Annotated in this window: 53 protein-coding genes, 1 tRNA gene and 1 pseudogene (2 of these 55 running past the window's edge); 40 read left to right on the forward strand and 15 right to left on the reverse strand. The window is 58.7% G+C overall.

The window, feature by feature from the left end:
• Together LG374_RS01125 and LG374_RS01130 are read right to left on the reverse strand one after the other, a co-directional pair.
• Window positions 1–145: the 5' portion of an L-lactate dehydrogenase gene (locus tag LG374_RS01125; RefSeq protein ID WP_225755979.1), read on the reverse strand. Its footprint begins 797 nt before the window's first position; the window shows 145 of its 942 coding nt (coding positions 1–145); its start codon is at window positions 143–145; the stop codon falls past the left edge of the window.
• A 31-nt stretch (window positions 146–176) separates the two neighbouring features.
• Window positions 177–1,025, reverse strand: a complete 849-nt coding sequence (locus LG374_RS01130; protein WP_255594357.1) for a YicC/YloC family endoribonuclease — start codon at window positions 1,023–1,025, stop codon at window positions 177–179.
• 160 nt (window positions 1,026–1,185) lie between these two features.
• On the opposite strand from LG374_RS01130, the gene gpmA reads away from it, so the two are divergent.
• From gpmA to LG374_RS01165, 7 genes are all read left to right on the forward strand, one after another.
• Window positions 1,186–1,872, forward strand: a complete 687-nt coding sequence (gene gpmA / locus LG374_RS01135) for a 2,3-diphosphoglycerate-dependent phosphoglycerate mutase (protein ID WP_225755981.1) — start codon at window positions 1,186–1,188, stop codon at window positions 1,870–1,872.
• A 106-nt stretch (window positions 1,873–1,978) separates the two neighbouring features.
• Window positions 1,979–3,967: a pilin gene (locus LG374_RS01140; RefSeq protein ID WP_225755982.1), complete on the forward strand. Its 1,989-nt coding sequence runs from the start codon at window positions 1,979–1,981 to the stop codon at window positions 3,965–3,967.
• Window positions 3,968–4,149: 182 nt separating this feature from the next.
• Window positions 4,150–5,421 (forward strand): tetratricopeptide repeat protein, encoded by a 1,272-nt coding sequence (locus LG374_RS01145; RefSeq protein ID WP_225755983.1) that lies wholly within the window; start codon window positions 4,150–4,152, stop codon window positions 5,419–5,421.
• A gap of 30 nt (window positions 5,422–5,451) precedes the next feature.
• Window positions 5,452–5,934: a YbhB/YbcL family Raf kinase inhibitor-like protein gene (locus LG374_RS01150; protein ID WP_225755984.1), complete on the forward strand. Its 483-nt coding sequence runs from the start codon at window positions 5,452–5,454 to the stop codon at window positions 5,932–5,934.
• A gap of 1,078 nt (window positions 5,935–7,012) precedes the next feature.
• Entirely contained in the window at window positions 7,013–7,639 is a 627-nt protein-coding gene (locus LG374_RS01155) for a GDSL-type esterase/lipase family protein (protein WP_225755985.1), read from the forward strand.
• Between the two features lie 181 nt (window positions 7,640–7,820).
• Window positions 7,821–8,924: a hypothetical protein gene (locus LG374_RS01160; protein WP_225755986.1), complete on the forward strand. Its 1,104-nt coding sequence runs from the start codon at window positions 7,821–7,823 to the stop codon at window positions 8,922–8,924.
• A gap of 1,343 nt (window positions 8,925–10,267) precedes the next feature.
• Entirely contained in the window at window positions 10,268–15,079 is a 4,812-nt protein-coding gene (locus LG374_RS01165) for a calcium-binding protein (RefSeq protein WP_225755987.1), read from the forward strand.
• A 202-nt stretch (window positions 15,080–15,281) separates the two neighbouring features.
• On the opposite strand, the gene LG374_RS01170 is transcribed toward LG374_RS01165, so the two are convergent.
• The 3 genes from LG374_RS01170 to LG374_RS01180 form a co-directional block, all read right to left on the reverse strand.
• Entirely contained in the window at window positions 15,282–16,049 is a 768-nt protein-coding gene (locus LG374_RS01170) for an FCD domain-containing protein (RefSeq protein WP_225755988.1), read from the reverse strand.
• Window positions 16,050–16,596: 547 nt separating this feature from the next.
• Window positions 16,597–19,575 carry a mechanosensitive ion channel domain-containing protein gene (locus LG374_RS01175; RefSeq protein ID WP_225755989.1) on the reverse strand — a complete coding sequence of 993 codons (2,979 nt, stop codon included), beginning with the start codon at window positions 19,573–19,575 and terminating at the stop codon, window positions 16,597–16,599.
• A gap of 2 nt (window positions 19,576–19,577) precedes the next feature.
• Complete coding sequence (locus LG374_RS01180) at window positions 19,578–20,351, reverse strand: exodeoxyribonuclease III (protein WP_225755990.1); 774 nt, start codon at window positions 20,349–20,351, stop codon at window positions 19,578–19,580.
• 27 nt (window positions 20,352–20,378) lie between these two features.
• Here LG374_RS01180 and pyrE point away from each other — a divergent pair, with 27 nt between their 5' ends.
• Window positions 20,379–21,038: an orotate phosphoribosyltransferase gene (gene pyrE / locus LG374_RS01185; protein WP_225757990.1), complete on the forward strand. Its 660-nt coding sequence runs from the start codon at window positions 20,379–20,381 to the stop codon at window positions 21,036–21,038.
• Here the strand turns inward: pyrE and LG374_RS01190 are convergent.
• Both LG374_RS01190 and LG374_RS01195 read right to left on the reverse strand, forming a co-directional pair.
• Complete coding sequence (locus LG374_RS01190) at window positions 20,987–21,343, reverse strand: type II toxin-antitoxin system YafQ family toxin (RefSeq protein WP_225755991.1); 357 nt, start codon at window positions 21,341–21,343, stop codon at window positions 20,987–20,989. The genes pyrE and LG374_RS01190 overlap by 52 nt on opposite strands.
• Window positions 21,340–21,633 carry a type II toxin-antitoxin system RelB/DinJ family antitoxin gene (locus LG374_RS01195; protein ID WP_225755992.1) on the reverse strand — a complete coding sequence of 98 codons (294 nt, stop codon included), beginning with the start codon at window positions 21,631–21,633 and terminating at the stop codon, window positions 21,340–21,342. The genes LG374_RS01190 and LG374_RS01195 overlap by 4 nt, the downstream gene beginning before the upstream one ends.
• A gap of 229 nt (window positions 21,634–21,862) precedes the next feature.
• Between LG374_RS01195 and trxA the strand changes: the two genes are divergently transcribed.
• From trxA to LG374_RS01230, 7 genes are all read left to right on the forward strand, one after another.
• Window positions 21,863–22,186 carry a thioredoxin gene (gene trxA, locus LG374_RS01200; RefSeq protein WP_225755993.1) on the forward strand — a complete coding sequence of 108 codons (324 nt, stop codon included), beginning with the start codon at window positions 21,863–21,865 and terminating at the stop codon, window positions 22,184–22,186.
• A 53-nt stretch (window positions 22,187–22,239) separates the two neighbouring features.
• Complete coding sequence (rho, locus tag LG374_RS01205; RefSeq protein WP_225755994.1) at window positions 22,240–23,502, forward strand: transcription termination factor Rho; 1,263 nt, start codon at window positions 22,240–22,242, stop codon at window positions 23,500–23,502.
• A 453-nt stretch (window positions 23,503–23,955) separates the two neighbouring features.
• Entirely contained in the window at window positions 23,956–24,411 is a 456-nt protein-coding gene (locus LG374_RS01210; RefSeq protein ID WP_225755995.1) for a MarR family winged helix-turn-helix transcriptional regulator, read from the forward strand.
• Complete coding sequence (locus LG374_RS01215; RefSeq protein ID WP_225755996.1) at window positions 24,396–25,283, forward strand: ABC transporter six-transmembrane domain-containing protein; 888 nt, start codon at window positions 24,396–24,398, stop codon at window positions 25,281–25,283. Before LG374_RS01210 ends, LG374_RS01215 begins: the two co-directional genes overlap by 16 nt.
• Complete coding sequence (locus LG374_RS01220; RefSeq protein WP_225755997.1) at window positions 25,280–26,092, forward strand: DNA ligase; 813 nt, start codon at window positions 25,280–25,282, stop codon at window positions 26,090–26,092. Before LG374_RS01215 ends, LG374_RS01220 begins: the two co-directional genes overlap by 4 nt.
• 2 nt (window positions 26,093–26,094) lie before the next feature.
• Entirely contained in the window at window positions 26,095–26,853 is a 759-nt protein-coding gene (locus tag LG374_RS01225) for an alpha/beta fold hydrolase (protein ID WP_225755998.1), read from the forward strand.
• Window positions 26,850–27,317: a chorismate lyase gene (locus LG374_RS01230; protein WP_225755999.1), complete on the forward strand. Its 468-nt coding sequence runs from the start codon at window positions 26,850–26,852 to the stop codon at window positions 27,315–27,317. Before LG374_RS01225 ends, LG374_RS01230 begins: the two co-directional genes overlap by 4 nt.
• Window positions 27,318–27,437: 120 nt before the next feature.
• Here LG374_RS01230 and LG374_RS01235 read toward each other — a convergent pair whose 3' ends face one another.
• A complete protein-coding gene (locus LG374_RS01235) occupies window positions 27,438–27,614 on the reverse strand; it encodes a hypothetical protein (protein WP_225756000.1) in 177 nt (58 codons plus the stop codon).
• 59 nt (window positions 27,615–27,673) lie between these two features.
• On the opposite strand from LG374_RS01235, the gene LG374_RS01240 reads away from it, so the two are divergent.
• Window positions 27,674–28,466 (forward strand): IS5 family transposase gene (locus LG374_RS01240; protein ID WP_225756001.1). Its coding sequence is split into 2 segments (ribosomal slippage): window positions 27,674–27,937 and window positions 27,939–28,466, totalling 792 coding nucleotides; the frame shifts between segments, so codons are not numbered across the junction.
• Window positions 28,467–28,990: 524 nt separating this feature from the next.
• On the opposite strand, the gene LG374_RS01245 is transcribed toward LG374_RS01240, so the two are convergent.
• Entirely contained in the window at window positions 28,991–29,659 is a 669-nt protein-coding gene (locus tag LG374_RS01245; protein ID WP_225756002.1) for an OmpA family protein, read from the reverse strand.
• Between the two features lie 145 nt (window positions 29,660–29,804).
• Between LG374_RS01245 and LG374_RS01250 the strand changes: the two genes are divergently transcribed.
• The 3 genes from LG374_RS01250 to LG374_RS01260 all read left to right on the forward strand — a co-directional run bounded on the left by LG374_RS01250 (window position 29,805) and on the right by LG374_RS01260 (window position 32,275).
• On the forward strand, window positions 29,805–30,938 hold the full coding sequence (locus tag LG374_RS01250) for a hypothetical protein (RefSeq protein ID WP_225756003.1): 1,134 nt from the start codon (window positions 29,805–29,807) through the stop codon (window positions 30,936–30,938).
• A 91-nt stretch (window positions 30,939–31,029) separates the two neighbouring features.
• Window positions 31,030–31,698, forward strand: a complete 669-nt coding sequence (locus LG374_RS01255) for an alpha/beta fold hydrolase (protein WP_225756004.1) — start codon at window positions 31,030–31,032, stop codon at window positions 31,696–31,698.
• Window positions 31,699–31,777: 79 nt separating this feature from the next.
• Entirely contained in the window at window positions 31,778–32,275 is a 498-nt protein-coding gene (locus LG374_RS01260; protein WP_225756005.1) for a hypothetical protein, read from the forward strand.
• Window positions 32,276–32,454: 179 nt separating this feature from the next.
• On the opposite strand, the gene purH is transcribed toward LG374_RS01260, so the two are convergent.
• On the reverse strand, window positions 32,455–34,020 hold the full coding sequence (gene purH / locus LG374_RS01265) for a bifunctional phosphoribosylaminoimidazolecarboxamide formyltransferase/IMP cyclohydrolase (protein ID WP_225756006.1): 1,566 nt from the start codon (window positions 34,018–34,020) through the stop codon (window positions 32,455–32,457).
• Window positions 34,021–34,147: 127 nt separating this feature from the next.
• On the opposite strand from purH, the gene LG374_RS01270 reads away from it, so the two are divergent.
• From LG374_RS01270 to LG374_RS01295, 6 genes and pseudogenes are all read left to right on the forward strand, one after another.
• Complete coding sequence (locus LG374_RS01270; protein ID WP_225756007.1) at window positions 34,148–36,358, forward strand: LPS-assembly protein LptD; 2,211 nt, start codon at window positions 34,148–34,150, stop codon at window positions 36,356–36,358.
• Window positions 36,355–37,656, forward strand: a complete 1,302-nt coding sequence (locus LG374_RS01275; protein WP_225756008.1) for a peptidylprolyl isomerase — start codon at window positions 36,355–36,357, stop codon at window positions 37,654–37,656. The genes LG374_RS01270 and LG374_RS01275 overlap by 4 nt, the downstream gene beginning before the upstream one ends.
• Window positions 37,657–37,707: 51 nt before the next feature.
• Window positions 37,708–38,508 carry a 16S rRNA (adenine(1518)-N(6)/adenine(1519)-N(6))-dimethyltransferase RsmA gene (gene rsmA / locus LG374_RS01280; RefSeq protein WP_225756009.1) on the forward strand — a complete coding sequence of 267 codons (801 nt, stop codon included), beginning with the start codon at window positions 37,708–37,710 and terminating at the stop codon, window positions 38,506–38,508.
• Window positions 38,505–39,242: an SDR family NAD(P)-dependent oxidoreductase gene (locus LG374_RS01285; RefSeq protein WP_225756010.1), complete on the forward strand. Its 738-nt coding sequence runs from the start codon at window positions 38,505–38,507 to the stop codon at window positions 39,240–39,242. The genes rsmA and LG374_RS01285 overlap by 4 nt, the downstream gene beginning before the upstream one ends.
• 112 nt (window positions 39,243–39,354) lie before the next feature.
• Window positions 39,355–39,444: transfer RNA gene (locus tag LG374_RS01290), tRNA-Ser, on the forward strand.
• A gap of 101 nt (window positions 39,445–39,545) precedes the next feature.
• Window positions 39,546–39,729: pseudogene (locus LG374_RS01295) on the forward strand (helicase-related protein); the annotation flags it as partial.
• A 198-nt stretch (window positions 39,730–39,927) separates the two neighbouring features.
• Here the strand turns inward: LG374_RS01295 and greA are convergent.
• The 3 genes from greA to LG374_RS01310 all read right to left on the reverse strand — a co-directional run bounded on the left by greA (window position 39,928) and on the right by LG374_RS01310 (window position 42,753).
• Complete coding sequence (gene greA, locus LG374_RS01300; protein ID WP_225756012.1) at window positions 39,928–40,410, reverse strand: transcription elongation factor GreA; 483 nt, start codon at window positions 40,408–40,410, stop codon at window positions 39,928–39,930.
• A gap of 175 nt (window positions 40,411–40,585) precedes the next feature.
• Window positions 40,586–41,125, reverse strand: a complete 540-nt coding sequence (locus tag LG374_RS01305; RefSeq protein ID WP_225756013.1) for a hypothetical protein — start codon at window positions 41,123–41,125, stop codon at window positions 40,586–40,588.
• 35 nt (window positions 41,126–41,160) lie between these two features.
• On the reverse strand, window positions 41,161–42,753 hold the full coding sequence (locus LG374_RS01310) for a sodium:alanine symporter family protein (protein ID WP_225756014.1): 1,593 nt from the start codon (window positions 42,751–42,753) through the stop codon (window positions 41,161–41,163).
• A 169-nt stretch (window positions 42,754–42,922) separates the two neighbouring features.
• On the opposite strand from LG374_RS01310, the gene LG374_RS01315 reads away from it, so the two are divergent.
• Both LG374_RS01315 and recJ read left to right on the forward strand, forming a co-directional pair.
• Window positions 42,923–44,233, forward strand: a complete 1,311-nt coding sequence (locus LG374_RS01315) for a homoserine dehydrogenase (protein ID WP_225756015.1) — start codon at window positions 42,923–42,925, stop codon at window positions 44,231–44,233.
• Window positions 44,234–44,364: 131 nt separating this feature from the next.
• Window positions 44,365–46,038, forward strand: coding sequence for a single-stranded-DNA-specific exonuclease RecJ (recJ, locus tag LG374_RS01320; RefSeq protein ID WP_225756016.1), 1,674 nt, complete (start codon window positions 44,365–44,367; stop codon window positions 46,036–46,038).
• Between the two features lie 61 nt (window positions 46,039–46,099).
• On the opposite strand, the gene LG374_RS01325 is transcribed toward recJ, so the two are convergent.
• Window positions 46,100–46,618, reverse strand: a complete 519-nt coding sequence (locus tag LG374_RS01325; RefSeq protein ID WP_225756017.1) for a hypothetical protein — start codon at window positions 46,616–46,618, stop codon at window positions 46,100–46,102.
• A gap of 24 nt (window positions 46,619–46,642) precedes the next feature.
• On the opposite strand from LG374_RS01325, the gene trmA reads away from it, so the two are divergent.
• On the forward strand, window positions 46,643–47,710 hold the full coding sequence (trmA, locus tag LG374_RS01330) for a tRNA (uridine(54)-C5)-methyltransferase TrmA (protein ID WP_225756018.1): 1,068 nt from the start codon (window positions 46,643–46,645) through the stop codon (window positions 47,708–47,710).
• Between the two features lie 155 nt (window positions 47,711–47,865).
• Here trmA and LG374_RS01335 read toward each other — a convergent pair whose 3' ends face one another.
• Window positions 47,866–48,744, reverse strand: coding sequence for a DUF2167 domain-containing protein (locus LG374_RS01335; protein WP_225756019.1), 879 nt, complete (start codon window positions 48,742–48,744; stop codon window positions 47,866–47,868).
• 157 nt (window positions 48,745–48,901) lie between these two features.
• On the opposite strand from LG374_RS01335, the gene LG374_RS01340 reads away from it, so the two are divergent.
• The 12 genes from LG374_RS01340 to tolA form a co-directional block, all read left to right on the forward strand.
• The gene (locus LG374_RS01340) at window positions 48,902–50,659 is read left to right on the forward strand and encodes a chorismate-binding protein (protein WP_225756020.1); all 1,758 of its coding nucleotides are present in this window, start codon (window positions 48,902–48,904) and stop codon (window positions 50,657–50,659) included.
• A gap of 4 nt (window positions 50,660–50,663) precedes the next feature.
• Window positions 50,664–51,005: a hypothetical protein gene (locus LG374_RS01345; protein ID WP_225756021.1), complete on the forward strand. Its 342-nt coding sequence runs from the start codon at window positions 50,664–50,666 to the stop codon at window positions 51,003–51,005.
• Between the two features lie 285 nt (window positions 51,006–51,290).
• Complete coding sequence (locus tag LG374_RS01350) at window positions 51,291–52,265, forward strand: DMT family transporter (RefSeq protein WP_225756022.1); 975 nt, start codon at window positions 51,291–51,293, stop codon at window positions 52,263–52,265.
• Window positions 52,266–52,315: 50 nt separating this feature from the next.
• Entirely contained in the window at window positions 52,316–53,050 is a 735-nt protein-coding gene (locus LG374_RS01355) for a YebC/PmpR family DNA-binding transcriptional regulator (protein ID WP_225756023.1), read from the forward strand.
• Window positions 53,051–53,572: a crossover junction endodeoxyribonuclease RuvC gene (ruvC, locus tag LG374_RS01360; protein WP_225756024.1), complete on the forward strand. Its 522-nt coding sequence runs from the start codon at window positions 53,051–53,053 to the stop codon at window positions 53,570–53,572.
• Between the two features lie 2 nt (window positions 53,573–53,574).
• Window positions 53,575–53,976: a hypothetical protein gene (locus tag LG374_RS01365; RefSeq protein ID WP_225756025.1), complete on the forward strand. Its 402-nt coding sequence runs from the start codon at window positions 53,575–53,577 to the stop codon at window positions 53,974–53,976.
• Window positions 53,973–54,323 carry a VOC family protein gene (locus LG374_RS01370; RefSeq protein WP_225756026.1) on the forward strand — a complete coding sequence of 117 codons (351 nt, stop codon included), beginning with the start codon at window positions 53,973–53,975 and terminating at the stop codon, window positions 54,321–54,323. The genes LG374_RS01365 and LG374_RS01370 overlap by 4 nt, the downstream gene beginning before the upstream one ends.
• Window positions 54,324–54,327: 4 nt before the next feature.
• The gene (ruvA, locus tag LG374_RS01375) at window positions 54,328–54,927 is read left to right on the forward strand and encodes a Holliday junction branch migration protein RuvA (RefSeq protein ID WP_225756027.1); all 600 of its coding nucleotides are present in this window, start codon (window positions 54,328–54,330) and stop codon (window positions 54,925–54,927) included.
• A gap of 5 nt (window positions 54,928–54,932) precedes the next feature.
• Complete coding sequence (gene ruvB / locus LG374_RS01380; protein ID WP_298049421.1) at window positions 54,933–55,943, forward strand: Holliday junction branch migration DNA helicase RuvB; 1,011 nt, start codon at window positions 54,933–54,935, stop codon at window positions 55,941–55,943.
• Window positions 55,944–56,014: 71 nt separating this feature from the next.
• A complete protein-coding gene (tolQ, locus tag LG374_RS01385; protein WP_115611428.1) occupies window positions 56,015–56,734 on the forward strand; it encodes a protein TolQ in 720 nt (239 codons plus the stop codon).
• Entirely contained in the window at window positions 56,731–57,189 is a 459-nt protein-coding gene (locus LG374_RS01390; RefSeq protein ID WP_225756029.1) for an ExbD/TolR family protein, read from the forward strand. The genes tolQ and LG374_RS01390 overlap by 4 nt, the downstream gene beginning before the upstream one ends.
• Window positions 57,186–57,671, forward strand: the beginning of a protein-coding gene (tolA, locus tag LG374_RS01395) for a cell envelope integrity protein TolA (protein WP_225756030.1). The gene runs 1,362 nt beyond the window's last position; the window shows 486 of its 1,848 coding nt (coding positions 1–486); its start codon is at window positions 57,186–57,188; the stop codon falls past the right edge of the window. Before LG374_RS01390 ends, tolA begins: the two co-directional genes overlap by 4 nt.

Genomic DNA, 57,671 nt, shown 5'->3' on the forward strand with positions numbered 1-57,671 from the left:
CGTGGGCGATGTCGGCCGCTTCGGCTTTGGCGCGCGCTTCGTTCGCGTCAATCAGGACGATTTCGCTGCATGTGCCGTTCAGCATCATCGCGTAGGCGGCGGTGGCGCCGACGAATCCGGCGCCGATGATTCCAACTTTTGCCATTGTGTTGTCTCCTCTAAGGTTGGGGTTGAAATTAAACTAAATTCTGTACTTGCTCGCGCATCTGCTCGATCAGCACTTTCAAGTCCACGGCGGCCTGACTCAGCACGTTATCGCCCGCTTTTGAGCCCAGCGTGTTGGCCTCGCGGTTAAATTCCTGCATGAGGAAGTCCAGACGCCGCCCGATGGCGCCATCCTGCTGCAAGGTCTTGCGCGCTTCGGTCACGTGAAAGCGCAGGCGGTCCAGTTCTTCCTGCACATCCATTTTGGACAGGATGGCGGCGAGTGTCTGCCCGGCGACGGCAGGATCCACTTCCGTGCGCAGGGCGGCGAGGCGCTCATGCAGTTGCGCTGTCGTCTTCTCCTGCAAACGCGGCAGGTGGGCGTGCACATGCGCCAACTGCCCGTCAATGTCGTCCAGCCGCTGCCCCAGCACGCGGGCAATCGCCGTGCCTTCCCGCTCGCGCATGGCAAGGAAGTCGCCGAGCGCCTGCTCGAAAAGGTGCATCACCATATCGTCCAGCGCATCTTCGCTGTCGCGTTCGCGCACCAGCACACCAGGCAGGGCCAGCACGTCGCCCCAAGCGGGTTGGCCGAGGGCATTGCCACTGTCGGCGGCGGCGAGTGCCTGTAACCATTGCGCAAGTGCTGCAGTGTCCAGGCGTTGTGTGCGCGCATCGGATAGCGTCTCCACGAAAATCCACACTTCCACCTTGCCGCGCTGCACCGTCGCCTGCAAACGCTCGCGAATGCCGCCTTCCAGATGGCGCAGGGCATCCATCATCTTCATCTGTACTTCGAGGAAACGGTGGTTGACTGATTTCAGCTCAACGCTAACGCGCCAGCGCCCGTTTTCATCTACCGCCCGGGCGAAGGCGGTCATGCTTTGCCGCATAGAAAAACCTGATTAACAAACTGCGTGACATGATACGCCTTTTACCACCACCTTGCCGCCAGATTGCCAGCATCGGGCAATCCGACTACAATTCCTAACGAAACGTTACTTTTAGCGTTACATTTCCCCAATCCCACCAGGAGACACTATGAAACTCGTCCTTTCCCGCCACGGCCAAAGTGAATGGAACCTGTCCAACCGCTTCACCGGCTGGGTGGATGTTGATCTCACCGCGCAAGGCGTCGAAGAAGCCATCGCCGGCGGCAAACTGCTGAAAGAAGAAGGCATACAATTTCATGCGGCCTTCACTTCCTATCAGAAACGCGCCATCAAGACCCTGCACCTCCTGCTCGAACACTGCGACCAGCTCTGGATACCCGAATACAAAAGCTGGCGCCTGAACGAACGCCACTACGGCGGCCTGCAAGGGCTGAACAAAGCCGAAACTGCCGCCAAATACGGCGACGAACAAGTACACATCTGGCGCCGCAGCTTCGACGTCCCACCGCCCGCTATCGACAAAACCAGCGAACACTACCCGGCGAACGACCGCCGCTACCAGGAAGTGCCTGCTGCCGAAATGCCGGTTGGCGAAAGCCTGAAAGACACCATTGCCCGCGTACTGCCCTACTGGGACAGCAACATCGCTCCCGAACTGCGCCAGGGCAAAAACGTCCTCATCTCGGCACACGGCAACAGCCTGCGCGCGCTCATCAAATACCTAATGAACATCAGCGACGAAAAAATCCTCGAACTGAACCTGCCGACCGGCACCCCGCTCATCTTCGACCTCGACGACAACCTCAACATCGTCAGCGCGCCGGAACTCTTCTAACCATACCTACCCCGAACGGGCGGCCTGCGGGTCGCCCGTTTTATTACCAAACCCCGCCAAGCGGGACAACCACGCAACTTACCCCTATCCCAACCCAAGGAACCCCATGCACAAACACCTCCTCGCCACCGCCCTCGGCCTCAGCCTTGCCAGCCTTGCCCACGGCGAAACCGCACAAGAAAGCTGGCTGCACCGCACCCTGCCCGCCGAAACCGCCGCCTACGCCCGCGTACCCGGCGTGTGGTTCCTCGAACAAAACGCCCTGCCCACGAGCGCCGTGTATCAGAGCGAAGCCTACAAAAACCAAAGCCAACTCATCCGCAAAGCCCTGCAAGAAAAACTGCTCACCCTGCTACCGCCCGAAGCAGCGAACACCTTGCGACCACTACTAGAACACCTCACCTCGCCGCTCGAAGCTGCCTTCATCACCGATAACCACGGCATGACCATCCTTATCGCTAGCCATATCGAGCAAAACAGCGCACAAGACATCCAAAAAACCCTGCAACAAGTCTTCCCCGCACCGTGGCAAGTGAGTGCCGACCGCATCCAGAACAGCGCCGAAAAAAACGCCCCCATCATCGCCTACCGCTTTGATGACAAACAAAAACGCCTGCTGCTCGCCATCAACAGCGACAACCAGCCCGATGCCCAAGTCGCCCTCATCGACAAAAACGACGGCAACGCGCCCTTTACCGCACAAGAAAACCGACTCGACCCCGAACACAACGGCCTCTACCTCTGGGCCAACCCGCAAAACCCGCTCATCCAGATGAGCATCAGCCGACAGCAGGACATCCTGCAAAAACTCGGCCTTGACCGCGTCCAGCAAGCATCGCTCGCCTGGGCCGCTGCCGAAGGCCGCCCGCGCCTGCAACTCAGCCTCGGCCTGCCGGACAACGCCCCGCTCAACCTGCCCGCTGCGACGGCAAACAACCTCAGCACCCTGCATTACCACGGTGACATCACTGCCCTTGCCGCCTTCACCCTGCCAAACGACGCCCAGCTGGACGGCATCCTGGACAGCAACGGCGAACTCAAAAAAAACCTGCAACAAGCCCTCGGCGTGAGTGCTGACGACCTTGCCGCCCTCGGCACCATCCACTACCTCAGCGACGACAATGGCCGCTACCTCGTCCTGCCGCAAAGCGCCAAGCCCGCGCTAAACAGCCTCCTTGACAAACTCCAGCAAAAAGGCCACCTGAAAAACCGCAGCATGGGCCGCGACAACATCGAACACCTCGCCTTCGCCAGCCTCGCCAACCTCATTAGCGAGGGCAATACCAACAGCACGGACCCCAGCAAAGAAGCCTTCCTCGCCCTGCTGCTTAACATCCAGAACCACTACTACCTGCGCGATGAAGGCGACAACCTCCTCATCGCCACCCTGCCGCAACCCCTCGCCGCGCGCGCCAAAGCAGGCGACAGCGCGCCCAAACTCGGCGACTGGCTCAAAGCCGAACACCACAACCTCGACGGCGTGAACTACGCCTACATCCAGAACCAGCGCAACCTCAGCCGCGACAGCTACTACGAAGGCCTGCGCCGCCTGCAAATGTACGCCGATCTTGCCGGCACACCGCTCGACCTCAGCCAACTACCCGATGCCGAGAGCGCCAACCTGCCACAACAAGGCACCATCGCCCTGCGCCTGAGCGGCGGCGGTAGCAACCCCACCCTCTCGCTCGACCTGCAAAACGGCCTGGATGACCTCGCGAACCTTGCCAGCGGCACACCGGTCATTGCCATGTTCGGCATCGCCTCCGCCATCGCCCTGCCGGCGTATCAGGACTACACCGTGCGCGCAGAAATCTCCCGCCCCCTCTACGAAACCGCCGCATTGCGCGAAGCCATCGCCAGTGAGACGCCTGCGAAAGCAGGTAAAAAAGGCCAGAAAAAAGTGGCGAAGAACTACGCGGAATACATACCCGGTGACCACGTCCGCGTCGAAAACGACGACATCCACATCACCGTGAAAAGCAAAAACCGCAGCGTGGATGGCAAAACCATCACCCTGCACTATGACCGCGCCGGCAAAACCTGGCAATGCAAAACGACACTAAGCCCGCGCTACCTGCCGCTGATGTGCCGCTAACCCTTCACGCGCAACAAAAACCAGCCAAGCGGGCAGCCATGCCCGCTTTTGCGTAGAACGGCAGATGACCGCTCCCGAAAAATCATCCGGCTGTCAGTGCCCCGCGTCATAACGCCTGCCCTGCCAGCCTGATAGCCGGGATTGGTATAAAATCCCGCGCACCCCAGCCAACGGAAACCCACATGACCCGCAATCTCCTCCTCCCCCTGCTCCTCGCCACCCTCGCTCACAACACCCTCGCCGCCAACGACGACAGCACATGCGACCGCGCCGCTGATCCCATTCACCCCGGCAACCCCGCAGACGTGGCCGGCGTCAGCCACATCATCTTCCAGACGGACGGCACTGATGACAGCGACGCCACAGCTAACAAAAACACCCTGATCATCACGGATGAAGCCATGTGGGACAGCCTCCGCCTCGCCTGCGAAAACAGCTACGAATCCCATCCGGAGCAGCCGCGCTACGCCTACCAGCTCGCCCGCCTCTACGAAGCGCGCAATCATCACGTTTCCGCCGAAAAATACCTGCGCCGTGCCGCCGAACAGGGCGATCCCGTTGCACAAACCCGCTACGGCATGGAAAAAATCAACCATTGGCGCAACAAGGACGGCCTCAAATGGCTCGGTCGCGCCGCCGCCCAAGGCTACATCCCCGCCATGGAAGCCCTCGGCGACTACTATGAAAACAACACTGACATCGCCCGGGCCGCCCTGTGGTACCAGCAGGCCGCCGAAGCCAAAAGCGGTTACGCCGCGCGCAAACTCGGCCAACTCCGCCTGACGGAAAACCGCCGCGACGAAGCACGCACCTGGCTGGAAAAAGCCGCCGCCTACGGCGACACCCGCGCCATGCTGCTCCTCGGCGATTACCGCGACAGCGTCCCCGCCAAAGCCCTTACCTACTACCAGGCCGCCGCCGAAGCCGGCGAACAGGACGCCTACTACCCCTACGCCCGCGCCCTGCACCAAAACGGCAAACCCGCAGAAGCCCTGACGTGGTACCGCAAAGCCGCCATCGACGCCCTGGATGGCCGCGCCGCTGAAGCCCTGGGCGAGCTTTACCTGAGCGGTAAAGAAGTGCCGCAAAACAGCGCCGAAGCCTTGTACTGGCTGCAACGCGCCCACACCGCGCACGCCGAAAACCGCCTCGGCACCCTGTTTGAAAACGGCGAAAGCATCAACCAAGACACCGCACTCGCCCTCGAACACTACAACAACGCCCTCCTCGCCGTCGATGCCGGACAAGAAGAAACCCGCCATGCGCACCGGAAAATCGCCGACCTGACCCCGGGCAACGACCGCGCCGCCGTACAAAAACGCAAACAACACTACCGCGCCGCCATCATGCTTGGCGACGACAACGCCATCGACCCGCTCACCGCCCTCGGCGAAGACAGCGACGCCATCAACGCCCTGCTACAAGAGCGGCGTGACCAGCAAGCCCAGCCTTAACCCCCAGCTTCAATAACCCAGGAGCCTGCCATGACAGCACCCTTCACCCTCACCTCCCCCACCTTCAATAACAACGACACCCTGCCGCTGCCGCAAGTCCACAACGGCGCAGGCGGCGCCAACCGCTCGCCCGAACTGCACTGGGCCGACCCACCCGCCGGCACCAAGAGCTTCGCCTTGACCTGCTACGACCCCGACGCCCCGACCGGTTCCGGCTTTTGGCACTGGTACATCATCAACCTCCCGGTAGACGTGCACAGCCTCGCGGAAAACGCCGCTGTGGACGGCCTGCCCGCCGGTGCCCGCCACGGCCGTAACGACTATGGCGATTACAACTACGGCGGCGCATGCCCCCCGCCCGGCCACGGTGCCCACCGCTACATCTTCACCATCCATGCGCTTGACTGCGACCACCTCGACCTGCCGCAAGACGTCACGACCGCCCGCATCGGCTTCACCGTCTGGCAGCACAGCCTCGGCAGCGCCAGCCTGACCGCTACCTTTGGCCGCTAAATCAGGTGTGTCCGCACCTTTCGACACACACATAACCCTGTGATCAGCGAAGAAAAGTCCCTCCTCCCGCCTGCGGGAGAGCGGGTACCCATACTAAAAAATGCGAGCATTTTTATATGGGTATAGTTAAACATCTAAAAAATCGTAACGGCGTTGCGTCGCCTGACCGGGCCCCATAAAAATCGCTACGCGATTTTTATGGGAACCCGCCGTACTACCTGTACTGTCTGCGGCGACGCGCCTTGTTACGCTTTTTTATCTATTCAACTATACCGGGAAATGCCGCGTAGCGACGGAGGAAGGCAAAAATACCTGCTGGCCCAACTTTCCATGGTTCGTTCTGCGGACACCCCCTCACCCCTTGTATGCTTTCCTCGCAGGACGCATGAAGCGACTTGCACAACAAACCCCAGCCGTGGCTCTCCCGCAAAGAAGCAAGAGGTTTCCTTTGTTTTTACAGCCATTTTTACAACTTTTGAGAGGTGTAGACATCTATGTCCGCCTGGCACAAAATCCCTTCCCCGTGCTTGCGGGAGAAGGTGTCGCATAGCGACGGAAGGGGGAATAAAAGCCCAATAAATACCGCTTGACGAAGCATCGACACACCCGCTTTGACAAGCGACGAATGCCTGTTGTGTACGAAGACGCCTGGCACAAAATCCCTTCCCCCGCAAGCGTGGGAAGGTGTCGCGTAGCGACGGAAGGGGGGAATAAAAGCCCAATAAACACCGCTTGACGAAGTATCGACACACCCGCTTTGACAAGCGACGAATGCCTGTTGTGTACGAAGCCGCCTGGCACAAAATCCCTTCCCCCGCTTGCGGGGGAAGGTGTCGCGTAGCGACGGAAGGGGGAATAAAAGCCCAATAAACACCGCTTGACGAAGCATCGACACACCCGTTTTGACAGGCGACGAATTTCTGTCGTGTACGAAGACGCACCTCAATAAAAACATTAACGCCTGATAGCCAGAGAAAATCCCCTCACCCGCTTGCGGGGGGACTCGTAGAGCTCGCACTTCAATACGACAGCGACCTCCCACTCCGCCGTTACATGAATCACCCACACCGAGACAGCCATGCCCACCCGCCGCCAAACCCTGACCCTTCTTGCCGCCTTGAGCCTTGCCGCTTGCAGCCGCCGCCGCAAACACGCCGGACTACCGCGTGGCAGCACCGTCCTTGCTCTCGGTGATTCCCTGACCTACGGCTTCGGCGCCAACCCGGACGAAGCCTACCCGCCCCGCCTCGCTGCCGTGAGCGGCTGGCACATCATCAACGCCGGACAAAGCGGCGACACCAGCGGCGGTGCCTTAGCCCGCCTGCCGCCGCTGCTGCGGGAACACAACCCGCGCCTCGTCATCATCAGCATCGGCGGCAACGACTTCCTGCAACACCTGCCCGAACAGGAAACCCGCACCAACATCACGGCCATCATCGCTGCCTGCCGCGACGCGGACGCGGACATCATCCTCGTCGGCGAACCCGGCATCAGCCTCGGCGCCGCTCTCGGCTACCCCGGCGATCACAACCTCTATGCCGACATCGCCGCCGCCGAACGCGTGCCCTACTATCAGGGCGGCTGGTCAAAAATCCTCGGCAAAGAAGCGCTCAAATCCGACCAGATCCACCCCAATGCCGCCGGTTACGCCGCTTTCACCGAAAACTTCGCCGCCTGGCTGCGGGAAGAAGGCTGGTTGCGCTGAGGGATAGCCGCCCAAAATACGCAAGACCGCCCTGCCCTGCTCACCGCCTGATGAAGATCCATTGTCTATAAGGAATCCGACGCTTCAGCGCCGGATTCCTGCTTTTCGGCAACCTCCGCACGCGACAAAAGCCGCAGCAAAGACACCCGGCGAGCTTTGCCACAAATGCGCCAAAACGCACATGACAGACTCTTTACAAAGCTGCAACGGAGGCGTATGGTTTCCTCAAAGAACAACACAAAAACCACACAACAACACGTTGTTCTCTTGGAAGACAAACATCGAAGGACACCGCATGACAAACCAGCCGACCAATACCACCCGCAAGCCGCTGCTCTTCGCCTTGTGCCTTGCATTTGCTGCCTTGCTTTCTGCCTGTGACAAACCACAGGTGGATAAAGCGGCGAAACCCGCAGTGCAGGCAACCGCCAGTGCTGCGGCAGTAAGCTCCGCACCCACCGCCGACGGGATGCCGAATATCACCGCCGAAGACATGGGCAACCTTGCCCGCGCTATGCACGGTGCGGCAAGTCAACAACCTGACGATGCGCCGAAGGACAAATACGGCCAACCCTACATCATTGGCAACCTCGGCGGCGTCCCGGTTAACTTGCCGTCTTCGGTGGTCAGCCTTGTCGAATACGACGACTCCCCCGGCTGGGATCCGAAAAAACTGCGCACCTACAACCCGCCGACGCGTAGCTATCAATCCGTGATTACCTCTTTCGGTTTTTATTTCTTTAACAGTGACGCGCAACTGCTGGACAACAATGATCCTGTGCTGCGCGAACGCGACGATAAAGACTGGGGTATTGATGGCTCAACAAGAGATAAGGTAGGTGTGCATATTATTTTTGATCCTCAACATCCGCCAAAATATAAAAATCTAGATTCCCAATTAGCGAGGCGCATGGACAAGGCACGGGTAGAACCGCCCTATCCTGATCATGCCAATTATTTCGAAAAAACGGCGGAAACATTGTACGGGCTGGAGGTTTATATCAATCCGGGTACGAATCCCAAAACAGGCAAGCCCTGGCGGGAACATGAAGATGCCAAGGATCTGTTTGTCGGGCGCGATAGTGAAGGCCATGTACAAACCCTTATTGAATGCTCCAATAAACCTATACCAGCACCAGCTTGTCTCCAATATTTCGTATTCCCATCCCCTATAGCTATTAATATCAAAATGGATTATGTGCGCCCTCAACTTTCGCAATGGCAAAGTATTCAGCGTAATGCCATTCAATTCTTGACTAATTTTCAAACCAATACAGGAGAGTAATCATGGCTGTCATAAGACCGTTAACCGCTGCCGATATTGACCGTTTAAGAGATAAGGCAACTGATAGAAATGGCGTCAACGAGATATATCAAGAACTAAATGATAGAGGTTATTCTAGTGCGGCATGGGCAAGAAACGAATATGATCGGGGTACTGCATACGGTGCAGCCAATGCTGTTTACTTCAACAACCAGAACGCCAGTGGAAACATCAAAATGAATGATGAGCTGGCCGATAAACTCTATCGAAATACAGCCTTACGGTATCTTGATGCACTGTCAGATCAACTTGGTGAAAAATCTGAAGTTAGCCGTGACGCCACTTATGATGAAAGACGTAACGCGCGTGATCTCGGTAGCCTAGATAGTGACATAGATCCTAGGAATAACCAGTCTGTACTAGATCCCTTTATGGATATTATGAAGCGGCGTTCTGGGGCGCAACAAGCGGAAGAAAATTATCAAAGAATGATGGATAACGGTTCGATTGATAATGATGCCATACGAACAGCTGCGCAAGGATTCAGGAATGATTCAGATGCCTTTAAAGCTGCTCTCGCAGATAGAGGAGATGACTATGATAAAAAAGGAGTTGGCATGGCATCTCCACTAACGGATAGTGACATAGAAGGCATATCAAATTCTATGATTAATTACGCTAACGCAGTACAACAAGATCGCAAACTGCGAGGGATGTTTGATACCATTGGAGAAATCACTAAAAATAGTCCTTCTTACGATCACGACACTGCATCTATTGCAGCAGGAGCCAATAATATGTATGGCTCACAATTCAACCGTAATTTAATGGAATTTAACCATAGTATAGAAGGACGAATTATTTATAGTATTTTGAATGCAACGGCTGCTACTGGAGGCGCTTCATTAGGTTTGAAAGGCCTAATAACTTTTGCCGAAAGTGCATCCGCTTTTGCCAATGGATGGCGTATGATTGATGCCATAAAAGCAGCCAATGGTCTTTATAGTGCAATGGGATATGGGGCGATATCAGGCACTGCCGGCGCACAAATTATTAATGGAAACCAAAATATAGATCCTTTAAAGAATTTTATAGAAGCACTATTGAAAAAGAAAGCCTTAGATAAACTTCCAGAAGTTACTCGAGAAACAATAAAATTCATTAAAAATATGTATGATCAATTTTTGGGCGGAGAAAAAAGAGAGATTTCATCTAATAATGGAGATGATAATAATAATGATGCAACTAAACCTATCCCTGACGACGGCACTATCCCGGAAGATCAAATTATCCGCCATGACTACATACCGGTAATTAACAAGGAAACGGGTGAAATCGAGATGGTGGATGTCGGTAAAGCCCGTATGCAAGCTTTCGCTAAGAAGATGGAGGATTACCTCAACGACCCCAACATTACAAGAATATTTAGAAACTTATTGCCTTCGCAAATAAATGTTGGTTCATGGCTGAACATTGCCCCTGCTGCTTGGTACAAACTGTTCCGCAGCGCTTTCTACTATCAATACGACCCCCTCGCCCTTGACCTGAACGGCAACGGCATTGAGACCCTCGCTGCCAATGGTCATGACGGCGCCTTATTCGACCACGAGCGTCTCGGTATCCGCACTGCCACCGGCTGGATACACAGCAACGACGGCATCTTGGTGTATGACCGCAACGGCGACGGCAAAATTAACGACGGCGGCGAAATCTTCGGCGACAACACCCTGCTCAAAAATGGCAAGACCGCCGCGCACGGCTTTGAAGCTGCCGCTGATCTGGACGACAACGGCGACGGCAAGCTGGATGCCGCCGACAGCGCCTTTGGCAAACTCGGCGTCTGGCGCGACCTCAATCACAACGGCATCAGCGAAGAAGGCGAAATCTTTGCGCTCAAAGACCTGCGCATCAAGTCGCTCAATCTTGGCTATACACAGGCGGATAAAGACCTCGGCAACGGCAACACCCTCGCCGAAGTCGGCAGCTACACCGATGAAGACGGCAACGAACACATCATGGGCGATCTGCGCCTCTCTGCTGACCGTCTGCACAGCCGCTACAGCAACAGCATCCCGCTTACCGACGAGCAGCAGCAGGAAGTGGACCTGCGCGGCAGCGGCAGACTGCGCGACCTGCGCGAAGCCGCCGCCCAGTCTTCCGAACTGGCGGAAGTGTTGCAGCAGTACAAAAATGCGGCAACCAAAGAAGAACAATTGGCGCTGCGCCACAAACTGCTCAAAGCTTGGGCGGATACCGATCCGCAGCGAATAAAAGACTTCTTCGCCAGTGCACTCATGATGCAAAGTGAGGGGCGTCAAGGCATCGGCCTCACTCCGTCTCAAGTTAAGCATATGGGCGAGATTGTGGTGATGGGTTTTTGGGATCTTATCGGCCAACCCGATCCGAAAAGACAAAAACAGGCCGAGCTGAACCGCAGGATCGCCATTCTCGATGCCTTTACCGGCACCCGCTCCCCAAACCTCTACTACTTCAGCAAAGAAGAAGCGCAGCATATCGTTGATACCGTCAACGATACCTATGAACGCCTCGCCGACAGCCTCTACGACGGTTTACTCTTCCAAACCCGCCTGCGTCCTTATCTTGATGCCATACGTCTGCGCATCAATGAAGCCGGCGAATATGGCATTGACTACAGCGGCGTATCCGCACTCTTCACCGAAATTCACAAGAAAAATCCCGGCAAAGCCTTCACCGACCTCGGCGAACTGCTAGCCAAAGGCAATGCCGACGGTAAAAACACCGCAATGGCACCACTGGCCGAGCAATTCGTGCAATTTGCCGCCGAAGCGGAGCAAAACGGTACTTTCGCCCAATACGCTGACGTCCTCGGCAAAAAGAACCTGGAAACCCTGGGACACCGCATCGGCAGCGACGGTAATGACAGCTTGAGCGGCAATGAGAGCGCCAACTATCTTTCCGGTGGTGCGGGTGACGACATCCTTAGCGGCGGCGGCGGTCACGATACCCTTGATGGCGGTGAAGGTGACGACACACTCTACGGCGGTGCCGGTCACGACACTCTTGACGGTGGCACCGGTAACGACAGCCTGAATGGTGGTTCCTACGAGAGTGACACCTACCTCTTCCGCGCGGGTCATGGCAAAGACGTTGTCAACGATTACGCCAGCAAAGACGAGCAGACCGATACCCTGCGCTTCAACGGTGCAAAAGCGCAAGATGCGGTCTTCGACCGTGACGGCTGGGACCTCAACATCAAGGCTTATGGCGGCGAAGATCAGGTTACGGTCAAGGATTACTTCTACAGCGACAGCTATAGCCGCTACCACTTCCAGTTCGACGACAGCACCGTTGGTGCGGCAGACTTGGCTGCCCGGGTATTCACCCTGAACGGCACAGACGGCAATGACCGCCTGACTGGTCGGGCTACCGCCGACATCATTAACGGCGGTGCGGGTAACGACACCCTTGATGGTGGTACCGGTAACGACATCCTCAACGGTGGTACCGGCAACGACAGCCTCAGTGGTGGCGATGGCGACGATGTGCTTAATGGCGAGGAGGGCAACGACACCCTTGAAGGTGGTGCCGGTCACGACACTCTTGACGGTGGCACCGGTAACGACAGCCTGAATGGCGGTTCCTACGAGAGCGACACCTACCTCTTCCGCGCGGGTCACGGCAAAGACGTTGTCAGCGATTACGCCAGCAAAGACGAGCAGGCCGATACCCTGCGCTTCAATGGTGCAAAAGCGCAAGATGCGGTCTTCGACCGCGACGGCTGGGACCTCAACATCAAGGCTTATGGCGGCGAAGATCAGGTTACGGTCAAGGATTACTTCTACAGCGACAGCTATAGCCGCTACCACTTCCAGTTCGACGACAGCACCGTTGGTGCGGCAGACCTGGCCGCCCGGGTATTCACCCTGAACGGCACGGACGGCGATGACCGCCTGATCGGTTGGGTGACCGCCGACATTATTAACGGTGGTGCGGGTAACGACGCCCTGAACGGTTACGGTGGCAACGACATCCTCAACGGCGGTACTGGCAACGACAGCCTTGACGGCGGCGAAGGTAACGACAAACTGAGTGGTGATGACGGCAATGACGAACTGGTCGGCGGTAAAGGCGATGACCAACTCAACGGCGGTGAGGGTGACGACATCCTCAGCGGCGGTGCCGGTCACGACACCCTTGACGGTGGCACCGGTAACGACAGCCTGAATGGCGGTTCCTACGAGAGCGACACCTACCTCTTCCGCGCGGGTCACGGCAAAGACGTTGTCAACGATTACGCCAGCAAAGACGAGCAGGCCGATACCCTGCGCTTCAATGGTGCAAAAGCGCAAGATGCGGTCTTCGACCGCGACGGCTGGGACCTCAACATCAAGGCTTACGGCGGCGAAGATCAGGTTACGGTCAAGGATTACTTCTACAGCGACAGCTATAGCCGCTACCACTTCCAGTTCGACGACAGCACCGTTGGTGCGGCAGACCTGGCCGCCCGGGTATTCACCCTGAACGGCACAGACGGCAATGACCGCCTGACTGGTCGGGCTACCGCCGACATCATTAACGGCGGTGCGGGTAACGACAGCCTTGACGGCGGCGAAGGTAACGACAAACTGAGTGGTGATGACGGCAATGACGAACTGGTCGGCGGTAAAGGCGATGACCAACTCAACGGCGGTGCGGGTGACGACATCCTCAGCGGCGGTGCCGGTCACGACATCCTTGATGGTGGTACCGGTAACGACAGCCTGAATGGTGGTTCCTACGAGAGTGACACCTACCTCTTCCGCGCGGGTCATGGCAAAGACGTTGTCAACGATTACGCCAGCAAAGACGAGCAGGCCGATACCCTGCGCTTCAATGGTGCAAAAGCGCAAGATGCGGTCTTCGACCGCGATGGCTGGAACCTCAACATCAAGGCTTACGGCGGCGAAGATCAGGTTACGGTCAAGGATTACTTCTACAGCGACAGCTACAGCCGTTACCACTTCCAGTTCGACGACAGCACCGTTGGCGCGGCAGACCTGGCTGCCCGGGTATTCACCCTGAACGGCACAGACGGCAATGACCACCTGACTGGTCGGGCTACCGCCGACATCATTAACGGCGGTGCGGGTAACGACACCCTAGAAGGTTACGGTGGTAATGACATCCTCAACGGCGGTACCGGCAACGACAGCCTCTACGGCAATGAAGGTAACGATACCCTTGATGGCGGTGAGGGTGACGACATCCTCAGCGGCGGTGCCGGTCACGATACCCTTGACGGTGGCACCGGTAACGACCGTCTGAATGGTGGTTCCTACGAGAGTGATACCTACCTCTTCCACGCGGGTCACGGCAAAGACGTTGTCAGCGATTACGCCAGCAAAGACGAGCAGGCCGATACCCTGCGCTTCAATGGTGCAAAAGCGCAAGATGCGGTCTTCGACCGTGACGGCTGGAACCTCAACATCAAGGCTTACGGCGGCGAAGATCAGGTTACGGTCAAGGATTACTTCTACAGCGACAGCTATAGCCGCTATAACTTCGCTTTTGATGACGCTTCATACAGTGTCGCCGACATCCGCAGCCGCGATCTGCTCAAGGATGGTCTGCCATCCGCGACCGTCACCGTAACGGAGGAAAATTCCGCCTCGCAAATAGCGACGGATACGGCTGCTTCTGCACAAACGGTTCAAGAAGCGAAAGCGGAAGCCGCTCCTGCATCATCTGCCGGGACAACACAGACGGCAGAAAACGTCACTGCGCAAACAGCGACGGAGACGGCAGCCTCTGCACAAACAGTTAAAGAAGCGAAGGCGGAAACTGCGCCTGCGACATCTGTTGGGACGTCATCAACAGAAAAAGCGGCAGTCGCACAACAAGCCGCTGCGGCTGATCGTGATACCACTGCTACCGCTCCAGCCAAGACTTTGGCGGCACAGGCCGAAAGAGCCGGGCAACAAGGCGGTGCTACCACGACGGACAGCCATCCAGTAATACCAACTACGAGCGGCACACAAAGTGCTGCCACCGCAAGTGATGCCAAGGCTGCCGCCCAGGCACAGCATCTGGTCGAAGCTATGGCTGCTTTCGATACTCGCAGCGCGACGACGGACAACCTTGCTACTCCGCCGCTGCAACAGCCGCCGCTTGCTGCTGCCGCAGCAGACAGCACGGTGAAACCATTGTTGCCGTAATCGGTGTGTTAATCCGCAACCCTTCTCCGGCAACGGAGAAGGGTTTTTTATCGTGTCGAAATCGCGGAAAAATAGCGAACACGGGGGAGTGTTGCCAACCCACCATGATGCTGTTGCAGATCTTCAGCCAAGCAACGCGTCAAGCCCGCCCTGCCTCGTGACTATCTTTTGGTCTTGCGGCGAGGCGCCTCGCCGGCGAATGTCATGCTTTTTCTTCTGGCTTGTATAGGGTGATCGGCAGGCTTTGGAAGAGGTAGCCGTCAAATTCAGGCGCATCCACATCCGAAAGCAGGAGCAGGGTTTCGCGCACGTTTTCCAGATGCTGCCACATGGCATGTTTGGCGGCGACCGGGTCTTTGCGTTTCAGTGCATTAAGCACGGCTCGGTGGTCGTCCAGCCAGCGTTGCCAGTAGGTGGTGTTGGTGATGTGGCGGTGTAGTTGTTCCCACATCGGGCTGCCGCGCCGCTGCAACCACAAGCGGTTGACGCTTTCCGCCAGCACACTGTTCTGCGTCGCCTGCGCTACGCGTAGATGGAATTGTTCGTCGCTGCTGTAATCGGTGATGCCTTCTTGCACTTCCTGTTCCTGGATTTGCAGGATGCGTTGCAGGGCTTCGATGTCGGCTTTGGTGACGGTCAACGCGGCAACTTCGGCAATGCTGCTTTCCAGCACTTGCCGCGCCTGCATCAGCTCGAAGGGGCCGATGTCGCTATCGTCGCCTTTGGGGGTGCCGCCATCCGGCAGGCGGACGATGTACACGCCGGATCCCTGCCGCACTTCAACGAGACCCTGGATTTCCAGCATGATGAGGGCTTCGCGCAGGAGGGCGCGGCTGACGTCAAGCTGTTCGGCAAGGTGACGCTCGGCGGGCATTTTGTCGCCGACGGCGAAGTTGCCGTTGCTAATCATCTGTCGCAGTTCGGCGGCGACTTCGGGGTAACGGCGGCTGATGCTGAGGGGAGGATTCATGGCGGCTGCTCCTGCATGGTAGGTGAAAGGGGGTAACGGGCATGTGCTGTATTTTGGTCAACCGCCGCCTGCCTGTTTTTTCTACATGATGCGGCGGCAGTTTAAAAGCAATGCAATGTTGCGGCACAGCATGACCCGCTTTGGTTGACCGGTTATGTTAGCAAGTTTCGCAGGGGCAAGCGGCGCTGTTTTGCTTTTGAGCGCCGCTATCCGGTTTTTTTCGCTATTTTTGCGGCAGGTCTTCGTACACGACAATTTTTTGCTAAACGACATAAATACTGGACTCGCCAAACGGTGGGGTTTTGCTGCTGCACGGGCTGTTTGCTGCCTCTTCCCTTCCCTACCATCCCCCACGGCTGAAAGGACGTTATCTGTGCCAAGCGGGATAAAACCTGGGTTTTTATCTCTCCTTCCGGCCTGTGGCCACCTTCCCCCGCTTGCGGAGGAAGGGATTTTCTGTGCGGGATTCGGAATTGGGCAGCCGCCAAGCGGGATAAACACTGGGCTTTTCAACACCCGCCAAGCGGGGCAGGTACGGGCTTTCCTGCTATACCGGTTTGCGTGGCGCGGGCAGGCGCGCAGGCTGGTCGGTTTCCAGCGGGTAGTAGTTGTCGCGTTTCGGGTAGGCGATGTCGATGCCGTGCATGCGGCAGGCCTGCCATAATCGCTCGATGACGAGGTGGCGGCTGGTCAGGCGGTTATGGTTTTGCATGTGGACGTGGTATTGCACGCGGTAGGTGATGCCCCGGTCGGAGTAGTCGTAGGCAAAGACGCCGTAGTCGTGTTCGTTGCTGTCCACGATGTGTCCTTCTTCGGCGAGTTCGCGCAGGGTCGCCAGCAGTAGTTGGCGGGTGTGTTCGGGGTCGTGGCGGTAGCCGAGGTCGAGGTAGAGCACGGTGCGGGTGATGGGGTCCTGGTGCGACCAGTTTTTGAAGGCGCTGGTGACGAAGTCGGAGTTCGGCAGGATGACGCTTTCGTTGTCGAAGGTGGTGATGGTCAGTGAGCGCATGCCGATGCGTTCGACGGTGCCTTCGTAGGTGCCAACGGTGATGATGTCGCCGTTGCGCAGCGGGCGTTCGATGAGCAGGAGGATGCCGCTGATGAAGTTGTTGGCGATGGTCTGCATGCCAAAGCCGATTCCGACACCGAGCGCGCCGGCGAAGACGGTGAAGGCGGTGAGGTCGATGCCGATGACGCGCAGCGCCAGGAAGAAGCCGAGGGTGACGGCGGCGTACTGGCTGAAGACGGCGAGGCTGTTGCGGATGCCGAGGTCGGCGATTTTGCCGTAGATCCAGCGGTAGCTGAGGGATTTTATCCAGCCGCCGATGCGGTAGATGATGTAGATGAGGATGCCCATCAGCAGGATGTTGAGCAGGGTGAGGTGGCTGTCGTTTTTGGCGATGGGGGTGTTGAGCAGGGTCAGGGTTTCCTGGATGACGGGGGTGTGTTCGTTCCAGCCGTAGCTGTATTGCAGGAGTCGCAGGAGCAGGATGAGGCTGGCGTAGGTGAGGATGGTGTTCGCCGGGTTGATGATGTCTTGTGCCCAGAAGACGCCGTTTGTGGTGTGGCGCAGGGCGTAGTGTTTTGCGCGGCGGGCGCTGTCTTTGAGCAGCGCGGTGAAGGCGATCCACAGGCTGGCGTAGAGGACGAAGATAAGGAGGTGGCGGGCGATGTTCCAGGCGAGGTTGAGGTAGCCGAGGGTGCCGACGATGCCGAAGGCGGCGACGCCGAGCGGGATGGCGCGGATGAGCAGGCGCAGGCTGCGGTAGCTGGGCTGGTCGCGGTAGTAGCCGTTCATATGGGCGATGCTGCGGCTCGTGGCGCGCCAGATGGGCACGGCGGCGAGGAGGTTGTAGAGAGCGAAGATCCAGCGGTAGGTGTCGGTGATGACCTGGTCGTCCAGTATCCATTCGGCCATGCAGACGAGGCCGTAGAGCAGGCTGCCGACGGCGGCGTAGATGATGGTGGGGCGGATGATGCGCTGTTTTTCCGGAGCGGCGATGAGTTCGGTGTGGATGAGGTTGCGCGCGGCGTAGTAGGGGATGGTGTTGAAGAGCAGGAGCGCCGGGATGAGGGCGAGCATGTCGGAGGCGGGCGCGGTGATGCCGCTGGTGCGGATGGTGATGTGGATGATGCTGTAAGCGGTGAGGTAGGGCAGGTTGTTTTTCAGCATTTTGCTGAGGAAGTAGAGCAGGCGCGCCGGGAAGGTGAGGCGTTTTTGTCCGGCGTAGCGGCGGATAGCGCGGTTCGTGAGATTGATGATGGCGATGGTAGCGGCGATGAGGCCGATGGCGGCGCTGGCGATGGTGAGCCATTTGAGGGTGGGCAGGGTGCGCATGCTGTGGTAGAGGGTTTCGACGGCGACGATGTATTGGCCGAGGAAGGTGCTCGCGCTTTTGAGGAAGGCGGCGCCGTGCTGCGCCAGAGCGGCGGGGTCGCCGCCGAAGCGGTATTGTTGGGTGAGTTGGGCTTTGGCGAGCTGGCTGTATTGGCGGTCGGCGATGTCGCGGCTGGTTTTGAGGCTGAGGGTGTTGTTATTGATGAGGGTTTTGAGTTGCTGGTATTGGTTGTTAACGGCTTGTTGGCGGATTTTGTTGGCATCCAGCGGGGTGCCGCGCTGGCGGGTGTAGAGTTCGTTCTGCTGGCTGATGAGGTGTTGGTCGTTGTCGATTTGCGGGGTGAGGGCATCAAGGCGGGCTTGTGCGGCGGCGAGTTCGGCGCGGATACGGTCGATGCGTTCGAGCGAGAGACTGGTGAGGTCCGCATACTGGATTTCTTGCAGGCGGGCTTCCTGGGCAAGCAGTTCGTTTTCGATTTGGGTGTAGTAGATTTGGGTGTTGATGAGGGCGAGTTCGTTGTTGTGGTCAAGACGGGTGTTGCGGTCGGGTTTGTTGTGGTCGAGGCGGTCGTTGAGTTCCTGGCGGCGGGCTTGCAGTTGGGTGAGGCGGTCGCTGTGGGCCTGGTCGGCAGTGGTTTGGCGGGTTTCGAGGTAGCGTTCGTTGTAGCGCTGGTAGCGGGCTTCAAGCAGGGCTTTCTGGCGGTTGCCGATGGTTTCGGTCTGGGCGAGGATGTGTTTTTGTCGTTGTAGCAGTTGCAGGTGGCGCTGGCTGAGGGCGAGTTGTTCGCGGGTCTGCGCGCTGTGTCCGCTGCCGTCGTTATCGAGTAGCGGGTTGGATTGTTTTTGCAAGAGGGCGGAGAGAGCGTCGCTGCGTTTGCGCGCGGCTTCAATCTCTTGGGCGACGCTGGCCTGGGTGTTGTTAAGTGCGGTCAGGTCGCTTTGTGTTTGTTCGAGGGCGACGCGGATAGCGGCGAGGTTGTTTTCGCTGATGGTGGCGGGCAGGCTGTCTTCGTCGAGTTCGTCCAGGTCACGCTGCCAGTCGCGGTTGCGGGCTTCGTTGGCATTGATAGCTTGTTCAAGCTGGTCAAGCTGGGCGGCACTGGGGGCGTTGCCGGCGTTATCGAGGCCTTGCGCGCGGATGAGGGTGGCAGCGAGGGTAAGGAACAGGGCGAGGATGAGGCGGCGCATGGTCAGGGGAGGTCGCGGTAGGTGATGGTCAGCGGGGCGTGATCGGAAAAGGGCTCGGCGGTGTAGATGCTGGCGCTTTCTACCAGGTCAGCAAGATTGGCGCTGATGATGTGGTAGTCAATGCGCCAGCCGACGTTGTTGGCGCGGGCATTGCCACGCTGGCTCCACCAGGTGTACTGGTGTTCTTCGTTGTTGACGAGGCGGAAGGCGTCGCGGTAGCCACCGGCGAAGAGGTCGGTCAGCCATTGACGTTCTTGCGGCAGAAAGCCGCTGTTTTTCAGGTTGCCTTTCCAGTTTTTCAGGTCTTTTTCGGTGTGGGCGATGTTGATGTCGCCGCAGAGGATGAGGCGCTCGCCCGCCTGCGCCCGCGCTTGCAGCCACGGCGCGAATTTGGCCATGAAGGCTTCTTTTTTCTGCTGGCGTTCATCACCGCTGGTGCCGGAATGCATGTAAAGGCTGATGATGCTGTGCGTGGGGTACACCGCTTCGAGGTAGCGCCCTTCACAATCGATTTCCGCCCAGCCGATGCCGTGGCGAACCGTCTGCGGCGGGTGTTTCAGGTACAATGCGACGCCGCTGTATCCCTTCTTTTCGGCGTCGTGATAGTAATTGTGCGCGAGCGGGTAGTACATGGGGTCATCCTTGAGCTGGTCTTCCTGCGCTTTAGTTTCCTGAATGCAGACGGCGTCGGCGTCCTGTTCAGCCAGCCAGCGGAAGAATCCCTTGCGAGCCGCCGAACGGATGCCGTTGGCATTGAAGGTTATGATTTTATACATGTTTTTTAGGCTTTGAGGTGCTAGATGCTGGCAGTATATCAAAAAAGATTTTTGGCCTCGGCGCTTGCCGCTGAGGCATTACGCTTCGGTGAATTCACCCTGAAATCGGGGCGGAAAAGCCCATATTTCTTCAACGCAGGCGCGTTTTGCGACGGCGAGGCGCTCACTGTGTTAGCGCAGGCTTATGCAGCGGCCATCCTGCGCCTGCGGGAAGAAGGGGTAACTTTCGACGTGCTCTACGGCCCGGCATATAAAGGCATCCCGCTGGTGGCGGCGGTGGCAGTGGTGCTCTTCGCCGAACACGGCCTGTCGCTGCCGTGGGCATTCAACCGCAAGGAAGCAAAAGACCACGGCGAGGGCGGTTCGCTCGTTGGCGCAGCGCTTGCCGGCAAACGCGTTTTGATACTGGATGATGTCTTAACCGCCGGCACTGCCATCCGCGAATCGCTCGCTGTCTTGCGCAGCGCCCAGGCACAACCCGTGGCGGTCATCGTCGCCCTTGACCGTCAGGAAACAGTGGACGGCGGCGGCTCGGCCCTGTCGCGTCTCGCGCAAGATGAAAACCTCACGGCGGCATCCGTCGTCACCCTCGACGACTTGCTGCAATTCGTTGGCAACGACCCGCGCCTCACCGCTTATCTGCCCGCGATGCAGGAATATCGGCGGCAATATGGAGTTGCGGGGTAATAGCGAGATCGTCTCGCGTAGCGGCGTTCACGCATCAAAACAGTTCCGCATGCGAACCCAGCCGGATCAACTGAATGGATGATTCGCCTTATTTCATAAATCAGCAATAAATCCGGCTTGATATGGCACTCCCGGCACCCCTGCCAATCACCGCTCAGCGCATGATCCCGATGTTTTTCCGGCATCGCACTGCCGTTCATCAAACAGTGGGCGACGGTCATCCATTCCGCCGACAGCAGGACTTCCCAGCGTTTTTTGGCATCACGTTTGAACTGATTATTGGGAATCAGCGCGAAATAGCTCATTCCGACCAATCCCGAATGTCACGTGCCAACGCATCAAGATCCGTATAACCCTCGCCCAGCGTACCATTCCTGCGGTTTTCAATTGCTTCCCGCATGGCACGTGCTGTCACGGTATTCGGTGACTTGTCGGCATGATGAGTAAACGACAGTGGAATGGCACGAGTATCGGCAACCTGATTCAGGAACAGCTTGATAGCCTGCGACGGCGCCAAGCCATAACTCTCAAACACCGCAAACGCCCGGTCACGCAAATCTTGGTCAAGGCGGATATTGTAATTTATGGTGGACATAGCCTTACTTCCAACGTACAAAACACAGACAAATTCTAATCCTTCATCCGATTTCCCCGCAAACACCCATCGCTACGGCTGTTGAACTTTGCCCGCCCCGCGCTTATACTGCGCGCCGCTTCAAACCGCGCAACCGCGCGGTTCTTCTATATCCCCTCCCGCCATTCATATCACCGCGCTTCGCGCAAGCGGAGGGGGCATCCTTATACATCCATACCGGAGACACCCCATGAGTAATGCCATTGCTGTTGGCGAAGCCAACTTTCAGGCAGAAGTATTGGACTCAACCATCCCCGTTCTCGTTGATTTCTGGGCCGAATGGTGCGGACCCTGCAAAATGATCGCCCCCGAACTGGACGCCCTCGCCGCCGAAACCAGCGGCCAGCTGAAAATCGTCAAAGTTAACGTGGACGAAAACAACGACCTGTCCGCACGTTACGGCATCCGCTCCATCCCAACCCTGCTTCTCTTTAAGGGCGGCGCATTGGTGGATTCCCACATCGGTCTGGCAGACAAAAACGCCCTGCTCGCCTTCGTCAAACACCATATCTAATCCCAATTGCCCCCGCTGTACGCGGGGGCATTCATTACCGCATACAAACATCAATGAACCTCAGCGATCTCAAACAAAAAAGTTCCCAGGAAATTCTCGCGCTCGCCGAATCCATGGGATTAGACGACATCTCCCGCAAACGCAAACAAGACCTCATCTTCAGCATCCTCAAAGCGCACGCCAAAAGCGGCGAAGAAATCACCGGCGACGGCACCCTCGAACTCATCCCGGACGGCTACGGCTTCCTGCGCGCCGAAGTCAACTCCTACCAGGCCAACCCCGACGACATCTACGTCTCGCCCAACCTCATCCGCCGCTGCAACTTACGTACCGGCGACACCATCAGCGGCAAAATCCGCCCGCCGAAAGACAACGAACGCTACTTCGCCCTCACCAAAATCGACACCATCAACTACGACGAACGCGGCGCAGCGCGGCACAAAGTCCCCTTTGAAAACCTCACCCCGCTACATGCCGACGAAATGCTCAAACTCGAAATCGGCAACGGCAGCAGCGAAGACATCACCCCGCGCATGATCGACCTCATCGCGCCCATCGGCAAAGGCCAGCGCGGCCTCATCGTCTCGCCGCCGAAAGCGGGCAAAACCGTGATGCTGCAAAACATCGCCCAATCCATCACCCACAACCACCCCGAGTGCTACCTCATCGTCCTGCTCATTGACGAACGCCCGGAAGAAGTTACCGAAATGCAGCGCAGCGTCAGAGGCGAAGTCATCTCCTCCACCTTCGACGAACCGGCGCAGCGCCACGTCCAGGTCTCGGAAATGGTCATCGAAAAAGCCAAGCGCCTGGTTGAGCACAAAAAAGACGTGGTCATCCTCTGCGACTCCATCACCCGTCTCGCCCGCGCTTACAACACCGTCGCCCCGGCCTCCGGCAAAATCCTCACTGGCGGTGTGGACGCGAACGCCCTGCAACGCCCGAAACGCTTTTTTGGCGCAGCACGCAACACCGAAGAAGCCGGCTCGCTCACCATCATCGCCACTGCACTGGTGGATACCGGCTCGAAAATGGACGAAGTCATCTACGAAGAATTCAAAGGCACGGGCAACATGGAAGTGCACCTGAACCGCCGCATTGCCGAAAAACGCATCTTCCCGGCGATTGACATCAACCCGTCCGGCACCCGCCGCGAAGAACTCATGATCGAGCCCGACGTGCTGCAAAAAACCTGGATACTGCGCAAAATCCTGCACCCGATGGACGAACTGCAAGCCAGCGAATTCCTGCTGGAACGCCTGAAAAACACCAAGACCAACGAAGAATTCTTCCAGTCGATGAAGAACGTCAAATAACTGCTCGCCCGGTCATGGGCGGGCTATAACTCCAAGCAGGCGTTGCCTGCTTTTTTGTACGAATACCGCCTGAAGCCAGCACATGCCACTTGGCGAGCCCAGCAAATACGCCGCTTGGCGCGAGCCCAGCAAATACGCCGCTTGGCGAGCCCAGTAAATACGCCACTTGGCGAGCCCAGTACACGCTGCTTGACGATCATACCCTTCCAAAACAGCCATCCATCAGACATTTGCCGCAACCAAAATCCAGTTTAATTCCGCACCGCATCGTGGAATAAACTGAAAATCGCCTCGAAATAACAAGACATCCTTTGCATTTAGAATGCTCTCGTTGGGTGTGTCTGCCCAAGAATTCAGGATTTACCCCGCTTGCTGTCATGCCGCTCCCATCCGTTTGCTATTAGTCTCAAAGCTGACTAGAATTTGTCTTCTAGTAAACTTTCGGACTAAATCATGCAACAACTTGACCAACTGGAACAGCGCATCGGCCGTCTGGAAGCCGTAATTGACCGCTGGATCGTGCAACAAGGGCTGACCTACAACGCCTTCGCCGTGCTATACAGCCTCGCCCGTGCCGACGGCGGTAATTGCACGCAAAAAGACATTGGCGAAGCCTGGCTGTTGCCGAAGCAGACCGTATTCAGCACCTGCAAGGTATTGACCGAGCAGGGCCTGCTCACCCAGCAGCCGGACAACCGCGATAAACGCGCCCGCCAACTTTGCCTTACCGACGCTGGTCGTGCTCAAGCTCTGCCGCTACTCGCTGCCGCTGAAGCGTTCAGCGAACGGCTTTTCGACGCTTTCGGCAGCGAGCGCACTGCAAATCTGCTGGCCGAGCTGGACGCCCTCAATACCGTCGCCGAAACCATCATAAATGCCGAGGAAAACCGCTCATGTGGCGCACCCTAAAACACATCGGCCATACCCACCGCCGCAAACTCATTGCCACCTTCACCCTGGTCGGTCTGGAAAATCTGCTCATGCTTGCCTATCCCATCTTCGGCGGCTGGGCGATAAACGCCGTGATTGCTGGTAACGTCGGCCGCGCCCTGCTCTACGCGTTGGTGGTACTCATTATGTGGCTCATCGGTGCCGCTCGCCGCAGCCTTGACACCCGCACCTTTACCCGTATCTACACACAAATCGCCGTGCCGGTCGTGCTTGAGCAACGGAGTCGGGACGTACCGCATTCAGCCGTCACGGCGCGGGTGGCGCTATCGCGCGAATTTGTCAGCTTCTTTGAAGAACACCTGCCCATCGCTGCCTCCTCACTCGTCTCCATCTTTGGGGCCTGCATCATGCTGCTCGCCATCGAACCCTGGGTTGGCGTCTTTGCCATCGTCATCCTGCTCACCTTCCTGCGCTTCCTGCCGCATTTCGCCGCCGCCAGCGAGCACCTCTATTACCGCCTAAACAACCGCCTCGAACAAGACAACCACTACATTAAGGACGGCAGCGACCGCCAACTGTGGCAACACTACAGTCTCGTCGCCCGCCTGCGCGTACTCATCTCCAACCGCGAAGCGGTGGGCTATCTCAGCGTCGGCGTGGCAATGAGCCTGCTCTTCGGCTTCGCCTTCATCCTGATGACACTGAAAGGCTATGGCAGTGCGGGACATATCTACGCCGTCAGTACCTACCTGTGGATGTTCGCCATGAGCCTCGACGACGTACCACGCCTGGTTGAACAATACAGTAACCTGCAAGACATCAGCCGCCGCGTGCAAGTCGGCGAAAGCGATGACCATGTATCGCTTAACCTCCACCAAGAGCAAACATGACCCGTATCCTCGTTCTTATCCTCTGCCTCATCAGCACCATCACCCACGCCGCCACACCCGACCTCATCCTCGCCGGCGAATATAGCGGGCAGGACGTGCGCGGCTGGGCGATGAGCGAAAAACTCGACGGTGTGCGCGCCTATTGGGACGGCCATCAACTCATCAGCCGCGCCGGCCATCCCTTCCGCCCACCCGCCGGCTTCCTCACCGACTATCCGCCCTGGCCGCTGGACGGCGAACTGTACAGCGCGCACGGCGCATTCGAGCATATCTCCGGCAGCGTGCGCCGCGCCGATGGCGACTGGACGGGCATTCATCTGCACGTCTTCGACGTACCGCAAGCACCCGGCACCCTCTACCAGCGTCTCACCACCCTGCATGACTGGCTGAAAGACCACCCGCAGGCGCGCATCCGCCTCATCCCGCAAATCCCCATCCGCGATCCGGCCCAAGTGGATGCCGCCCTGCACCATATTGAGGCAGCAGGCGGCGAAGGCGTCATGCTGCGCGATCCCGCCCGCCCCTACCACGGCGGCCGCAGCCCGTACCTGCTCAAACACAAAAGCGCGCACGACGCCGAATGCACCGTCATCGCCCACCATACGGGCACAGGCCGCAACGCCCACCGCCTCGGCGCGCTTACCTGCGAAAATGCCCACGGCAAATTCCGCATCGGCTCAGGCTTTAGCGACGCCGAACGCGAACACCCGCCCGCCATCGGCAGCACCATCACCTACCGCTACCGGGGCTATACCAAAAAAGGCACACCCCGCTTCGCCACCTACCTGCGTCCGCGTACCGGAGAATAACCATGCAAACCTTCACCTCCCCCAGCGCCCGCTGCCACCTCTCCTATCACGACCTGCCCGGCCACACCCCACCCTGCCTCTTTGTGCATGGCCTCGGCTGTGCCGGCAGCTACGAATACCCGCGCGTTGCCGCCGATCCCGCCTTGACTGGGCGCCGCGCCATCCTGCTTGACCTCACTGGCAGCGGCTACAGCGAACGCCCGCGCGACTTTTCCTACACAACCACTGCCCATGCCCGTACCATCCTCGAACTCGTTGACCACCTCGGCCTGCACGACCTCTACCTGTACGGCCACAGCATGGGCGGCAGCATCGCCATCGAAGCCGCCGCCCACCTTGGCAACCGCCTGCGCGGCCTCATCGTTAGCGAATGCAACCTGACAGCAGGCGGCGGCACCTACAGCCGCGCCATCGCCGCATACCGCGAAGAAGACTACATCGCGCATGGCCACGCTGCCCTGATCGCTCAAGAAACCAGCCTGTGGGCGGGCAGCCTGCGCAGTAGCGCACCGTGGGCGGTGTGGCGCGGTGCGCGCAGCCTGATAGACGGCGTCGAACCGGACTGGCTGACCCGCTTGAGTGCCCTGCCGCAACGCAAAACCTTTCTCGTTGGCGCATACACCCTGCCCGATGCCGACTACGAACGCATCCGCGCGGCACATATCCCAACCGCCGTCATCCCCGCTGCCGGACATTCCATGTCCTGGGAAAACCCCGGCGGCCTTGCTGCCGCCCTCGCTGCCTTCATGGATGAAACATGACCCCCGTCGAAAGTCGCCGCATCCTGCGACATCCCGACTGGCATGACGCCAGCATTCTGCCGCCGCCTGCCGTGCGCGACTGGCTGCTGCACGAGGGTTCCCTCACCCGCAAACTGCACCAACACTGTACCCGTCTCGACGTAGCGATCGCTCACGAAGGCTGGACGGATGATGACCACTGGCTGCGCGAAGTGTGGCTCAGCGGCGACGGCATCCCCTGGATATACGCGCAAACCCGCATCCCGCGCGCGACCCTCAGCCACGCCGCTGCCCCGCTGCAAAACAGCGGCAACCGCCCCATCGGCCTGTGGCTCTACGCACAACAACCAACCCGCCTCAGCCTGCGTTGGCGCTACGACAGCACAAGCGACAGCTACGCGCGCCAAACTGTCCTTGCCCTCAACGGCTACCCGCTGGACATCCGCGAACACTTCCTGCCCTGCTTTCCCTATCCCGAAGACTGAGTCGTTACGGCTGACCCAGTATCTACGTCGCTTGGCGGATCCAGCATTTACGCCGCTTAGCGGCGCATATGTAAGAATATAGCAGGCAATAAAAAACCGCCTTGCGGCGGTTTTTTCACATCACAATTTTTCAAAAGCCTTTTGAGCGCTATGGATGGCAAAATAAACCGTACCCAGACTTACGAGTGCCACGAGTGCAGCAAGTCCTTGTCCGAACCGACTAAACGCAGACCAAAAACTGTATCCCTGTTGCACAAGCTCCAGCCCCATTACGGCAAGGGTGAAAAGCCAAATCATGATGCCACTCCACCATAAGAACGTGTTCATTGTCTCAGCCTCTGCTGTAAACTATCGGCATGAACAGAAAAACCTACCCAAGCGATATCAGTCGCGAGCAATTTGCGCCTCTCCTCCCCCTGCTGGAAAGTGCCCGTAAACGCACAGCGCCACGTCAGGTGGACTTGTACGATGTCTTTTGTGCCATTCTCTACCTGCAACGCACTGGCTGCTCCTGGCGCGCTTTGCCGGGCGATTTCCCCAAATGGCGCACCGTGCATTCCTACTTCCAGAGATGGACTGAGCCACGCGAGAGTGGCATCAGCATCCTTGAGGAAGCATTAAAAAAATCAGGTAGTTGCGGAGCGCCGCAAGCAGGGGCATCATGAAGCAACCACTTTCCTGATTATTGATGCGCAGAGTGTGAAGAACACGGATACCGCCATGGAAAAAGGCTACGATGCGGGCAAGAAGGTTAGCGGTATCAAGCGGCATATAGCGGTTGACACGCAGGGTTTGCCGCATGCGCTTGCGGTAACGACGGCGGATGTTACGGATAGAAAAGGCTGCCTGCTAGCATTGGAACGTGGGCGGGATAATCTTGGGGCGGTACAAAAAATCCTTGCTGACGGTGGTTACACGGGTAAGGCATTTGCTTCGTCAGTACAGGAGTTGATTGGTGCGGAGGTAGAGATTGCCAAACGAAACGAATTACACCGCTTTGCGGTATTGCCAAAGCGATGGGTAGTCGAGCGCAGTTTTTCCTGGTTGGAAAAGAACAGACGGCTTTGGAAAAACTGCGAGCGTAAGTTGAGTACCAGTCTGCAAATGGTAGCTTTGGCTTTCTTGGGAGTCCTGCTACGAAGACTATGAACACGCTCTAAGACCTCTATTTTTTCTCGCCCAGTAAACTGCCGATCATTGATTTTGCAAAAGTTCAACGCATTGGGGTACATGGAGAAAAAGAAAAGCACCCAACCAATGCGCTGCAAGAGGGGAAAACGGAGCAGAAATTGTGCGATTTCTGCAAGGATGATGAGAACGAGAGAATAGAGAAAGAAGCGAATAAGTAAGGCAGATGTGCTCATGTAGATTCCTTATTTACGGATAGAGAATTTTCCATCCAGCCGAGGTTTTGACCATGAATTGGGTAATGGTGTATTCGAGGTTACTTTTACGATTCTTTTCAGTATAGGTAATGGTAGCTTTGTTTTGTTCATTATCAGAGTACTTTATATTCAATATATTGATTTGATAGCTCTTTTTTCTCAGCATTCTCCGTAAAACCAAAGACATCAAAAGACATACGGTCGTGCAGTTTGCAGCAGAAGGGATGCATGAGAGATTTCCTTGATTAAAAAAACCGCCTTGCGGCGGTTTTTTTACGAGAGGTAACCTCAGAAGACCGGCTGATAAGCGGCCTGTGGGTTAGCCTGGTCAATTGCCTTGATGTAGATGGCGACGCGACGGTCTTGCGGGTTCTTTTCCGCCGTGGCGTATTGTTCGCCATAGCCTTGCACCACGAAGCGCTGCGAGTTGATGCCTTGCTGCGAGAGGTACTGGGCGACGGACTGGGCGCGACGTTGCGAAAGCTGCATATTGTGCTGCGGGCTGCCGCTGCCGTCGGTGAAGCCGTACACGTGGACGATGGTTTCCGGGTACTGTTGCAGGGTTTGCGCGATGCTGCCGAGCGGTTGGTAGAAGTTCGGCTTGATGACGGACTGGTCGGTGTCGAAGAGCACTTCGCTTTGGATGTTCAGCTGGATGGTGCTTTCGTTGATGCGGTTGACCTGCACGCCGCTATTGGCGACTTGCTGTTGCAGTTGCTGCTGCTGGCGGTCCATGTAGTTACCGATGGCGGCACCGGCAAGCGCACCGGCGACAGCGCCAACGTAGCGGCCGTTGTCGTCGTTAATCTGGTGGCCGAGAACGCCGCCGGCGAGAGCGCCGATGGCGGTACCCATCGCAGTGGATTGATTGTTGGCGAGCAGACCCGCGCCCGATTCACAGCCGGCGATCAAGAGCGCCGCTGCGCCTGCTAAAAGGCCTAAGTTGCTTTTTTTCATGGGATTGTCTCCTGTTGATTGAGCTGGCGGGCATGATAGCGATTGCCCCTGACCGCCGACATTAAAGGTCATTCACGCGACAGACCTGCGCCGGGGCACCGTTACGCATACATTGCAGGCAGATAACCACCGCGAGGAAACCATCATGGTCATGCTGAAATCCTTTTTGGCCGCCGCCTTTTTCTTCACCCTCTACTGGCCCGGCACGCAGCCCGATGCCACGCTCATCGCCGAACTGCAAGCGGCGCAGGAGGAAATGCACGGCAAAAACGGCTACCAGGCGCTGTTTCTGCGTCCGTCCATGAGCAAGGCGGAAAGGGCGGGGAGTGCACTTCTCTGCTCGCGCGAGGAAACCGATTGCCTCGCTTTTGTGCGAGCGCATCAGGCAGAGTATCCGGCGATTGCGGCAGATATGCAGCAGTGGGAAGCAGCGCTGGATAACCTGCTGCAATACGATTATTTCCGCCCGCGCCACGAACAATACAATTTCAATGCGGAAATGCCGTCGTTTCAGATTCTGCTGCGGGCGAGAAACCTGCATGCCTACCGCTTTGTCAGCGGCGAGGTTGAGGCGGCGCAACGCGGTCTCTGCCGCGACCTTGTCCTCGGGCGGCGGCTGGTGCACAGCCGTGGCTCTCTCTTCACCAGCGCTCTCGCTGCGCGCCTGATTGAGCGCAATGTCATCCTGCTGGTACAGATGCGCGCCGAGCTGCCGCCGGATGCACCGTGGCCAGCTCTCTGCGACGAACTGCAAACGCTGCCGCAGCAGGAACTCGCCCTCTGTCCGCTGATGTATGGCGAATGGCTGAGTTTTCAGCAGCCGATGGAGAAAGATTGGGCGACATGGCAGGCGGAGGTGAAAAGCATTGATGACCAAATCTCGCTGTCCTTTGCACGGCAGATACTGACCCAAAACCTATACGAGAAAGCGAAATACTGCGCGCCGGAAATCCTGACCGCCATTGAGCGGGACGAATTGCGCCTGCCGCAGCGCGACATCTGGCCACGTTACTGTTCTCTCTTGAACACCGTGTGTCGCATAAGCGGGCCGGATAACCACGATTATCAGGCCGTCCTCCTCAACGTGAACCACTATCTGCGCGCGCTTGCCATCCTGCGCGACCCAGCAGTACCACTGCCGCAAGGCTATCGTCTGGAAAACGGACAACTACACTTCCGCCGCCACCCCGAACGCAAAGAAAAAGAAGAAGGTATGCAGGCGGTCGCCCTGCCACTGCCCGGCTCGCGCCAGCATAGGTTGCCGGCAAAAACAGACTGAGCACACGCCGCCTATCAGCGCATTAACATTACGCGTTTATCGCTTGGCTATAATTTCCCTGCTCGGCACCGCTCAACCCACCGGAGGCACTATGACTGCACCCAGCCCCAAAATTCTGCTCGTCCACGGCCTGTTCATGCGGGCTACCATGATGATGCCGCTGGCGACGCGTCTGCGGCGACAAGGCTTTGTCTGTCTTGCGCTGACTTATCCGACCCGGCAGCAAACCCTGCATGACAGCGTCGCCCAGCATCTGCCGCGTATTCAGGATTTTGCCGCCGACGCCCCGCTCTACGCGGTCGGCCACAGCCTGGGCGGTCTTTACTTGCGCCACCTGCTTGCCGCATGGCCGGAAGGTCTCGCGCACAGCCGCGTCGTCACTCTCGGCACTCCACACCTTGGCAGCAAAGTCGGCGCCTATTTTCGCGAACGCGGCTGGCGGCGCAGCATCATCGGTCATTGTTGGGAAGCGGGATTAGACGGTAACGCCCCGCCGTGGGATCCCGCCATCCCGCTACTCAGCATCGCCGGCACCAAAAGCTTCGGCATCGGCAGCACCCTGCGCCTTTTTGCCGCCGATGAACCGAATGACGGCACCGTTGCCGTCGCCGAAACCGAATTACCCGAAGCGGCGGCCTACCACCACCTACCCACCACGCATACCGCGCTGCAATTCGACAGCGACGCTGCCCAGCTCGTCAACGCCTGGTTCCGCAACGTCTCACCGCCGCGCGCTGCCTTGGCTGTTACGGAAAAATAAACCTCGATATTGCGCAAATCTCTTACAATTCGCCCGTTTCGTCACGAAACGCCCTTCTTTAACAGATCAAGGAAAACCCATGAAAGTATTGATGAAAAGCGCCCTCGCCGGATTATTGTTTGCAGGTATGACCATGACCGCATCCGCACAAGCGGTCGGCGGCAACGCGTCGCAAAAACTCGGCGAGAAAATTGCCACCGAAATCATGCAGGAAATGATGACGGAAGCACAGAGCAGCGGCAAACAGCCTTCTCCGGAAGACTTTAGCAAAAAGCTGATCGAAAAAATGCGCGCCAATCTCGATGAAATGAAAAAAGGCTCAACGGAAGACTGCGTCGAAGTGTATGGCAAAGACAAAGCCAGCAACTGCCAATGCGTCACCGACAAAACCGACTTTGAAAGCATCTTTGCGTTGATGGAAAAACAAATGGCTAATCCGCAAGCCGAACCCAAAGAAGAAATCAAGGCACTGGAACAAAAGACCGAGGAAAACTACAAGGCTTGTGATCTTGATATCGCCGTGATGAAGAAAGCTTCCGAAGAAGCCATGAAGAAGATGGCACCGGCAAAAGGCTAAAAGATCCAACGTCGGGAAATCCATGCGCAAACGCGAGAGTGTTTTTGCGACAGCCATGGATCTTCTGCGAGACCCCGCCCGCCATGGCGGGGTTTTTAATGGCCTTTCGCCAGCGAGACTCAAGCGGGCTTTATGCACCACAAAAAAGCGGGCTTCGGCCCGCTTTGTGGTTTTAGTTGTCAGTGCCGGAAGTGGCGCATACCGGTAAATATCATGGCGATATTGTGTTCGTTTGCCGCTTCGATGACTTCGCCGTCGCGCACGGAACCGCCTGGCTGGATGATGGCGCGTACTCCCGCTTTGGCGGCAGCATCCACGCCGTCGCGGAAGGGGAAGAAGGCGTCGCTGGCGAGCACGCTGCCTTGCGGGTTGAGGCCTTCGCTTTCAGCTTTCAGTACGGCGATTTGTGAGGCGAAGACGCGGCTGGTCTGCCCCGCGCCGATGCCGATGGTCGCTCCGTCGCACGCCAGTACGATGGCGTTGGATTTGACGGTTTTGACGATTTGCCAGGCAAAGAGCAGGTCGCGCAGTTCTTCGTGGCCAGGTTCGCGCGCGGTCACAATTTGCAGGTCGGCACGATTCAGTGTGCCTTTGTCCCATTCCTGCACGAGCAGCCCACCGTGCAGGCTGGTAAGCTGCCAGTCGCGTTCTTTATGACCTTCGCTTTTGATTTCGAGAACGCGGATGTTGGGTTTTTGTGTCAAGACTTGCAGGGCTTCGTCGTCGTAAGCGGGGGCAAGCAGGACTTCAACGAATTGGCGGCTGATGATTTCGCGCACGGTCTCGCCGTCCAACCCCCGGTTGAAGGCGATGATGCCGCCGAAGGCTGAGGTGGCATCGCAGCGGTGTGCGGCATTGTAGGCAGCAAGCACGTTTTCACCCAGCGCCGCGCCGCAGGGATTGGCGTGTTTGACGATGACGCAGGCGGGTTGTTCCTGGAATCCGATAACGGTTTGCAGGGCAGCATCGGCATCAGCGAGGTTGTTGTAGGAGAGCGCTTTGCCTTGGAGTTGTTTGGCTGTAGCCAGCGTCGAACCGGCGGGTTTGCGCGGGATGTAGAAGGCAGCGCGCTGGTGCGGGTTTTCGCCGTAGCGCAGGGTGCTGTGCAACTGGTAGTCAGCGTGGAAGTGGGTGGGGAAGATATCGCCACTCTCAACGCCAAACTGCTGCGCGAAGTGATTGGCGATGGCGCGGTCGTAGTCAGCGGTGTGATCGAAGGCTTTGGCCATCAGGCGGCTGCGCAGCGCCAGATCGAAGGCACCGCGTTCGATGGCGGTGATGACTTCGGGGTAGTCGGCAGGGCTGACCACGACGCCAACCGAGGCGTAGTTCTTCGCAGCCGCGCGCACCAGCGCCGGGCCACCGATGTCGATGTTTTCCACGGCGTCTTCGAGGGTCACGTCGGGTTTGTCCACGGTTTCGCGGAAGGGGTAGAGGTTGACGACGACGAGGTCAATCGGCGCGATGCTGTGTTCGAGCATGACGGCGTCGTCGGTACCGCGCCGGCCAAGAATACCGCCGTGGATAGCAGGGTGCAGGGTTTTCACCCGCCCCGCCATCATCTCCGGGAAGCCGGTGTGCTCGCTTACGTCCTTGACGGCAAGCCCCGCCTCACGCAGCGCCTGCGCCGTGCCGCCGGTCGAGAGGATTTCTACCCCGCAGGCGGCGAGGCGGGTGGCAAATTCGACAACGCCACTTTTGTCAGACACGCTGATTAATGCACGGCGCGGCACTACAAGACTCATAACAACTCTCCCGTAACAGAAAGAGTCGTATCCTACCAAAAGCCCATAGCAGGCAACAGGGCAGCCCAAAGCAAACAGGCTTTGTTAAAATGCCGCCACTTCACACATCAATGATCAAAGGTCTCGCGTGTTGTCCTCCCGAATCCTCTGCCTGCTCGTCTTCCTGCTGCCGTTTTCCCCGGCACACGCCCTGCAATGTGTCGCTGATCCACTGGCCGTTTTTACCGAGCTGGGCGGTGATCCCGATGACAAACAAGTGCACGTCCACGCCGACAATTCTGAAGGCGACTACGCCCTGGCCCAATTCGACGGCTCTGTGGAAATGCAGCAGGGTGACAAACACCTCTTCGCACCCGAACTCACCTACCGTCATGAAGACGGCAAGGCTGAGCTCAAACGCGGCGGTATCCTTTCGAACAGCCAGGTCGCCGTCGAAGGCAACAAGGGTCGCTACGACAGCGAAGCCGAAACCGCCAGCTTTGAAGAAGCCGAATACTACATCCGGGGCAAACAGCAATCCGCCGTCGGCTCGGCACAAAACGCCCGCTTCGACCGCAAAAACAACCGTGACAACTTCGACAACGTCACCTGGACAACCTGTACCCGTCTGCACCCCGCCTGGCATCTGCGCGCCCGTACCCTCATGCTTGATCACAACCGCGAACGCGGCATCGCCCGCGACATGACCCTGCGCATCGGCAAAGTACCCATCTTCTACCTGCCCTACTTCTCCTTCCCCATCACCTCTGCGCGGCAAAGCGGCTTCCTCATCCCCTCACTGGGCAGCAGCGAAGCGCGCGGACTCGAAGTCAGCATTCCTTACTACTGGAACATCGCGCCAAACCAGGACGCCACCTTCACCCTGCGCCCCATGACCAAACGCGGTCTCATGGCTGAGGCTGAATACCGCTTCCTTGGCGAAAAACAGGAAGGCACCCTCTACGGCAGTCTGCTGCCGCACGACCGGCAAACCCCGAAACACACGCGCTGGAGCTGGCGTGGCACCCACCAATACCGCTTCAACGAAGAATGGCGCACCGACCTCCTGCAACAACGCGTCTCCGATGTAGATTACGTTGAAGACTTCACCACCGACTTCGGTCTCTACGACGACTGGTACCTCGAAAGCCACGCCACCCTCTACGGCGATACCCGCTACGGTAACCTCATGCTGCGCGGACAAAAATACCAGCGCATCGATAGCAACGTTAGCGAAGCGGACAAACCCTACGCCCGTCTGCCGCAGCTTACCTACAACAACAGCCTGCAACACGGCAACTGGCGTTACGATTTCAGCGCCGAGGCCGTGCGCTTCCACAAAGACCACCTCGGCAGTGCCAACCGCCTGAGCGGGGATGCCGCCGTTGCCTACCGTCTTGAAGCCCCCTACGGCTACCTCGAACCCAAAGTGAGCGCGAATCTCGCCTACTACGACTTCGGCAGCCGCAAAGACAAACAAAACTTTGCCCGAAAACACAAAACCCGCGCCCTGCCGACCTTGTCTATCGACGGCAAACTCAACTTCGAGCGCAACTTCGACTGGCGCGGCGAAGGCTGGACACAAACCCTCGAACCGCGCCTTTATTACCTCTACACCCCCTACAAAAACCAAAGCGACATCCCCGACTTCGATAGCGACGAACGCAGCCTCTCCTGGAACTGGCTCTTCGCCCGCAACCGCTTCGTCGGCGCTGACCGCATCGGCGACGCTAACCAGCTCACCACCGCCGTCAGCAGCAGCTTCTACCGCGACCGCGACGGACAAGAAAAAATGCGCCTCTCGCTGGGGCAAATCCAGTACTTCCGCGATCGTCGTGTCCAGCTCAACAACAACCGCGTGGACAAACAAGGCCGCTCCGTCCTCGTTGGCGAAGGCCTCTACCAAATCGACAACCACTGGCGGCTCTACGGCCTCAGCTTCTGGGACACCCAGACCCACCGAAACGAACGCGACGTCGTCAGCCTTGACTACCGCCTTGACCAAGACCGCTTCATCAACCTCAGCCACCACTACACCCGTGGTGACTACAACCAGACCACCCTCGCGACCGTATGGCGCATCAACCCGCAATGGCGCACCTTCTACCGCCAGGACTACTCCAACACCCACCACCGCCTCTTCAACAACATCATCGGCGTCGAATACAACGACTGTTGCTGGGCGTGGCGCCTCGCCGGCAGACGCTACCGCGACCACCCGACAGACAGCAAAACCCACGACGCCATCTACCTCGAATTCGTCCTGAAAGGACTCGGCAACATGGGCAGCCGCTCAGGACGGATGCTCAAAGACCAAATCCACGGTTTCACCCCACTCGCAGAGGAGAAAGAATTTTGAAACCCACACACACCCTAACCCTCGCCTTCGCCCTCGCCGCCATCACCCTGAGCAGCAGCGCACAAAACCTCACCTTTGGCCCGGCCACTACCCCGCAAAGCCAGCCCATTGACGAAATCGGCCTCGTCGTCAACGATGAAGCCATTACCCGTCGCCAGCTCGCACAAGAAATCGAAGCCGAGCGGCGTAGCGTCCCCAAAGGCCTGAACCTCCCCGACACCGAACTGCGCCAGCAACTGCTCGAACGCGTCATCATGAACCACATCCTCAGCCAGATCGAAAAACGCGTCGGCCTCAACATCAGCGATGACGAAGTAAATGCCGCCATCGCGCAAATCGCGAACCGCAACCGCCTCAGCGAAAAAGCCCTCTACACCCAGGCACAAAAAGACACCGGCCTGGATCGCGAGGCCTTCCGCGAACAAATCCGCCGCACCCTCGCCCAAGACCAGATGAAAGAAGGCATGGTCGGCGCAGACATCACCATCAGCGACCAGCAAGTGGACGACTACCTCGCCAAACTTGCACGCGAACAAGGCAGCACCATGCACATCCAGGACCTGCTTATCCCGCTACCCACCGGAGACGCAAAAAGCCGCGCCGCTGCCGTGGACGAAAAAATTCGCGAAGTTGCCCGCGCCCTGCAAGAAAACGGGCAAAACCTTGGACAGGCTGCTGCCCGCGTCAGCGGTGCCCGCTTCAACGACCTGGGCAACCTCAACCTCGCCGCCATTCCGCCCCGCTTTGCGCGTGCACTGGCCAAACTCGGCGCGGGCGACATCGTAGAAAGCCCGGTGGTGGACGACGACGGCATGCACTTCCTCAAAGTCGTCGCCAAACACAACGCCAGCGAAAACTACACCCTGAGCGAAGCCGACGTATCGCACATCCTGCTGCGCACTAACGAAGGCCGCGACGACGCCACCCAGAAAAACCGCATTGACGCCATCTACCGCGAACTACAAGGCGGTGCAGATTTTGCCAGCCTCGCCCGCCGCTACTCCGAAGACAGCCAGAGCGCAGCCAAAGGTGGCGACCTCGGCTGGGTCAGCGGTGAAGAGCTCGGCGGTGAACTCGCCCAGGCCATCGCCAAACTGCCGGACGGCGGCATCAGCAAACCCATTCGCGCCCCTTACGGCTACCACATCCTGCTCGTACGCGGCCACCGCCAAAGCGACAAAAGCGAAGACATGATGCGTCAGCAAATTAAACGCAGCCTCTACAACAAAGCCATCGAAGACGCCTGGCAACAACGCTTGCAAGCCCTGCGCCGCGAAGCCTACGTCGATATCCGCTAATCACTACATGAACCCACTCCCCGCTCATAGCGGGGATTTCCACATACCGCCATGAACCACCCTATCCGCGCCGACAAACGCCTCGGCCAGCACTTCCTGCGTGACGAAAGCGTTATCCACCGTCTTCTTGCCACTATCCGCCCACAGCCAGGCGAAGCCCTGCTCGAAATCGGCCCCGGCCTCGGCGCCCTTACCCTGCCACTATTGCACGAAACCGGGCAGCTCACTGCCATCGAATACGATACCCGCCTCATCGCTCCGCTTACCGCCCGCGCAGCACCACTGGGCGAGTTGCATCTCATCCATGCCGACATCCTCGACGTGGATCTTGGCACCATTCCGCCGCAACCCAAACGTTGGCGTCTTGTCGGCAACCTGCCTTACAACCTCAGCTCACCCATCCTCTTCCACTGCCTCGCCGCGCGCGCACACATCTCCGATATGCACTTCATGCTGCAAAAAGAAGTTGTGGAGCGCATCACCGCTGCGCCAGGCGGTAAAGACTACGGCCGCCTCAGCCTGATGGTACAACTGTGGTGCGACACCGCTGCTCTCTTCACCATCCCGCCCGCCGCCTTTGCACCGCCGCCGAAAGTCGATAGTGCTATCGTCCGCCTCGTGCTGCGTACCACCCCCGCCTGGATAATCGACGATGAAGCAACCTTCGCCGCAACCGTTAGCCGTGCCTTCAACCAGCGCCGCAAAATGCTACGCCATACCTTCGCCGCATGGTTCAGCCCGGATGAACTTGCAGCGCTCGATATAGACCCAACCGCGCGTCCTGAAACCCTCGATGGCGCTGCCTACGCCCGCCTTGCCAACGCCCATTACCACAAGGAACAACATCCATGAGCGAAACCGTCATCATCACCGGCCACAGCTATGGCCTTGGCGCCGCCCTCGCCGCCGCCTGGCTGCAATGCGACGCGTGCGTTCTCGGCATCGCGCGCAGCACCAACCCTGCGCTTGCAGCCACCTACCCGCATACCCTACAAGAGATCCAGTGCGACCTCGCCAACCCCATCGCTGCACTCGCGCTCATCCACAGCACCCCCTTCCGTCGCTTCTGCGCAGAGGCCGAACGCCTATGGCTCTTCAACAACGCCGGAACCGTCGCCCCCTCTGCCCCGCTTGGCACGCAGGACGACGAACAGATCGCGCTTGCCGTCAACCTCAATATCACCGCACCGTTCCTGCTCAGCAACGCCGTGGTCGCAGAAGCACGCCGCCCAGATAACGTCAACATCGTCCACATCGGCAGCGGCGCTGGTCGCAAAGCCTACCCTGGCTGGAGCATCTACGGTGCAAGCAAAGCTGCACTTGATCGCCATGCCGCCAGTGCCGCGAACGAAGAACGCGGCGTGCGCATTGTCAGCCTCGCCCCCGGTACCGTCGATACCGCCATGCAAGAAGGGATGCGCCGCGACCCGCATTTCCCATTGCGCGAACACTTCGCCAAAATTCACGCTGATGGCGGACTGCAAAACGCCAATGACACTGCACTAAAAATCCTCGCCTACTGCCTGAGCGAGCAATTCGGACGCGAGGCAATAGTAGACATCCGCAGCATCGAACTGCCACTTTGACTACGTCACATTGACGGCGCTATAACAGAACCGCCATATCTTGAAAATATGGCTGCCCTAAGCAGGTGTTGTGCTGAAATAAAAAAGTGCGTATTATGCGCGCCCTTACAACGGAGAGATGGCAGAGTGGTTTAATGCACCGGTCTTGAAAACCGGCGAGGGTTCGCGCCCTCCCAGGGTTCGAATCCCTGTCTCTCCGCCATCTACTCAAAAGCGCCATGTTTCATGGCGTCTTTTTCGTCCGTATTTGTTCAAGGTTTCTAGAGTCTGTTGACATTATCGCCTTGCAAATCAACAGACCCTAAAGCGGGCGGTACCGGTTTGAACCTGACCGAAGCGGATTATGTTTTTATCGTTGTTCCGTGGTGGAATCCGGCGGTCGAGAATCAGGCGATTGATCGCAATCACCGTATCGGGCAAAACAAATATGTTCTAGCCTACCGCATGATTTTGTCGTGACCGTATCGAGGAAAAAATCCTCGCCTTGTAGAAAAGAAAGCACACCATCGCTGAAAGTATTATCAGCGTGGATGATGAAAAGAAATCTTTTGATCTGGATGAAGTAAAAGGCCTGTTTACATAAGCAAGCGATTACATAGTGGCATAGATAAAAAAGCAGTCTGATTTTCGTCAGACTGCTTTTTATTTTTACGGCCCCAGCGGGGTCATATGAATGTCGTAACCGCTAGGCTTCGTAACGCACGGTGACAATTTCCAGCATCTTGCGCCCGCCGGGGATGGTAACTTCCACGGTCTCGCCTTCTTCTTTGCCGAGCAGGGCACGAGCTATCGGCGATGTGTTTGAGAGCAGGCCGCTCTTGATGTCTGCTTCGTCTTCACCAACGATTTTATAGGTCATTTCTTCGCCGCTGTCGGCGTCTTCGAGTTCGACGGTGGTGCCGAAGACGACTTTGCCGTTCTGCGGCAGGGTGGTCACGTCAATAACGTTCGCGTGGCTCAGTTTGTGTTCAAGTTCGCGGATGCGCCCTTCGATGAAACCCTGCTGTTCGCGGGCAGCGTGGTATTCGGCGTTTTCTTTCAAATCACCGTGTTCACGCGCTTCGGCAATCGCTTCGATGACGCGCGGGCGGTCTTCGCTTTTCAGTTTTTCAAGTTCGGCGCGCAATGCCTGCTCGCCTTTTTTGGTCATGGGGATCTTGGCTACCATGTCTTCCTCTGTTAATCGTAAATGCCGGATGTTCTGACGCCTCACCGCAGCGGGTGCATGCGGCGAGATACAAAAGAAACGGCGGGGATGGATATAAGAAAAAGCCTTGCGGCTGCAAGGCTTTCTATGGGACGTATTTTACTGGATTACGTTCTTTTCTGCCTGCTGTTTTTTCTCACTCGAATAATGCCTCGTCGTTGCCGCGCTTGCCTTCTTTCGGACGGTGAAAGAGCTGGTTTTTGATGCGCTTGCGCTCGCTGCTGTTGCGCATCCGGATTTTCCACGCCTGCATGACTTTCTGTCGCAGGTTTTCTTGCGAGGCGGCCAATTCGCTGACAATGCCGATGCCGGACTGGATACTCGCCTGGCGCAGGTCGTTGCACAGTTCGTTCAGGATAGGATTGTCTTCGACGATGGCGTTGATGTCGCTGGCCATCACGGGTTCTTTACCATCAAAAAGACGGGCAGCGTTGAGATAGGCCAGCATTTCGTACATGACATCGGCGCTTGCAAAGAAGCTATCCTGCAACGCGTCAGCGCGTGCTTTCTGTTCCAGGTACTGACGATAGAGCTTGTCGTATTCCGCTTGGGTGTAGACGGCTTCCCTGTATTCTTCCGCCGTAGCAGCGGCTTGCACTACCACGGCGGGATTGATTTCCTGCTGGAGCAGTTGCCAGGCGGGAACAAACGGGTTGTCGATTTCCTTGTCTTGCATGGGGTTCTCTGATGATGCGGTCATGATGACGCGCATTATAGGTCGCCCGGCGGTGGTTGCACCGCTTTGTCTTCTTGCTGCCGTTGCAGTTTTTCTTCCCAGAAGGTTGCCCCCTTGATACCGAGCGCCTGCGGGTCGAAGGTATAGACGGGCAGGTTCGCTTTCTGCTGCCGCTCGTAGTCGCGCAAGGCGACAATGGTCGGGCGGCCAACAGTAAGGAAGATAATGAGCATGCCGATGATGTTCAGCCAGGTGGTCATGCCCACGCCGATTTCGCCGATATTCCAGATATAGCCCGCACTGTTGATGGAGCCATAGCCCACCGCCAACATGGCGCTGATTTTTACCACCAGGGTGGCGTTGTGGCGCAGCCCCAGTTTTTGCGCGAGGTAGATGATATTGGTCTCGGCGATGTAGTAATAGGCGAGGATGGAGGTGAAGGCAAAGAAGAAAATGGCGATGGCAACCAGTACCGGCCCGATCTTGCCAAAGACACTTTCCATGCCGATTTGCGTGAAAGCCGGCGAGTTCGGATCGGCATGAATGACTGCGCCTGCCGCATCTTGCAGATAGGAAGCGATATATTGCGTGCCGGCGCCAGCAAAGGTTTGATCGGCGACAACGTTGTATTGTTTGGTCATGAGGATGACCAGTGCGGTCGCGGAGCAGACCAGGAGCGTGGTGATATAGACGGAAAACGCCTGAATCAGCCCCTGCTGCACGGGATGTTCAACATCGGCAGCGGCGGCGGGATGCGCGCCAGTGCCTTGTCCGGCTTCGTTGGAATAAATACCACGCTTCACGCCCCAGCCGATGGCGGCACCAAAGCCCGCCTGCGGGCTGAATGCATCGCCGATGATCAGGGCGATAAGCTCCGGTACATGGGTGATATTGATAGCGACGATAATCAGGGCAAGGCCAATATAGGCAATGGCCATAAACGGTACCACCACTTCCGCGAAGTTAGCGATACGCTTGATGCCGCCGAAGATGATGAAGCCGAGCAAAAGCAGGGTGAATGCGGTGGCCGTCAGGCGATAGATGCCGATTTCACCGGCGATGCCACTATTGACGACAGTGCCTTCACCGATGACCTGCACCACGGCGTTGGCCATACCGTTGGCCTGCGGGCCGAGCAGGAAAATACCGCAAGAAATGACGGCGGAGATGGCGAACACGATGCCGTACCACTTCCAGCCGAGGCAGCGCTCGAAATAATAAGCGGGACCGCCAAGATGCTGCCCGGTTTCCGGATCACGCGACTTATAAATCTGCGCCAGGGTGGATTCCACATAAGCGGTGGCCGCGCCGAAAAAAGCGCCAAGCCACATCCAAAACACGGCGCCCGGCCCACCGAAACCGATAGCGGCGGCAACACCGGCGATGTTACCGATACCGACACGGCCGGAGAGCGACACCGTCATCGCCTGAAACGAAGAAATGCCATGCTCGGACTGCCCGCCGGATTTCAGCAGCAAGCGGCACATCTCACCGAGATGCCGCACCTGCACGAAGCGGGTCATGATGGAATAAAACAACCCAACAGCTAGAATCAGCCAGATAAAAGCGGGGTTCCAGATGATACCGTTCAGCCAGGAAACGGCAGATTCAAGGGAGGAAGCGTGCATACCGAGTACCTCTTGGATGATGGCCGCGACGTGCGGCAAGGCAATCTAGCACAGAATGCTCAAATATCCACAAAAAAGCCTGGGTTACCGCTGCCTGAGGTCGTATTGACAGGCCACAAGCCCGCCTTATACTGCCCCGCCTTACCTCATTGAAACAAGGCAGAAAAACGTGAAAACCGTGGCCATCGGCATCATCGGATACGGCACCGTCGGACAAGGCGTGGTCGAAGTCCTCGCCCGCAACGCCCGCGAAATCGAGCGGCGCAGCGGCTACCAGTTACAAGTCAAACGCGTCGCGAAACGCAGCTGGCAAGGCATCGACACCAGCGCCCTGCCCTTTGCCTGCGACACCGACCCCTTTGCCATCGCTAGCGATCCGGATATCGGCATCGTTATCGAGCTGGCTGGCGGCGAACATCCCGCCTTTGAAATCATCAAAACCGCCCTCGAACACGACAAACACGTCATCACCGCCAACAAAGCCCTCATCGCCCGCCACGGCGATGCCCTCTTCGCCCTGGCCCGCAAAAAAGGGTTGGAACTTACCTTTGAAGCAGCGGTTGCAGGTGGTATCCCGGTCATCAAAATCCTGCGCGAAGGCATGAGCGGTAACGAAGTCAAACGCGTCGCCGGCATCATCAACGGCACCAGCAACTACATCTTGAGTGAAATGGCGCAAAAAGGGCGCGACTTCGCTGACGTGCTCAAAGAAGCGCAGGCACTGGGTTACGCCGAAGCCGACCCGTCCTTTGATATCAACGGCACCGACGCTGCGCATAAAATCACCATCCTCGCCTCGCTGGCCTTTGGCATCCCGCTGCAATTCGACAGCGTCCACATCGAAGGCATCGACGCCCTCACCCCGGACGACATCCAGGACGCCGCCGAACTTGGCTACAGCATCAAACACCTCGGCCTTGCCGTGCGCCGCGATAACGGCGTGGAAATCCGCGTTCACCCGACCCTCGTACCGCAAGACGCGCTAATAGCGAGCGTGAACGGCGTGATGAACGCCGTGCAAATCCAGGGCAACGCCATCGGCAACAGCCTTTACTACGGCCCCGGCGCGGGCAAACTGCCAACCGCCTCGGCCGTTGTCGCCGACCTTATCGATGTCGTGCGCGAACTCAACCTCAAAGGCGAAGACCGCCTCGCCGAATTCGGCTACAGCCAGGTGCTGGATCGCAACACCCTGCCCGTGCTGCCGCCCGAAGATTTCAACAGCGCCTACTACCTGCGCCTGACCGTTGCCGACCGTGCCGGCGTTCTCGCCGACATCACCCGTATCCTCGCGGACAACGGCATCTCCATCAACTCCGTCAGCCAGAAAAACCGCCACAAACACAACGGTCATATCCCGCTGGTGCTACTCACCGAAAAAGTCCGCGAAGCCGAGATGAACGCCGCCTGCGCACAACTCGCCGCCCTGCCCGCCGTATCGGGTGCCGTCAAACGCATCCGTGTCGAAAACTTCGAATAACACAAAGCCTTCCTTCCCCCGCTTGCGGGGGAAAATGCCGTAGGGCGATGGGGCTTATCGCTCTCGCCTGCCATCACCTACGCCTAACGACCGCATTCGCCTCGCGCTGAAAAGACCACAGCACACACCCCATGATCACCCCCCGCCCCCTGCGCATCGACACCGCCGCGCTGCCCGCCGACTGGCACCCGCTCGTGAAAAACATCTACGCCGGCCGCCTCAACCATCACGACGAAATCGAAAAACGCCTGCAACACCTGCTGCCGCCGGACAACCTCACCGGCCTCGACGCCGCGCTTGACCGCCTCAACCACGCTATCCGCGACCGCGAGCCCATCCTCGTCTATGGCGACTACGACGTGGACGGCGCGACGGCGACCGCGCTCACCGTGCGCGTCCTGCGCCAACTCGGCGCGGATGTTGCCTGGTTCATCCCCAACCGCAGCGTGCACGGCTACGGCTTCAGCCTCGCCGGACTCGCCGACCTGCCTGATGCAACGCGCCTTATCCTTACCGTGGACAACGGCATCCAGAGCCACGATGCCATCACCGCTGCCCGTGCGCACGGCATCGACGTCGTCGTCACCGACCACCACCTGCCCGGTGAAACCCTGCCGCCTGCGAACGCCATCGTTAACCCAAACCGGCGCGACTGCCCCTTTGCCGGCAAACACCTCGCCGGCGTCGGCGTCGCCTTCTACCTGCTGCTCGCCCTGCGCAGCCGCCTGCTTGCGGAGAACCGCTGGCCGGATACCCTGCGCCTCTCTGACTACCTTGACCTCGTCGCCCTCGGTACCGTAGCCGACCTCGTCCCGCTCGACTACAACAACCGCATCCTCGTCAACCACGGCCTCGCCCGTATCCGCAGTGGTCACGCCAATACCGGCATCAACGCCCTGATGGCGGTCGCCAACCTCGACCCCGCCCGCCTCACCGCGCAAGACATCGCCTTTTCCCTCGCCCCGCGCCTGAACGCACTCGGCCGCCTTGGCGACATGGCCGATGGCGTCGCCCTGCTCCTCGCTGAAGAGCGCCAGACCGCACTCGACTACGCGCAACAATGCGACGACCTGAACCGCGACCGCAAAGCGCTGGAAAACGAAGCCGTACAAGAAGCCGCGCGACAAGTCTCGCCGGCGCTGCCGCTTGCCGCTGCCTACGATCCCGCCTGGCACGAAGGCATCATCGGCATCCTTGCCGCCCGCCTGAAAAGCCGTTTCGCCCGCCCGGCACTGGTCGCCACCGACAGCGGCGAAACCGGCTGGATCAAAGCCTCGCTGCGCTCCGTCAGTGCCGTGCCGCTGGTGCCGCTCCTGGACAGTGCCGCGCGCGACCTGCCACCTGCCGCCCTGCGCTACGGCGGCCATGCCGCTGCCGCCGGACTCTCCGTGCAGCGCGAACACTATCCGGCGCTGATTGCCGCCATCAACCGCGCCTTTGCCGAACACTACGGCGCGACCGTCCCACCCGAACCCGTCTATATCGACGGCGAACTGCCCGCGACCCTGCTCAACCTCGACTGGGCACGCTACCTCGAACGCCTCGAACCCTGGGGCGCGGCATTGCCCGTACCCGTTTTCGCCAACCCCTTTGAAGTGCTGGACTGCCGCCTGCTCGGCAGCGCACACACCCGCCTCGTCCTGCGTGAACTGGACAGCGGCAACATCTATAACGCCTCATGGTTCTTCCACACCGCTGATTACAAAAGCGGCACCCGCCTGCGCATCGTTTACCAACTGCAAGTGAACCGCTTCTACCGCGACGAACGCCTTGACCTGCTCGTGCAATACGCCGAAGCGCTATAACCACTTCCCCATGAAAAAAGCCCCTTTCCGCAAGAAAGGGGCTTCGCTTTCAAGCAGCGCATCAACGCGGTCGCATCACCTGATACACATGCGATAAATCATAGACCTTATAGCGTCCCGGCTCGCCCCGGCCCTCGCCAGCGTAGCTCAAAATCAGCCCCTGCCGCCGCTCATAATCCGTCCAGCCGATAAACACACCGCTGTGCTCGATGTCGTTATACGAATGGTTGACGTAATACAGCCAGTCGCCCGGCTCCAACAGCTCCGCCGGCGCATACGGCCCACCGCGCAGGGTGCCGGAAAATAGCGTCTGTCGCCGCTTGGTGGGAATACCGGCGCGGTTGAAACCCGCATGCAGATAATCCCAGCAGCCGCCGCGCACGATCTCGCGGTTTTGCACCATCTGCCGCAGGGTAAAAAGCACATTGCGCGCCGGCGGCTCGGCAGACTTCTCGGCAAACTCAATAAACGCCTGTTGCGCCGAAGCCTCAGCGGTAAACGGCGGGCGGATAGGCTGCGGCGCACTGCACCCGCTGGCAAGCAGGCTGAAAATACCCACATAACATACAATGTTCAGCATCAAAGACTCCCTGAAAAGAACCGCATGCCAGCATACCAAAGCCAGTTAGCCGAAAAAACCGCGCGCCTTGCCGCCCTGCTTGCCCCTTTCGCCGCCCCACCACCTGCGGTCCATCCCTCGCCGCCAACGGGCTACCGGATGCGCGCGGAATTTCGCGTCTGGCATGATGGGGATGACTGCTACTTTGCCATGACCAACAACGCCGGAGAGCGTATCCGCTGCGACAATTTCCCGCCTGCCTGCGATGCCATCAACCGCCTGATGACGCCGCTTATGGCCGCCATCCGCGAGCGTCCCGTCCTGCGCTACCGTCTCTTTCAGGCCGAATTTCACGCCGCGCAAACGGGCGAGGTGATGGTCAGCCTCGTCTATCACCGCCCGCTGGATGACGCCTGGCAGGCAGAAGCACAAACACTCGCCGCCGCGCTCAGCGTCAGCCTTATCGGCCGCGCCCGCAAACAGAAAATTATCCTCGGCCGCGACTTCGTGCAGGAAACCTTCCATGTCGGTGGGCAGGATTTCCACTACCGCCAATACGAAAACAGCTTCAGCCAGCCAAACGCCGCCGTCTGTGCGCAAATGCTCGCCTGGGCCTGCCAGCAGGCGGGCAATCCGGCCGCCGACCTGCTCGAACTTTACTGCGGCAACGGCAACTTCACCCTGCCGCTCGCGAAGCGTTACCGCCGCGTGCTTGCTACCGAAGTAAGCAAGAGCGGCATCCGCGCCCTGCGCGAAAACCTCCTTCTGAACGAATGCAGCAACATTGCCGTCGCCCGCCTTTCGGCAGCAGAATTGAGCGAGGCGATGCACGGTGAACGCCCCTTCCGCCGCTTGCAGCAGGACGGCATTGCGCTTGCCGCCTACGACTTCGACACCGTCTTTGTTGACCCGCCGCGCGCAGGCGTTGATGACGCAACCCTCGCCCTGCTCGCCCGCTTTCCGCGCATCCTCTACATCTCCTGCAACCCGGAAACCCTCGCCGCCAATCTCGCCGTGCTGGACGCTACACACCGCATCAGCGCCTGCGCCCTCTTTGACCAATTCCCCTTCACCCCACACATCGAAAGCGGCGTACTGCTGGTGCGACGTTGAGCGGGGCAGACATGTATCTTTGGTAGTCGCCCTGCCCTCTTCCATAAACCGCACGGCTATCCTGCCTGGTAGATTCTGTGTTTGCGCCGCTAACCGCAGCCAAAGATGACCATAAAAAAACGGCGGAATAACCGCCGTTTTTTGCCGAGACCATTTCATTTCCAGTCATCGTCATCATCTTCATCGCGGCGGCGGCGGATAGAAAACAGCTTTTTCAGACCAACCAGCAAAGCCACACCGGCAATGGCGAATATCTTGGCAAATTTCAGGATAAAGGCACCGATAATGGCAAAGAGGCCGAATTTCTTCGCGGCCAAACCGCCAGCAATCAGCGCCGTCAGCCCATATTCGGCGACCTTGTCGGTAGTCGGATTGAAATCGCTGTAACGATTGCCGTCCTTGAATGTAATAGCAGCCAATAAATCATTAGTACTGGTTTTTGCCGCCTCCAATTTATCCGCACCATGGACGAGCGTGGTGGTAATCATCCCTTTGCGCCCCAAGGCAACAATGCTGTAATTAATCATCGGCTCATTATCCGCAGCAGAATGTACCTTAATTGCCCAAATCAGGCGGTGATTGGCTCTGTCATAGTTTGGCTCCTGAGCCCAGCCATCCACATAAAGCTCGGCGACACCGCGGTCACGGCGGCTTTTATTCTCTTCCTTTTCCACTTTCTTCATGATGGACATCAGCTTGTCGGCCTTCAAATCCTGGGCATCGTCATCCTTAATATGACCGCTATCAACATAGCCCAAATCCGCCATCCAGCCTTCCATACTGATAATAATGCCGTAACGCCCCGGTTCCGCGCCGCCACCGCGCGCTTCCATAATTTTGTTGGCTGTCTCCTTATCGATAAACAGCAGCCTAGCTGGCAATTGCAGCGTCGCCTCGCTACCCAGATCAATCGTTTTGGGACCAGCCTGGGCTTTTTGCATAATCATCGCTTCCAAGTCGGCATCACTTTTCTGCGCCCAGAGCGGCACGGCAACGGCAAAAAAGGCGGCTATCATCATCAACCATTTCTTCATAAAAAATTCCTTTATCAAGCTTTGAACATAAACCCCGCAAACGGGGAAAAAACTATAACCGATTCTTCATGATTAGGTTATCCCAATTGCACATCCGCCGATAAGCAAACGGCTGACAGGCCAAGCGGATCAGCCACGCCATCGTTACAATACCTGCATGAACGACACTTTTATCCTCCTTGACGACGCCCGCGCCAACCGCGCCCGTCTCTACCAGAACCACCGCGCCCGCATCCTGCTGCCTGCCGCCCGCCTTGACGAACTGGACGATCTGCTCGCCGACGGCTGGGCACACGGCCTGCACGCCACCCTGCGCATCCCCTACGAATTCGGCCACGCCCTGCTCGGTTTGGACGCCCCTGCCGCGCCGCTGGTATTGGATTGGTACGCCGCACTGCATCCTTTGCACGGCGAGGCCATTGACGCCTGGCTGGCCGCACAGGACGACGGCGCCCCCGCCGGGCTTGCCGACCTGCACGCCGACAGCGACGCCGTCACCTACGCCGCAACCATCGCTGCCATCCACGAAGAACTGCGCGCGGGCAACAGCTACCAAATCAACCACACCATCCGCCTGCGCGGCAGCGCCTACGGCCAGCCCGCCGCCCTCTACCGCCGCCTGCGCGCCCGCCAGCCTGCACCCTACGCCGCCTACGCCTACCATCCCGACGACGGCCATACCCTCTGCCTCTCACCCGAACTCTACCTCGCCCGCGACGGCGGCCTGCTGCACACCCTGCCGATGAAGGGCACCGCACCCGCAACAGGCGACGATGCCACGGACACAGCGGCAGCCGCCGCCCTCGCTGCCGACCCCAAAAACCGCGCCGAAAACCTGATGATCGTTGACCTGCTGCGTAACGACCTGAGCCGCCTCGCCGTCCCCTACGGCGTCAGCGTCAAATGCCCCTTCCACGTCGAACGGCACGGCCGCATCCTGCAAATGACCAGCCGCGTCAACGCCCGCCTGCGCAAAGGCACCGGCACCGCCGCCATCCTGCGCGCCACCTTCCCCTGCGGCTCCATCACCGGCGCGCCGAAACACAACACCATGTGCCTCATCCACCGCTTCGAAAGCAGCCCGCGCGACATCTACACCGGCGCCCTCGGCTACGTCGAACGCGACCGCCTGCGCCTGAACGTCGCCATCCGCACCCTCACCCTGCATGACGGTACGGCCACCTTCGGCGTTGGCGGCGGCATCACCATCCAGAGCGACGCCGCCGACGAATACCGCGAATGCCAAACCAAGGCCGCCTTCCTGCACGCCCCGCCCGACTTCACCCTCTTTGAAACTCTGCGCATCGAAGGCAAACAGGCGCTGTTTTTTGCCGAACACCTCGCACGCCTTGCCGCCAGTGCCGCCACCTTCGCTATCCCCTGCGACACCGCCGCCATCCAAGCCACCGTTATCCACCACCTCGCGAACGGACGCGGTCTGCGCCGCTTGAAAATCACCCTGCATCCTGATGGCCGCCACCACATCGAAACGCATCCGCTGGACGAACCACCTGCTACCGTCGCCTGCTGCCTCTATCCCGAAACGCTGCCCGTGCGCGACCTGCTGCGCCGCCATAAAACCAGCCACCGCGTCGTGAACGACCGTGCCCTTGCCTACGCCACCACGCACAATGCCTTCGATGCCATCCTCAGCAACACACGCGGCGAACTGCTCGAAGGCACCCGCAGCAGCCTCATCCTGCGTCTCGACGGCGCCTGGTACACCCCGCCGCTTGCCGCCGACATCCTGCCTGGCATCCAACGCGCCCGCCTCCTGGCCGACCCGCAACCGCTTGGCGGCGGAACGCTCCGCGAACGCGTCCTCACCACCGCTGACCTCGCCCGCGCTGAGGCCATCATCCTCTGCAACAGCCTGCGCGGCATCATGCGGGTGAACCGCGTTATCCAGGTATAAAACCATGGCCGATCTTTTCTTCCTCACCGCTTTTTACAGCGGCGGCCGTCTCGTCGCCCGCTCTACTCCACGCCGTGCCTGCCTCATCATCCCGCTACTGAACCTGCTCCTCACCGCTCTGTTGCTGGCACAGCACCACCACACCGGGCGAGCGCTTCTCGACTTTGACAGCGGCGACTACGGCTTACTGCTGACGCTGAACATATGCAGCTGGCCCTTCCCTGTCTGGCATCTGCGCCATCCCGAAGAACGCAAACTCAGTCTGCGCGAAACCACGTTACTGCTCATCGCCCTCCTGCTGGGCAGTGGTGGACTGATAGCGGGCTTTATCTGGCAATGGGGGTAACACGAACGACCGGGCACCCAAGCGGGATAAATACCGGGGTTTCTTGATTTTGGAGATGTTGCAGCAACGTCTCTGCATTTCTCGCTCTGCCATATAGTTAAATAGATAAAAAAGCGTAACAAGGCGCGCCGCCGCAGACAGTACAGGTAGTACGGCAAGGCGGCGCAACGCCGTTACGATTTCTTAGATGTTTAACTATAGCGCGAGCGAGCGGTGCATAGCTGCTTAATAATCCCCTTGTACTGCCACTGCACAACCGGATTTTTCTGGCAGGGCGGGCTTGGTATGATTCCGCCGTTTTTTTCTTGTGGGGGTTTTCTCGTGTCTTTTCGTTTTTGGCAGGCAAACGGCCTGCCGCATCCGTATGTCATGCTTTTTTTGGCGCCGCTTTTTTGGGCGACGAGTAATGTCACCGGCAAGCTCGGCAAGACGTGGCTGACGCCGTATGAGTTCACTTTCTGGCGCTGGGTGCTGGCAGCGGCGTTGTTGTCGTGGCTGTTCCGTGCGCGGATTCGGCATGATTTGCCCGTGCTCAGGCAGCGGGCGGGGTGGTTGCTGGTCGTCGGCGGCAGCGGTTTCGCGCTTTTTAATATTGTGTTGTACAGCGCGTTTGCGCGCGGCGCGTCGGTAGTCAATGTGTCGATTATCACCGCCCTGATTCCGGTGATGGTGCTGCTGGTCGAGGTCTTTTGTCTGCGCGGACGGGCGCATCCGCTGCAATGGCTGGGAGTGGCGCTGTCGTTTGTCGGCGTGGTCTGGGTGGTAAGCAAGGGTAATCCGCGCGCGCTGCTGGATACGGGGCTGGCCCAAGGCGATGCGCTGGCGCTGGTCACGTCGGCGATTTATGCTGGTTATTCGCTGGCACTGCGTCGCGCCCCGGCGGTGCATTGGGCAAGTTTGCTCTGGGCGATGTGCGTCGCAGCGGTGGTAGTGTCCGCGCCGTTTTTCTTTTGGGAAGGGCTTACGCACGGTTTTCATCTGCCCGTGTGGCAGGCGTGGCTGCTGCTCGTCTATGTGGCGGTGTTTATCGCGATTTTGTCGAAGTTGTTTTATATGGAGAGCGTGATTGCCATCGGCGCGGGACGGGCAGCACTCACCATGAATTTGCTGCCGGTGTTTGGCGCGCTGGTCGGGGTGACGGTGTTTGCCGATGAGCGCCTGGGCGGTTATGTGCTGGTCGCGCTTGTGCTGGTCGCAGCGGGCATTTTCGCTTCGGAGTGGGGCGCGGCGCGTTTGCGCGGGTTATTGCCTGAAAGCTAGAATGCGCGCCTTTCTGTTTCTTTTATTCTGTTTTTTATTGGAGGATTTTTATGGCCGGTCATAGTAAATGGGCGAATATCAAGCACAAGAAGGCAAAGGAAGATGCCAAACGCGGCAAGGTATTCACCCGTCTGATTCGCGAGTTGACGATTGCCGCGCGTCATGGCGGTTCGGATCCCGGCAGTAATCCGCGTCTGCGTCTCGCGATCACCAAGGCGCAGGCCGAGAATATGTCGAAAGACACGATGGATCGCGCCATCAAGCGCGGCGCGGGCGAACTCGGCGGCGCGCAGATGGAGGAGATTCGTTATGAGGGTTACGGCCCGGGCGGCGTCGCGGTGATGGTTGACTGTTTGACGGATAACAAGAACCGCACGGTCGGCGAGGTGCGTCATGCTTTCACCAAGGCAGGCGGCAATCTCGGCACCTCCGGCTCGGTCGCTTTCCAGTTCACCGAGCGCGGTGTGCTCTTTTTCGAGAAGGTCGAGAATGAGGACGCTTTCATGGAAGTGGCACTGGATGCGGGCGCAGATGATTTGGAAGTCGATGAGAACGGCGCCGAGGTGCTGACGTCGCCGGATAATTATGCGGCGGTGTATGACGCGCTGGTCGCTGCCGGTTATACCCCGGATGAGAGCGAGGTGACGATGCGCGCCGATAATCTTTCGCCCGTCTCCGCCGAGGACGCCGACAAGGTGATGCGCATGATCGAGCGGCTGGAAGAACTGGACGATGTGCAAAGCGTCTATACCAACGCCGATTTTCCTGAAGATTTTGCCGGCTAGATGGCTGTTACCCGTCGCATTCTCGGCACTGACCCCGGCTCGCGCGTCACCGGTTACGGCATTATTGATGTCACGGGGCAGGAGGTGCGCTATGTCGATAGTGGCTGTATCCGCCTCGCGGATGAAGCGATGCCGCTGCGCCTGATGATGATTCATCAGGGTATCAGCGAGCTGATCCGCATGTACCGCCCGCAGGAGTTTGCGATTGAGGCGATTTTTGTGCACAAGAATCCGAACTCAGCGCTGAAACTGGGGCAGGCACGCGGCGTTGCCATTTGCGCAGCGGTGCTGGCGCAGTTGCCCGTCGCCGAGTATGCGGCAAAAAGCATCAAGCAGGCGGTGGTCGGCAAGGGCGGTGCGGAAAAGGCGCAGGTGCAGCATATGGTGAAGATGCTGCTGAACCGCAGCGGCGTGATTCAAAGCGATGCCGCCGACGCCCTCGCCGTCGCCCTCACCCACGCGCATCATCTGCAAACGCAACGGCGGCAACAGCAGGCGGGTCTGCTCGCTGCCTGGGAATAGGCATGGAAAAGGCTTTTTATGACAAGGCGGACCGTCTCTTGGCCGCTATCACCGCCGACCCGCGCTGGGATATGCAGGATGAGCTGCTTTTTCAGGTGGCGGGTTTTACGTTTTATGGCTACTGTTTCGGCTTTGGCCGGCTGGTATGCCTGATGGATGCGGATGCCATTGATGCCTATGTGACGAATAAATTCGTCGCTCTGGGGGCGGGGGCGACGTATGTGCAAGGTATGGTTGCCCGTGCACGGCAGGATTTTGTCACCACCGCTGATGTTGCCCCCGTTGACCCGGATGACGTGCTCAGTCAGCTGATCGGCGTCGGCCATGCCCACTTTGCCGCTGATGATGTTGCCGCGCTGGTTGAATCCATCTTCAACAACTACGACCTATTGAGAAACGCATGAAAAAGCTCTTTCCCACGAACAGCCTGATTTCCGTGATTAAAGTATCCGACTATGCCGCCGCGCTGGCTTGGTATGGCGCCTGGCTGGGCGAGCCGGATGAAGTGCCAATGGAGGGCATGGCGGAATGGCGCATTGCAGACAATGCCTGGCTGCAACTGGATGCCAGCGAAGGCGCTGCCCATCCCGCTGCCGTCGTTATCGGCGTGAATGATGTTGCTGCCTGTCGTGCGGCCTTGCTGACGGCGGGAATTGCCGCTGGCGACATTGTCGATTGGGAGGTCGTTCTGTGCTGCGACCTGCACGACCCGGACGGCAACAGAATTTCCTTGGCACAAGTCATCGGATAACACCATGATCGCTTACCTGCGCGGCACGGTTCTGCTCAAACAGGCCGGACAAATCATCATCGAAACCGGCGGCGTCGGCTATGAAGTCTCCGTGCCGCTTGCGGTCCTGGAACGCGTCCACGAAGGGCAGGAAGCGGCGCTGTTCGTGCATCATGCCGTGCGCGATGACGGCCACTACCTCTATGGCTTCCTCACCCTGCAACAGCGCGGTTGGTTCCGCGAAATGATCCGCGTCAGCGGCGTCGGTCCGAAAATCGCCCTGCTCATCCTCTCCGGCTTTGACGTTGATATGCTGACGCAAATCGTGCGCAACCAGGACAGCGCGGCACTGATAAAACTGCCCGGCGTCGGTAAAAAAACCGCCGAACGCCTGCTCATCGAACTGAACGACCGCGTCGCCCGCCTGCCAGTCGGCGTGGCCAGCAGCCAGGGCATCATCCGCCCCGCGTCCGCCAAGCTGGACGCCGAAGAAGCCCTCGTCGCCCTCGGCTACAAACCTAGTGAGGCGGCGCAACTCATCGAACGCGTCGGCGGTGATGACGACGCCGATACCGACACCCTCATCCGCCGCGCCCTGCAACTCAAATTCACCGGCAAACCATGAAAGCCATGATCGAATCCGACCGCCTTATCCACGGCGCTAGCCAGGGTAACGACGAACAGGCCGTCGAACGCGCCGTCCGCCCCAAACGCCTCGCCGAATACATCGGACAAAGCGCGCTGAAAGCCCAAATGACCATCTTCATCGAAGCGGCACTCGCGCGCGGCGAGGCACTGGATCACGTCCTGCTCTTTGGCCCGCCCGGCCTCGGCAAAACCACAATGGCAAACATCATAGCCGCCGAACTGGGGGTAAACCTGCGCCAGACATCCGGTCCCATCCTCGACAAAGGCGGTGACCTTGCGGCGATGCTGACCAACCTCGAAAGCCACGACGTCCTCTTTATCGACGAAATCCACCGCCTCTCCCCCGCCGTTGAAGAAGTCCTCTACTCGGCGATGGAAGACTACCGCATCGACATCATGATCGGCGAAGGTCCGGCGGCGCGCTCCATCATCCTGCCGATCAAACCCTTCACCCTCGTCGGCGCGACCACCCGCAGCGGCCTGCTCAGTGCACCGCTGCGCGACCGCTTCGGCATCACCCAGCACCTGCAGTTTTACAGCGAAAGCGAGCTGACCGAAGTCGTGCTGCGCGCCGGCCACCTGCTCGGCGTGAAAATGGAAGACGAAGGCGCGGTGGAAATCGGCAAACGCGCGCGCGGCACCCCGCGCATCGCCAACCGCCTCCTGCGCCGTGTGCGCGACTACGCCGACGTGCGCGGCAGCGGCGTCATCACCCGCACCATTGCCGACGAAGCCCTGTCGCTGCTCGCCATCGACGGCCTCGGTTTCGACAATCTCGACCGCCGCCTGCTCACCATCATCATCGACCACTTCGCGGGCGGACCGGTCGGCCTCGATACCCTCGCCGCCAGCATCGGCGAAGAACGTGGCACTCTCGAAGACGTCGTCGAACCCTACCTCATCCAGCAGGGCTACCTGCAACGCACCCCGCGCGGCCGCGTCGCTACCGCCCGCGCCTACGCCCACCTCGGCAGAGAAATGCCCAAACCGTAACGCACACCCTGCAAAGTCCTTACGTTACACTACCGCAATCCCTCGCTCATCCAACCAAAAAGGAGACCACCTTGGAGCCCACCGCACAAACCGGCTTATCCGTCACCCATCTAATCAGCAACGCCAGCATGCCGGTCAAAGTCATCATGGCCATCCTCTTCCTGATGTTCCTTAGTACCCTCTACCTGACCGGCAAAAAATACGTCCAATTCATCCGCCTGCGCCGTAAAAACCGCGAATTTGACCAAACCTTCTGGTCCGGCAGCGACCTCGAAATCCTCTACACCAACTACGAAAAACGCCACCCCGAAAGCATCGAGCGCATCTTCATCGACGGCTTCCGCGAATTCACCCAATTCAACGGCAACAACCTCGAAGATCCCGACGTCATCGTCCACAACTGCCGCCGCGCCATGACCGCCGCGCATAACCGCGAAACTGCCCAACAAGAACGCGGCCTGAACGTCCTCGCCACCATCGGCTCCGCTGCGCCCTACATCGGCCTGCTCGGCACCGTGTACGGCATCATGAACTCCTTCATCGCCATCGGCGGCGAAAAAACCGCCAGCATCTCAAGCGTCGCGCCGGGTATCGCCGAAGCCCTGATTGCCACCGCCATCGGCCTGCTCGCGGCTATCCCGTCTGTGCTCTCCTACAACTACTTCGTCGCCCGCTCCGAAACCCTCGTCGTCGAATACGACGCCTTCATCGAAGAATTCTCCAACCTCCTGCAGCGACAAATCCTCCTCGCCCGCGACTACCAGCGCAGACAACAGAGAAAACCCGCATGAGCCGCAACCGCCGCCACAAACTCAAAGCCGAAATGAACGTCGTCCCCTACATCGACGTCATGCTCGTGCTCCTCGTCATCTTTATGATCGCCGCCCCGCTCATCCACCAGCAAAGCATCGAAATCGACCTGCCCGACACCAGCTCGGACACCCTCGAAATGCCTGCTGACGCCGGAAACGATACCCTGCCGCTCATCCTCAGCGTGGACGCCAGCGGCAGCTACTACCTGAACCGGGGTAACGACAAACAGCCGCTGCTGCCGGAAGACGTAACCGCGCTAACCGCCCAGGCCCTCGCCGAGCATCCGGATCTGCCCGTTCTCGTCCAGGGTGACACCAACGCTAACTACAACCGCGTCATCGACGGCATCGTCCTCCTGCAACAAGGCGGCGCCAAAAAAGTCGGCCTCGTCACCGAGCAGCCCCCAGAAAACGGCGCAGGGAGAGCGCAGTGAGAGAAAGCCGCCAACCACAAAACATCCTCCGGCAAGAAAAACTGGGCGGCATCGCGGGCATAATCCTCGGCGTCCTCGGCCTCATCCTCATCTTCCTGCTTGGCCGCGAGCACCCCGTCGAAATCACCGTCGGCGGCGAGCCGCCCGGTCCGCAAAACGACGCCCCGCCTATTGCCACCCAAATCGTGGACGCGCGTACCCTGCAAAACACCCTCGACAACATCACCGCCAGACAAGAAGCGGAAGAACGCGCCCGCCTCGAAGCCGAACGACAAGCCGAAGAAGCCAGACGGCGGGAAGAAGAAGCCGCGCGCCGCGCCGAAGAAGAACAACAGCGCAAAGCAGAAGAAGCCGAACGCCGCGCCGAAGCCGCGCGCCAGGCTGCCGCTGCACAAGCCGCACGCGAACAAGCAGCAAGAGAAGCCGCCCGCGAAGCCGCTGAAAAAGCCGCGCAGGCAGCGCGCGAAAAAGCCGCACAAGAC

The organism is Cardiobacterium sp. Marseille-Q4385, from assembly GCF_916618745.1.
Taxonomy (GTDB): domain Bacteria; phylum Pseudomonadota; class Gammaproteobacteria; order Cardiobacteriales; family Cardiobacteriaceae; genus Cardiobacterium.

Bases quoted from the DNA above. Each gene is read 5' to 3' on its own strand.
- LG374_RS01130 (WP_255594357.1), bottom strand. From the start codon at position 1,025: ATGACCGCCTTCGCCCGGGCGGTAGATGAAAACGGGCGCTGGCGCGTT.
- gpmA (WP_225755981.1), top strand. From the start codon at position 1,186: ATGAAACTCGTCCTTTCCCGCCACGGCCAAAGTGAATGGAACCTGTCC.
- LG374_RS01140 (WP_225755982.1), top strand. From the start codon at position 1,979: ATGCACAAACACCTCCTCGCCACCGCCCTCGGCCTCAGCCTTGCCAGC.
- LG374_RS01145 (WP_225755983.1), top strand. From the start codon at position 4,150: ATGACCCGCAATCTCCTCCTCCCCCTGCTCCTCGCCACCCTCGCTCAC.
- LG374_RS01150 (WP_225755984.1), top strand. From the start codon at position 5,452: ATGACAGCACCCTTCACCCTCACCTCCCCCACCTTCAATAACAACGAC.
- LG374_RS01155 (WP_225755985.1), top strand. From the start codon at position 7,013: ATGCCCACCCGCCGCCAAACCCTGACCCTTCTTGCCGCCTTGAGCCTT.
- LG374_RS01160 (WP_225755986.1), top strand. From the start codon at position 7,821: ATGACAGACTCTTTACAAAGCTGCAACGGAGGCGTATGGTTTCCTCAA.
- LG374_RS01165 (WP_225755987.1), top strand. From the start codon at position 10,268: ATGCAAGCTTTCGCTAAGAAGATGGAGGATTACCTCAACGACCCCAAC.
- LG374_RS01170 (WP_225755988.1), bottom strand. From the start codon at position 16,049: ATGAATCCTCCCCTCAGCATCAGCCGCCGTTACCCCGAAGTCGCCGCC.
- LG374_RS01175 (WP_225755989.1), bottom strand. From the start codon at position 19,575: ATGCGCCGCCTCATCCTCGCCCTGTTCCTTACCCTCGCTGCCACCCTC.
- LG374_RS01180 (WP_225755990.1), bottom strand. From the start codon at position 20,351: ATGTATAAAATCATAACCTTCAATGCCAACGGCATCCGTTCGGCGGCT.
- LG374_RS01190 (WP_225755991.1), bottom strand. From the start codon at position 21,343: ATGAGCTATTTCGCGCTGATTCCCAATAATCAGTTCAAACGTGATGCC.
- LG374_RS01195 (WP_225755992.1), bottom strand. From the start codon at position 21,633: ATGTCCACCATAAATTACAATATCCGCCTTGACCAAGATTTGCGTGAC.
- trxA (WP_225755993.1), top strand. From the start codon at position 21,863: ATGAGTAATGCCATTGCTGTTGGCGAAGCCAACTTTCAGGCAGAAGTA.
- rho (WP_225755994.1), top strand. From the start codon at position 22,240: ATGAACCTCAGCGATCTCAAACAAAAAAGTTCCCAGGAAATTCTCGCG.
- LG374_RS01210 (WP_225755995.1), top strand. From the start codon at position 23,956: ATGCAACAACTTGACCAACTGGAACAGCGCATCGGCCGTCTGGAAGCC.
- LG374_RS01215 (WP_225755996.1), top strand. From the start codon at position 24,396: ATGTGGCGCACCCTAAAACACATCGGCCATACCCACCGCCGCAAACTC.
- LG374_RS01220 (WP_225755997.1), top strand. From the start codon at position 25,280: ATGACCCGTATCCTCGTTCTTATCCTCTGCCTCATCAGCACCATCACC.
- LG374_RS01225 (WP_225755998.1), top strand. From the start codon at position 26,095: ATGCAAACCTTCACCTCCCCCAGCGCCCGCTGCCACCTCTCCTATCAC.
- LG374_RS01230 (WP_225755999.1), top strand. From the start codon at position 26,850: ATGACCCCCGTCGAAAGTCGCCGCATCCTGCGACATCCCGACTGGCAT.
- LG374_RS01235 (WP_225756000.1), bottom strand. From the start codon at position 27,614: ATGATTTGGCTTTTCACCCTTGCCGTAATGGGGCTGGAGCTTGTGCAA.
- LG374_RS01245 (WP_225756002.1), bottom strand. From the start codon at position 29,659: ATGAAAAAAAGCAACTTAGGCCTTTTAGCAGGCGCAGCGGCGCTCTTG.
- LG374_RS01250 (WP_225756003.1), top strand. From the start codon at position 29,805: ATGGTCATGCTGAAATCCTTTTTGGCCGCCGCCTTTTTCTTCACCCTC.
- LG374_RS01255 (WP_225756004.1), top strand. From the start codon at position 31,030: ATGACTGCACCCAGCCCCAAAATTCTGCTCGTCCACGGCCTGTTCATG.
- LG374_RS01260 (WP_225756005.1), top strand. From the start codon at position 31,778: ATGAAAGTATTGATGAAAAGCGCCCTCGCCGGATTATTGTTTGCAGGT.
- purH (WP_225756006.1), bottom strand. From the start codon at position 34,020: ATGAGTCTTGTAGTGCCGCGCCGTGCATTAATCAGCGTGTCTGACAAA.
- rsmA (WP_225756009.1), top strand. From the start codon at position 37,708: ATGAACCACCCTATCCGCGCCGACAAACGCCTCGGCCAGCACTTCCTG.
- LG374_RS01285 (WP_225756010.1), top strand. From the start codon at position 38,505: ATGAGCGAAACCGTCATCATCACCGGCCACAGCTATGGCCTTGGCGCC.
- greA (WP_225756012.1), bottom strand. From the start codon at position 40,410: ATGGTAGCCAAGATCCCCATGACCAAAAAAGGCGAGCAGGCATTGCGC.
- LG374_RS01305 (WP_225756013.1), bottom strand. From the start codon at position 41,125: ATGCAAGACAAGGAAATCGACAACCCGTTTGTTCCCGCCTGGCAACTG.
- LG374_RS01310 (WP_225756014.1), bottom strand. From the start codon at position 42,753: ATGCACGCTTCCTCCCTTGAATCTGCCGTTTCCTGGCTGAACGGTATC.
- recJ (WP_225756016.1), top strand. From the start codon at position 44,365: ATGATCACCCCCCGCCCCCTGCGCATCGACACCGCCGCGCTGCCCGCC.
- LG374_RS01325 (WP_225756017.1), bottom strand. From the start codon at position 46,618: ATGCTGAACATTGTATGTTATGTGGGTATTTTCAGCCTGCTTGCCAGC.
- trmA (WP_225756018.1), top strand. From the start codon at position 46,643: ATGCCAGCATACCAAAGCCAGTTAGCCGAAAAAACCGCGCGCCTTGCC.
- LG374_RS01335 (WP_225756019.1), bottom strand. From the start codon at position 48,744: ATGAAGAAATGGTTGATGATGATAGCCGCCTTTTTTGCCGTTGCCGTG.
- LG374_RS01340 (WP_225756020.1), top strand. From the start codon at position 48,902: ATGAACGACACTTTTATCCTCCTTGACGACGCCCGCGCCAACCGCGCC.
- LG374_RS01345 (WP_225756021.1), top strand. From the start codon at position 50,664: ATGGCCGATCTTTTCTTCCTCACCGCTTTTTACAGCGGCGGCCGTCTC.
- LG374_RS01350 (WP_225756022.1), top strand. From the start codon at position 51,291: ATGATTCCGCCGTTTTTTTCTTGTGGGGGTTTTCTCGTGTCTTTTCGT.
- LG374_RS01355 (WP_225756023.1), top strand. From the start codon at position 52,316: ATGGCCGGTCATAGTAAATGGGCGAATATCAAGCACAAGAAGGCAAAG.
- ruvC (WP_225756024.1), top strand. From the start codon at position 53,051: ATGGCTGTTACCCGTCGCATTCTCGGCACTGACCCCGGCTCGCGCGTC.
- LG374_RS01365 (WP_225756025.1), top strand. From the start codon at position 53,575: ATGGAAAAGGCTTTTTATGACAAGGCGGACCGTCTCTTGGCCGCTATC.
- LG374_RS01370 (WP_225756026.1), top strand. From the start codon at position 53,973: ATGAAAAAGCTCTTTCCCACGAACAGCCTGATTTCCGTGATTAAAGTA.
- ruvA (WP_225756027.1), top strand. From the start codon at position 54,328: ATGATCGCTTACCTGCGCGGCACGGTTCTGCTCAAACAGGCCGGACAA.
- ruvB (WP_298049421.1), top strand. From the start codon at position 54,933: ATGATCGAATCCGACCGCCTTATCCACGGCGCTAGCCAGGGTAACGAC.
- LG374_RS01390 (WP_225756029.1), top strand. From the start codon at position 56,731: ATGAGCCGCAACCGCCGCCACAAACTCAAAGCCGAAATGAACGTCGTC.